The sequence below is a fragment of the Rugamonas fusca genome, assembly GCF_014042365.1.
Taxonomy (GTDB): Bacteria; Pseudomonadota; Gammaproteobacteria; order Burkholderiales; family Burkholderiaceae_D; genus Rugamonas; species Rugamonas fusca.
This window is the reverse complement of the sequence record NZ_JACEZS010000002.1, coordinates 169,217-225,886: the sequence shown is the minus strand read 5'-3', so window position 1 is coordinate 225,886 and position 56,670 is coordinate 169,217. Positions and strand designations below refer to the sequence as shown.

The window sequence follows — 56,670 nt, the reverse complement described above, 5'->3', positions numbered from 1 at the left end:
CGCCACGCGCGCGCCGCTGACGATCACTTCCGGGATGGCTTGGTCATTGTCGGCCAGCGCGGCGCCGGACAGCGTATGCAGGACCGCCAGCGTCAGGGCGGAAACGGTGAAATTGGGTGTGGACATGGTGTGTTCTTTGATGCTCTCTGGTGCGCGGCGTTACCGCGGCGCTGGTTGTTCGATGCTTGTCAGGCTGGAACCAGCGTGGGAGCTGTCAAAGGTGGGGACGCACTTTGCGCTTTCCTTCGCTGGCATTATCCAGATCAGGTACGGAGGGTATCTCTCACCCGGAACAGTGTTCCAGGACCCCTAGCGAGGCAGCAGTGTAACATAAAGCCCTGTTTTCCCGGCCGGTGGCGTGCGCCGCCTTCGTCGCGCCATCGCTACACTCTTGTTTTGATAGACGAGGAAGCAATGAAGCAGCCATATCACGAAGGAAGCTGGTTCGCGGTGCCGCTGCTGGAGGGCGGCTACGGCTGCGGACTGGTGGCGCGCCTTGCGCCGTCGAGCCGCATCATGCTGGCCTATCTGTTCGGGCCGCGCCATGCGCACTTGCCTCCGTTCGAAGCGCTGGCCCCTCTGCGGGCCGAGGACGCGTTGCGCGTGCTGCGCGTGGGCGACATGGCGCTGGCCAGCGGGCGCTGGCCGGTGCTGGGGGAAACGCCCAACTGGAATCCCGCCCTGTGGCCGATGCCGGCCTACCTGCGCCGCGCCGACGCGCTGCGGCGCGCCTGGCGCGTGACCTATTACGACCAGGACCCCAGCCGTTCCGAGCGCGAGGAATCCGTGCCCTACAATACCCAGGGCATGGAGGCCGACTCGCTGTACGGCTACGGTTCCACGGAATTATTGCTGTCGCGCCTGCTGGAAGGGGCCGCCGTGCGCGGCTGAGCGAGTGCTATGTTCGCGCCGTGTCCGCATCATCACGGTGTTGGACAGCGCACATTCCATGCCGTCAGTTCGGCGCGGCTGTAGCGGGCATCCACCTGGGCCAGGTCGCCCCGTTCACTGCGGTACAGCAGCGTATAGATGGTGGGGGCGCCGTTGGCGCGCGCGCCCGTGCCCAGCGCCTCGAGCGCGAACGGCAGCGCGCGCAGGCGCGCGCACCCGGTATTGCCGGCAAATAGCAGCCGGGCCCGGTTCAGCAGGGCCGCGTTTTCCTGCAGCAGTTGCAGCACCAGGCCCGGCGGCAGGGCTTGCAGCAGCCGCACGGGCCGGGCCGGCGCCACGCACGGGCCGGCTACGGCCAGCCACACGTAGGGCAGGGCCACCCCGTCGGCGAACCAAGGCTGGCCATCCGGCGCCTGCGGCACGTGGCGGAACACGCTGCGTTCAAGTTGGCACACGCCCGGCATGGCCAGCCGGGGCGCCGTTTCCATGGTGGCGCTCAGTTGCCACGGGCCTTTGCCGCCCGGTCGTTCGGCCACCAGCCTGGCAGGACCGGCGCCCGGCGCCGGGTCGTATTGCCGCTGGAAGAGTTCAAACGAGCGTTGCTCGGCCGCGGTGGCGGCACGCATGGCCGGCGCCGCTGCGCCGGCCATGGCGCTGCCCGGCCGTGCCAGCATCCCCAGCGTCAGCAGCGCCGCCAGCGCCGCCGGCGCGGCGGGCCTGCGCCGAGGCCGCTTCTGGAGCGTCACCTCCAACAATTGTATTGATTCGATAATATTTCTATGAGAAGATACATTTTTTGCAAGAAATATGCATTGCCGTTTGTTGCAAGCGGCACCGTTCCATTCACTTATCGGGTTGTTCAATCCAGCCATGCTGTTTCCATTGTCGCTGTATCGCGTGTGCGCATTGTCCGTGCTCCTGTGTCTGTCGGCCTGCGCCGGGCCGGCGTTGCTGCGCGCTCAAGACAAGGGCGAGCAAAAGCCCATCGGCAACCACACGCTGACCATTGTGGTCTCGCCCCGCCATCCGCGCATGCTGATCAGCAAACACGAGCGGGGCGTGTTCAGTCATCCCAATCCCAGCGAAGAAGAGCGCCGCAGCGCCAATGCGCGCGGGCTGGCGCTGGAATCCATGCTGGCGCGCGAACTGCCGCGCCAGCTCAACGACCGGCTGGCGCCTTATGTGAACCATGACGGCCATCCCGACAACGGACTCACGCTGGTCCTGGAGCGCATCACGGTCGATACCGATGGCTCTGTCGACGTCGCGGTGGCGGCGGTGCTGCAGGCGCGCGGCGCCCAGGCCGGCTGGCTGCGCGCGGTGGGGGCGTCCGCCTCGCGCTTTGGCTCCGACAGCGGCCTGGCGCGCGATTGCAGCGAAGCGATCGTCAGCCAGCTCCAAGCCAGCGGGCTGCTGCGCTAGCCGATCGTGCGCATCAGGCCAGCGCCCGCATGATGATCTGGAACTGCAGGCCGCCGCCGTCGCGGTTGCGCACGTGCAGTTCGGCGCCGTGGCGTTGCAGCACCCGTTCCACGATGGCCAGCCCCAGGCCGGCGCCATTGGCCTGGCCGCGTGCCGCGTCGAGCCGGGTGAAGGGTTTGAGCAGGTTCTCGATCTGCTCGTCCGGCACGCCGCTGCCGTGGTCGGCCACCTCGATCACCACGCGCTTGGCCAGGTGCATGCCCTTGACGCTGCAGCGCACGTCGATCTCGGTGACGTCGGTGCCGGGCGTCTTGCCGTAGCGGCGCGCGTTCTCGATCAGGTTGTTGATCACGCGCCGCAGGTCGGTGGCGTTGCCCATCACGTGCGCCCGTTCCGCGATCTCGGCGTGCATGCGCACGTCGGGCAGCCGTTCCGCCTCGCGCACCGTGTCCTGCAGCAGCGCGCTGATGTCGACGTTGATGAAGCTCGACGTTTCCGTCGGCTTGGCGTAGTCGAGGAACTGGCCGATGATGGCGTCCATCTGGCCGATGTCGGACTGGATGCCGTCGCGCGCTTCGGGTGACAGGTTGGCCATCTCCACTTCCAGCTGCATGCGCGCCAGCGGCGTGCGCAGGTCGTGCGAGATGCCGGCCAGGATCACGGCGCGGTCCGATTCGACCTGCTGCAGTTCGTCCACCATCTGGTTGAAGCTGCGGTTGGCCTCGCGGATTTCGCGCGGCCCTTTTTCGGGCAGCGGCGCCGGGCGCTTGCCCTGGGCGAAGGCGCGGGTGGCGGCCGTCAGGCGCGCCAGCGGGCGGTTGATCAGGCTGGAAATGAGGGCCGCGCCCAGCAGCGACAGCATGGACACCACGCTGGCCCAGCCCAGCCACTGGATGCCCGTCAGGCCGCGGATGCGGTTACGCTCGAGCATGAGCCAGTACTGGTCGTCGTCGATCTTGAAGCTGACCCAGAAGCCGGCCACGCCGTTCACCTCGGACGAGAAGCGGGTGTCGGCGCCCAGCTTGGCCCGCACCAGCGCGGCGATGTCGGGCATCAGCGCGTTGTCGGGCGGCGGCGCCACCTTGTCGTCCTCCTCCAGCGGAAACACGCGGATGCCTTCGTTCGACACCAGGTCGAACAGCAGCTCGCGCCGCAGTTCGGGCGCCGAGTGGGTGAGGGCGGCGTGGGTGATGGTGACCACCGAGATCACCTGGGCCGAGATCTGCTGCACTTGCGGCTCGTGCTGGACGATGCTGATCATGCCGACCCAGGCCGTCATGCTCATCGTCGTCAGGGCGCCCAGCAGCACGAAGGTGCGCCAGAACAGGCCACTTTTGAGCCAGCTGAAATTGAACAGGTAGCGGAGCGGGAGCGTTGCGGACAACTTCATGCGCGCCTGCCCCCGTCAGCGGGGCTGGCCCTCCGGAATGAACACGTAGCCCAGGCCCCACACGGTCTGGATGTACAGCGGGCTCGACGGATCGGGTTCGATCAGCTTGCGCAGGCGCGAGATCTGCACGTCCAGGCTGCGGTCGAACACTTCGTATTCGCGCCCGCGCGCCAGTTCCATCAGCTTCTCGCGCGACAGCGGCTGGCGCGCGTGGCGCGCGAACACCTTGAGCACGGAGAATTCGCCCGTCGTCAGCGGCACCGTTTCGCCGTTCTTCTTCAGCGTGCGGGTGCCCAGGTCCAGCACGAACTGGCCGAACTCGAAGGTTTGCGGGGTTTCCGAGGGCGCGCCCGGAATCTCGTCCGGGCCCTTGCGGCGCAGCACGGCGCCAATGCGGGCCACCAGTTCGCGCGGGTTGAACGGCTTGGGCAGGTAGTCGTCGGCGCCCATTTCCAGGCCGACGATGCGGTCCACGTCCTCCCCCTTGGCCGTCAGCATGATGATCGGGGTCTGGTCGCCGGCGCCGCGCAGGCGGCGGCAGATCGACAAGCCATCCTCGCCCGGCAACATCAAATCGAGCACCAGCAGGTCGTAGCGCTCGCGCAGCCACAGCTTGTTCATGGCGGTCGCGTTTTCGGCCGTGAAGACGTTGAAGCCCTGTTCCGTCAGGTAGCGGCGCAGCAGGTCGCGCAGGCGGACGTCGTCGTCCACTACCATAATCTTGGCCTGATGGCCATGCTGATTGGCCGGGGTGTTGCTCGATTCCGTTGCGTTTGTGTTCATGATCCTGCCAAATTTGTCATATTTATGTTGCTATGGTAACGTCATATTTAACGGGACGAAAATGTTTGCAGCAGGGCATTACAAACTGTTACAAACTTTACCCATTTGGTCTTACCGCGTCTGATAAAGCATCATACACTGCGGTCATGGATGCGTACCACGTGTCCGCCAGGCCAGTTTCAGGGATGAGGAACAGCAGCATGCACATCGATCACAAAACACGTTACGCGGCAGCAAGCGCAAGTTTTTGCGTTCGATCCTCCGTGAGCACACTGGCCATCTGCTGCGGCTTGCTGGGCGCGTCGAGCGCCTTGGCCGGCCCCGGCGAGGGCGGCCACCACGAAGACGCCCGCGCCGTCCAGCCCATGCGCGAGATGCTGCGCGCCGAGCGCATGCAGCAGCGCCAGGCCGATCCCCGCCAGGCCGATCCACGCCAGTTCGATCCCCGCTCCTTCGACGGCCGCGCCGAGGAGCAGCGCCGCCTGCTGCAGGACAATGGCCACAACACCGACCGCCGCGCCGGCCGCCTGACGCCCGATGAGCGGCGCGACTTGCGGCGCCAGATCAACGAAGTGGGCCAGGATATCTACGCCAATCCGCCGCACCGTTGATTTTTCGCAAATCTTGCGCGGCTTTTTGTCTTTCACTGCGTAAATTTTCCGATCCCAGCTTGACTTGGGTGTAATATTAATTTATCAGGCGCAATGGCGTTCGCGTCGTTGCGCCCGTTTGCGTTTTCCATTTCCCATCGCACAGCGCCGTTCAGGCTGGAGGAATACCGTGGTCCCAGAAGTTACCCAGGCAGCGCCGCCATCGGCCGCGACGACGCCAGCGGGCGCGCTGCCCGCTGGCCTGGTTCAGCGCGCCGATGGCGTGTACGCGGACCTGGCCGTGCCGGCGCCGCTGCGGGTGGCGGCCGTCAACCAGGTGTTCCTGTCGCACTGCTATTTCGCCGGCCTCGATTATGGCGCCCTGATGAAGGCCCTGTACGACGTGGGGCCGGCGCTGCCGCCGCCCTTGCCCGGCCAGGCGCCGCTGCTGCGGCTGGCCGAGGGGGTGGTGCCGTTCGCGCCGGAGCGCCAGGCGCTGTACAAGACGGTCAAGATGGGGCATGGCTATGCCGAGTACTTCTTCGCCCCCATCTACCTCGAGGCCGAGGAACTGCCGGACGGCACCGTGCTGCCGGAGCGCCAGGCCAAACTGGATGTGGACGAGTTCGTGGCCGACCTGTGGCTCAAGGGCGTGCGTTTTGGCGTGGACGTGGCGGCCGTGGCCCATGCCATCAGCACCGGCAAGAGCGAACGCATCACCGTGGCGCGCGAGCTGGAGCCGGCCCGGGGACAGGACGCGGTGGTGGTCGAGGTGTCGCAGGACATCCACCGCAGCGACGCCCCCCGCGCGCGCGCGGACGGGACGGTCGACCTGCACAGTTTCCAGAACCGCTTCCCCCAGATCAAGCAGAACATGCGCTTGCTGAAAAAGCTGCCGTGCGTGCCCGGCCTGCCCGGCTACGACCTGGCTGGCATGCCCAGCGCGCCGGACGCGCCCAAGGACCTGGAGCTGCGCCACCTGGCCGGCGACGGCACGGCCGTGGAGCAGCATGACGACGGCGAATACCTGGTCTCGACCAAGGAAGGCTTCCTCAGCGTCGATCCCAAGTCGCACCGCATCGCCATCACCGACAAGATCGTCAGCAAGGAAGGCGTGAGCGGGCGCACCACGGGCAACCTGGAGCTGGCCGGCGGCTACGAGGAATTTGGCGACGTGCAGGAACTGCGCGAAGTGCATGGCAGCGACATCACCGTGCACGGCGATGTGTACGGCAATATCCACTCCAAGGGCGGACAGGTGCTGCTGGACCGTAATCTGGTGGGCGGCAATGTGCATAACGCGGCCGGCGACATCCACGTCAAGGGCGTGGCCTCGGGCGCCGTGCTGCAGACGCGCGCCGGCAAGCTGGTGGTGGGACGGGCCGAGAACTGCGTGCTGGCCGCCACCAGCGTGGAAGTGGGCGAGGCGTCCAATTGCGAGATCGTGGCCGACGAGGTGCGCATCGGCGTGGCCGAAGGCTGCGCCATCGCGGGCCGCAATATCGAGATCGAAAGCTGCGGCCCGCGCAAGCGTACCGAGATGGTGATCTACGTGCTGGTGCGCGACGTGAGCCAGTTCGACCAGGAGCTGGCCGACCTGCGCGCGCGCAGCGCAGCCTTCGCCGCGTCCAACGAGGCGCTGCAGGCCGAGATCGACGCCATCTCGCAGCAGCCGGACATGCGGCGCTACCTGGCGCTGGCGGCCAAGCTGCGCACCCAGGAACTGACCCTCACGCCCGAGCAGGGCCAGCACCTGCGCAAGATCGCCACGGCCGTGGCGGCCGAAGTGCAGGCGCTGGGCAAGCTGACCCAGGACCTGCAGGCCGGCCAGACCCAGTACAAGCTGCTGGTCGAACGCAGCGCGCGGGTGGCGGCGCTGCGGGCCGAGGCGGCCGGCCTGGCGCGCTGCGGCCTGCACATGGTGGCCGGCGAGACGCTGGTGCGCACCATGCCATTCCAGGCCGACAGCGGCGCGCTGTACCACCTGGCGGCCAAGGACATCAAGCAGCGCCTGCGCGGCACGCCGACCGGCGGCGAGGAACTGTTCGCGCGCGCCAGCGGCTCGCTGGACTGGCACTTGTCCACCCACGGTGCGGCGTCCTAGCGTGACCGGGTGCAGGTGACGGCATACCCGCTCTCGTGGTACGCTTCAGGCGCTGACTAACAGCAGCAGTAGCGGCAGTCGTAGCGAGCCGCTTCCGGCGCCATGCCACCACACCCGATCGAGGATGACCGTGTCTGACGACGCCCTGGCTGACGATGAACTTGCGGATGACGAGCTGCCGTCGGCCGTCGTCAGGCGGCCCGATGGCGTGTACTTCCAGGCCGACGCGCCGGCCGTGGCCTGCCAGGCGGCCGTCAACCAGGTGTTCCTGTCCAGTGCCTGCTTCGGCGGGCTCGATTATTCCGTCTTCATCCGTGTGCTGTACAACTGTGGTCCCGCCTTGCCCGCCGGTCTGCAGAACCATGCGCTGATCCGCTTCGCCGACGACATCCAGCCCTTCCTGGCGGCGCGGCGCGCGCTGTACAAGGCGGTGCGCATCGTGCACGGCGAGGCCGAATACTATTTCGAGCCCGTGTTCCTGGAAGTGCCGGACGCGCCGCCCCAGCCGGCCCGCCTCAGTTTCGACGAATTCGTGGCCGACATGTGGGTCAAGGGCATCCGCTTCGGCATCGACGCGCCGGCCGTCAAGGCCGCCATCGCCTCGGGCAAGGCGGCGCGCATCGTGGTGGCGCGGCGGCTCGATCCCACGCCGGGCGTGGACGCCGCGTTTGTCGAAGTGTCGCGCGACATCCACCGCAGCAACGCGCCGCGCGAGATGGCCGACGGCCGGCTCGACTGGCACACGTTCCAGAACCGCTTCCCCCAGGTCAAGGCCCACACCAGGCTGCTGCGCAAGGTGCCGCGCCAGGCCGGCACGCGCGGCTACGAGCTGTCGGGCATCGTGATCGAACCGCCGCCGCCGCGCGACATTGAACTGAGCACCGTGGCCGGCAGCGGCACCGTGATCGAGCACCAGCCGGATGGCGAATACCTGGTGTCGGCCGTGGCGGGATTCCTGAGCGTGGATGCGTCCAGCAAGCGTATCTCGATCGGCCCCAAGATCGTCAGCCGCGAAGGCGTGAGCGCGCGCACCACGGGCAACCTGCAGTTGAGCGGCGAATACGAGGAGTTCGGCGAGGTGCAGGAGCAGCGCGTGGTGGAGGGCGGCAGTATCACCATCCACGGCGACGTGTTCGGCAAGATCAGCTCGCGCGGCGGCACCATCGTCCTGCACCGCAACCTGGTGGGCGGCAGCGCCGTCAACGCCGACGGCGACATCCGCATGAAGGGCGTGGCCTCGGGCGCCGTGCTGCAGACGAAGAAGGGCGAGATCACGGTGGCGCGGGCCGAGAACTGCGTCATTTCCGGCACCCGGGTGCTGGTGGGCGAGGCCGTCAACTGCGAGATCATCGCCGACGAAGTGGTGATCAAGCTGGCCATCGGCTGCGCCGTGGCCGGCCGCAAGATCGACATCGCCAGCGCCGGGCCGCGCAAGCAATCGGAAATGCTGCTGTTCGCGCTGGTGCCTGATACGTCCAAGTACGATTTCAAGCTGGCCGAGCTGGGAACGCAACTGGCCCGCCATGAGCGCGAGGCGGCGCAGCGCAAGACGAAGATGGACGGCCTGACGGGGCAGCCGGAGGTGCGCAACTACCTGACCCTGGCCACCCGCGTGCGTAAGCACGAGGTGGTGCTCACGCCGGAGCAGGAGCAGCTGTTCCACAAGATGGCCGGCGCCGTGGGGCCCACGCTCAAGGCGGTGGCCAAGCTGTCGCTGGCGCTCAAGGCCGAGCAGGTGCGCCAGGAGCAGGTGCGCGAGCAGATGGCGCTGGTGGAACGCCAGAAGCGGCTGGTCATGCGCGGTACGCGCTGCATCGTGCGGCTGGTCGATGGCGACGTGATCGTGCGTTCCATGGTGTTCAATCCCGACCTGGGGCCGTTATACGACAGCGCGCCCAAGGCCATCAAGAGCATGTTGCGGGCGGCCGGCGACCACCGGCCCGTGATCTTCTCTGGCAGCAGCGGGGGCGTCGACTGGGCCCTGGACGAGTAGCGCCGCGCTCTCAGTAGGTGACTTTGCCGCGCAATTGCTTGCGCGCGCCGGCCAGGCTCTTGCTGTCGAGCCGCCGGCGCTGGCTGCCCAGGGTGGGGCGCGTGGCGCGCCGCGGCGCTGGCAGCACAGCCACGCTGTCGACCAGTTCCTGCAGGCGGTGCAGGGCATCCTCCCGGTTCGCCTCCTGACTGCGTGACTGCTGCGCCTTGATCACCACCACGCCCTCGCGCGTGATGCGGTGGTCGCGCAAGGCCAGCAGCCGTTCCTTGATGTGCGCCGGCAGCGACGATGCGGCGATATCGAAGCGCAGGTGCACGGCGCTCGCCACCTTGTTCACGTTCTGCCCGCCCGGCCCCTGGGCGCGGATGGCGATCATGTCCACTTCCTGCGGATCGATGGTGATGGTTGGCTGCCGGTTCATGGCGTGGCTGGGCGCGCGGCGCCAGCGGGTGGGGGATGGATGGCCATTGTAGCAAATTGGTAGTGGCGGGCAATTGTTGAGCGCGCTCAACAACGGCGCCAGGGCCGGCGGTTAGGATGGCACATGCCTGTTACTGGAGGCTGTGGCGCGGCTGGCGCCGCGGCGCCGCATCTCGGACGAAAGGAACACCATGCCAACCGCGAAAACGCATTTTGCCAACGCCACGCCGCCGCTGCCGGGAACCGTGCCGGGGACGGAGCCGGGACTGGAGCCGGGACTGGAGCCGGTGGCGGCGGGCGTCCAGCAGTATCTGAGTTTCCAGCTGGGTGGCCTGGAATACGCGCTCGACTTTCGCAAGGTGCAGGAGCTGCGCCCGCTCAAGGCGCTGGAACGGTTCGCCTCCGATGGCGAGATCGTCAGCGGGGTGGCCGTGTCGCGCGGGGTGATCATGCCCATCGTCGACATGCGCATTGCCTTCGGGCCGCGCCCGGAGCGGCACGATCCGTTGACGGACGTGATCATCCTCAAGCTGTCGAGCTGCGTGATGGGGATGGTGGTGGACGGCGTGACGGACATCGTCAGCCTGAGCGCGGAACAGATCCAGCCCATCCCCGGCGCCGGGGCCGGCCAGAGCGTCGATTACCTGCTGGGACTGGGGGAGGTCGATGGGCGGCGGCTGATCGTGGTCGACATCGACCGCCTGATGTCGATCCGCAAGGTGCCGGTGGGCGCGCGGCAGGCCGCGTGAGCGGCCGGCGCGCCGCCGGCGCCGCGGTTGAGACGCTGGCTCAGACCAGCGCTTCCAGCTGCTCCTGCAATTCCAGCCATTCGCCTTCGAGCTGCGCCAGGTCCTTGGTGAAGAAGGACTGGTCAGCCAGCGCCTGCTTCAGCTTGGCCTTGTTGGCCGGCTCGTAGATGGCCGCATCGGCCAGCAGGCCATCCACTTCCGCCTTCTGCGTGCTGCGCTTGGCGATCTGGTCGTCCAGGCGCTTGATCTTCTGCTCCAGCGGCTTGCGCAGCGCGGCCAGGCGCTGGCGGTCCTCGGCCGCCTGGCGCTTCTGGTCCTTGCGGTCCACGGCCGGGGCGGGCGGGGGGGCCACGGGCGAGGCCACCGGGTAGTCGGTCTTGTTGGCCTTGCCGGCGGCCGGCAGCACGTCGGTGCCCTTGCCCAGCTTGGTCTGGAACAGCCAGTCCTTGTAGTCGTCCAGGTCGCCGTCGAACGGTTGCAGCTTGCCGTCGGCCACGATGATGAACTGGTCGGTGGTGGCGCGCAGCAGGTGGCGGTCGTGCGATACCACCACCAGCGTGCCTTCGAACTGGGCCAGCGCTTCCGTCAGCGCTTCGCGCGTTTCCAGGTCCAGGTGGTTGGTCGGTTCGTCCAGCAGCAGCAGGTTGGGGCGCTGCCACACGATCATGGCCAGCGCCAGGCGCGCCTTCTCGCCGCCCGAGAACGGGGCGATGGGGCTGGTGACCATGGTGCCGGGGAAGTTGAAGCCGCCCAGGAAGTTGCGCAGCTCCTGCTCGCGCGTGGTGGGCGCGATCTTGGCCAGGTGCCACAGCGGCGATTCGTCGTGGCGCAGCATCTCCACCTGGTGCTGGGCGAAGTAGCCGATGGTCAGGCCCTTGCCGACCGTCGCTTCGCCCGTCAGCGGCGACAGCTCGCCGGCGATGGTCTTGATCAGCGTCGATTTGCCGGCGCCGTTTACGCCCAGCAGGCCAATGCGCTGGCCGATCTGCAGCGAGAAGTTGATGCCGTGGACGATGCTCTTGGTGGCCACGTCGCCCGTCTTGTCGTCCTCGATGCGGTAGCCGGCGTTCACGTCCTCCATCACCAAGAGCGGGTTGGGGGCGTTCAGCGGTTCGCGGAATTCGAACGAGAATTCGGCCGCCGCGCGCAGCGGCGCCAGTTCCTCCATCTTGGCCAGCGCCTTCATGCGGCTTTGCGCCTGGCGGGCCTTGGATGCCTTGGCCTTGAAGCGTTCGATGAACGATTCCAGGTGGGCGCGCTTGCGCTGCTGCTTTTCCAGCGCGCCGGCGGCCAGCGCCATCTGGGCGGCCCGCTGGCGTTCAAACGCCGAGTAGTTGCCCGAGTAGCGTTTCAGCTTGCGCTCGTCGATGTGCACCACCACGTTTACCACTTCATCGAGGAAGTCGCGGTCGTGGGAGATGATGATCAGGGTGCCCGTATAGCGCTTGAGCCAGTCCTCGAGCCAGATGATGGCGTCCAGGTCCAGGTGGTTGGTCGGCTCGTCCAGCAGCAGCAGGTCGGAAGGGCACATCAGCGCCTGCGCCAGATTCAAGCGCATGCGCCAGCCGCCCGAGAAGCTGGCCACGGGCTGCTGCATCTGGTCCAGCGAGAAGCCCAGGCCAAGCAGCAGCTGCTCGCCGCGCGACTGCACGGTGTAGGCGTCGGCGTCGGCCAGCGCGCTGTAGATTTCGCCGATGGCGATGCCGTTGTCGTGCGATTCCGGTTCCGCCTCCAGGCGCGCCAGTTCCGCCTCCAGCTTGCGCAGCGTGACGTCGCCGTCGATGGCGTAGTCGAGCGCGGCCCGTTCCAGTGGCGGGGTTTCCTGGGCCACGTAGGCCATGCGCCACTTGGCGGGGAAGTCGATTTCGCCCTGGTCGGGGTGCAGCTCGTTGCGCAGCATGGCGAACAGGCTCGATTTGCCGGCGCCGTTGGCGCCGATCAGGCCGATCTTGTCGCCGGGGTTGAGCGTGACATCGACACTTTCCAGCAGCGGCTTCACGCCGCGCATCAGGCTTACATTGATAAAGCGGATCATCTGGTGGTTCTTTACAGTTTGAGCTGGTCGGCCGTGAGCAGGAACACCATGTCGTCGCCGGCGCTGGTGGTGAGCCAGGTCAGGCCCAGGTGGCCGAAGGCCGCTTCCGCGAATTCGCGCTCGTTGCCGATTTCGACGATCAGGATGCCGTCGTCCGTCAGGCGCTCGGCGGCGCCGGCCACGATCTTGCGCACCAGGTCCATGCCGTCGGCGCCGCCGTCCAGGGCGATCTGCGGTTCGGCCAGGTATTCCTTGGGCAGCTTGGCCATCGAGCCGGAATTGACGTAAGGCGGGTTGGTGATGATCAGGTCGTATTTCTTAGGCGGCAGGTTGGCGTACAGGTCGGACTGGATCAGGTGCACGCGCTCTTCCAGCTTGTAGGTGGCCACGTTGCGGCGCGCCACGTCCAGCGCGTCGGCCGAGATGTCGACGGCGTCCACTTGCGCGTCCGGGAAGGCGTCGGCCAGCATGATGGCCAGGCAGCCGGAACCCGTGCACAGTTCCAGGATGTTGGCGACGTTGTCCGGTTCATTGACCCACGGTGCGAAGTAGTCGGGAATCAGCTCGGCGATGAAGGAGCGCGGCACGATGGTGCGCTCGTCCACGTAGAAGCTGTAGCTGCCCAGCCAGGCTTCGTTGGTGATGTAGGCGGCCGGCACGCGGTCCACGGCGCGCCGTTCGATCACGGCCAGCACGGCCGCCACTTCCTCGGGCAGCAATCGCGCATCCAGGAACGGGTCCAGCTTGTCGAGCGGGAGCTTGAGCGTGTGCAGGATCAGGTAGGCCGCTTCGTCGAGCGCCTCGGCGCTGCCGTGGCCGAAGAACAGCTGGGCGGTGTTGAAGCGGGTGACGGCGTAGCGCAGCAGGTCGCGCGGCGTGGTGAAGGGAGTCGTGGTCATGGCTATCTCGGTGTAACGGTGGTGGCCGGCCGGGCGCCGTTGGGCGCCCCGGTCCGGGGATCAGCGCAGCAGGTTTTCCAGCGTGCGACGGTAGATGTTCTTCAGCGGATCGACAAAGCGCAGCTCGATGTGCTCGTCGATCTTGTGGATGCTGGCGTTGGGAGGCCCGAATTCTATCACCTGGGGGCAGATCTGCGCGATAAAGCGGCCGTCCGAGGTGCCGCCCGTGGTCGACAGTTCCGTCTCCACGCCCGTCTCGGCGCGGATGGCGGCCGACAGCGCATCGCTCAGCGTGCCGCGCGGGGTCAGGAAGGGCAGGCCGCCCAGCGTCCACTTGATGTCGTAGTGGAGATTGTGCTTGTCGAGGATGGCGTGCACGCGCTGTTTCAGCGTCTCGTGGGTGCTGGCGGTGGAGAAGCGGAAGTTAAAGTCGATCACCATCTCGCCGGGAATGACGTTGTTGGCGCCCGTGCCTGCATTGATGTTCGACATTTGCCACGACGTGGGCAGGTAGTATTCATTGCCTTCGTCCCAGCGCTCGGCCACCAGTTCGGCCAGCGCCGGCGCGGCCAGGTGGATGGGGTTGCGCGCCAGTTGCGGGTAGGCGATGTGGCCTTGCACGCCCTTGATGGTGAGCCTGGCCGACAGCGAGCCGCGGCGGCCGTTCTTGATCATGTCGCCCAGCGTCTCGTCCGAGGTCGGTTCGCCCACGATACAGTAGTCCAGTTGCTCGCCCCGTTCGCGCAGCAGGTTGCAGACGACGACGGTGCCGTCGATGGCCGGGCCTTCCTCGTCGCTGGTGATCAAAAAGCCGATCGAGCCCTTGTGGTCGGGATGGGCGGCGATGAACTCCTCGCACGCCACCACCATGCCGGCGATCGAGGTCTTCATGTCGGCCGCGCCGCGGCCATACAGCTTGCCGTCGCGGTGGGTGGGGTTGAACGGTTCCGAGCGCCATTGCTCGACCGGGCCGGTGGGCACCACGTCCGTGTGGCCGGCGAACACCAGCAAGGGCGCCGTGGTGCCGCGCCGGGCCCACAGGTTGGTCACGCCGTTCGATTCGATCACTTCGCAGGCGAAGCCCAGCGGCGACAGCAGGTCGATCAGGTGCTGCTGGCAGCCCTTGTCGTCCGGGGTAACAGAGGAGAGGGCGATCAGTTTTTCCGTCAGCGCCAGGGTCTTGGAAGTCATCATGGGGGAGTTCGTATCAGGGATTGAAAATCTGTGCGTATTGGGCGGGCGAGAAGCCGACGGCCACCTGGCCATCGCGATCGAGCACGGGGCGCTTGACGATGGATGGGTATTCCAGCACCAGCGCGATGGCGGCCGCGTCGTCCACCACGGCCGCCTTCTGCGCGTCCGACAGGGCGCGCCAGGTGGTGCCCTTGCGGTTCACCAGCACGTCGCGCGGCACGTGGCGCAGCCAGCCGGCCACGATGTCGGCCGTCAGGCCCTGCTTCTTGAAGTCGTGGAAGGCGAAGTCGTGGCGCTGCTCGCCCAGCCACACGCGGGCTTTCTTGACGGTGTCGCAGTTGGGGATGCCGTAGAGGGTAATTGTCATTATAAATCAGTCACTTATGTATTTGTTCGCGGCTGCGGCGCAGGGGCGGCGCATGCCGTGGACCGGCGCCGGGGCGAAGGCGGCCTGTGCCGCCGCCGCGCAACCCGTTAGGATACCATGCCCGGCGCCCGCGCAGTGGGCGCGCCGGCCGGTGGCGGCCCCGCCACGCCACCGGCGCATTTGCCCCACCGGGGCCGGCTTTGCGCTTACAATTCCAGTCAGATTAATTCCCATTGGAAACGAGCGAGGCGGAAAAACCGCTTGACCGTTCCGCATACCCGCACCGCCCACGCCGACATGACCGACACTACTCCAGCCGCGCCGGCGCCCCGTCGTTCGCTGGTGCGCCGCCTGACCAGGATGAATTTGCTGGTGCTGAGCGTGACCATGCTGCTCACGTTTGTCCTGCTGGCCACGGCCACCTGGTGGGTGGCGCGCGCACGCCAGATGCAAAGCGCGCAGCTGAGCGCCCAGCTGCTGGCCAACAGCGTGGCCCCCATGCTGGTGTTCGCGGACGCGGACGCGGCCCGCAATGAGCTGGCCGCCTTCGCGCGCCGCAGCGACCTGCTGCTGGTGCAAGTGCGCAATGAACGCGGCGGCGTGTTCGCGCAGTGGCAGGCCGATGGCCAGCCGCAGGAGGGCGCGGCCAGGGTGCCGGCCGGGCTGGCCAGGCTGGACTCGCGCGGCGCGGCCGGCGCCAGCACGCTGGAAGTATGGGCGCCCGTGCGGCTCAAGGGCGAGATGGTGGGCGCGCTGCTGCTGCGCGAAAGCCTGCAAAGCCTGCACCGGGCCGTGCTGCTGCTGACGGGCGTGGCCGCGCTCCTGATCGCCGCCGCCATCGGCATCGCCGCGCGCGGATTGAGCGTGGTGCAGCGGCGCGCGCTGGCGCCGCTGGTGGAGTTGTCGGACCTGGCCGAGCGCGTGGCCCATGACCACGACTACAGCCGGCGCGCCGCCGTGCGCCGCGCCGACGAAGTGGGGCGCCTGACGGAGCGCTTCAACGACATGCTGCGGCGCATACAGATCTCGCAGGCCGATCTGCGCCACAAGCTGGTGCAGGAACAGGCGGCCGGCCAGCAATTGCACCAGATGGCCCACCAGGACAGCCTGACGGGGCTGCCCAACCGGCTGTTCTTCCAGGGCGAGCTGCAGCGCTGCCTGGCGCTCAACGGCGAACGGGGCGAACTGATGGCGCTGATGTTCATCGACCTCGATAATTTCAAGACCGTCAACGACCAGCAAGGCCACGAGGCCGGCGACGCCGTGCTGCGCGAAGTGGCGCATCGCATGGCCGGCGTGGTGCGGGTCGACGATGTGCTATGCCGGCTGGGCGGCGATGAATTCGCGCTAATCCTGCCGGCCCTGCCGGACGAGCAGGCCGCTGAACAGCTGGCGCAGCGCCTGATCGAGGCCGTGCGCGCGCCGCTGCTGGTCGATGGCAAGGAGATGCCGATCGGCGCCACCGTGGGCCTGGCCTTCAGTCCGCTCGACGCGCGCGAGGCGGCCGAACTGCTGAACGCGTCGGACCAGGCCATGTATGCGGCCAAGCGGGCCGGCAAGAACACTTATCGGAGGGCCCGCGATGCGCACGTCTGAGTGCGCCGGCTGGCTGCTGGCGCTGGCCGTGGCTGCCTGCTGGCCGGCCACGCCCGCGTGCGCCCAGGCCGCGCGCGAGCAGCAGGAAGGGCAGCAGGAGCGGCCGGCCGGCGCTGACGCCACGCTGGAGCAATTGCTGCGCCAGACCTTGAACGACGTGCCGCGCGCCGTCGAGGAATCGACTTCGTCGCGCTTCGCGCAAAGCGCGGCCGATGCGCCATCGGTCACCTACGTCCTGACGGACGCCGACATTGCCCGCCACGGCCTGCGCAACATGGGCGACATCCTGCGCAGCATGCCGGGCCTGTACGTCACCAGCGACGGCAACTTCACCTTCGTGGGCGCGCGCGGCGTGGGGCGGCCGGGCGACTTCAACGCGCGGCTGCTGTTCCTGGTGGATGGCATGCGTGTGAACGACAACATCTACGACGCCGGCTCGCTGGGGCCGGAGTTTTTCGTGGACGTGGACCTGATTGACCGGGTCGAATACGCGCCTGGCCCAGGTTCGGCCCTGTATGGCAACAACGCCTTCCTCGGCGTGGTGAACGTCATCACCAAGGGCGCCGACAAGCTGCGTGGCGTGCAGGCACGGGCCAATATCGACGGCGACCGGCGGCGCGAAGTGCGCGCCAGCTGGGGCCAGCGCGTACCCGGCCAGTGGGAAGGCTGGCTGGCCGCCAGCACGTTCGAGCAGGACCGGATCGCGGCGCCGTTCGACGTGCCGGCCGCGCAGCACGCTGCGATGGATCGGCGCAACTGGGACCGGGGCGCGCGCCTGCTGGGCATGGCCAGCGCCGGCGACTGGACCTTGCGCGCCGGCGTGGCGCAGCGCGAACGGGATTTTCCCGCCTTTCTGACCCAGGCCGCCAACAGTCCGCTGGGCCAGCAGCGCAATGTGTACGATGCCGCCTTCGCGTCGCTGGCCTGGGAGCGCACGGTGGCCGAGGACTGGAACCTGTACGGGGCCGTCGCCCTCAAGCGCAGCCAGTACCGCGACACCCATCCCTACCTGGGCGAGGATGGGGGCGACCGCGAGTTCGACAACGTGGCGGCGGGGCGCTGGGTCAACCTGGACCTGCGTGTCAGTACCCACCGCTGGCGCGACCACGACCTGATGGCCGGCGCCGAATACCAGAGCGACCGGCGCCAGGAGATCGTCTCGGGCACGGTGGGCGAGGAACCGGACGCCATCTTCTATGGCCGCAACCGGCGCCACGGCCTGTTCGTACAGGATGCGTGGCGCCTGAACGACGCGCACCGGCTGATCCTGGGACTGCGCCACGACCAGGCCATGGTGGGCGGGGGCAGCACCAATCCGCGCCTGGCGTGGATCTGGAGCGGGTTACCGGACGCCACGCTCAAGCTGATGTACGGCAGCGCGTTCCGCGAGGCCAACCTGTACGAATACCAGGTCAACGCACCGCTGGACGCGCCGCTGCCCACGCCGGAACGGGTGCGCACGCTGGAGCTGGCGTGGGACCATCGGCTCACGCCCCGGCTGCAATACCAGGTGTCGCTGTATGGCTCGCAGCTGCGTGACCTGATCAGCGTGAACGAGGACACGGCCGTGTTCGAAAACAGTGGCCTGATCCGCAATCGTGGCGCGGAACTGGGACTGGAGCGGCGCTGGGATGGCGGCCAGCGGCTGCGCGCCACCGTGTCGCTGCAGGATACCCGCGACAGTGGCGGCCGGCGGCTGGAGAACTCGCCGCGCACCCTCGTCAAGCTGCTGTATGCGCAGCCGCTGCGGGGCGACGCGCTGCAGCTGTCGTGGCAGGCGCTGAGCGTGAGCCGGCGCAGTGCCGACGCGCAGGATTTGCCAGGCTACGCGCTGCTGAATGCCACGCTGCTGTGGCGGCCCAGCCTGGGCACGGACGTGTCGCTGGGCCTGTACAACATGGGCAATGTGCGTTACTACGACATGCCCACCGGCGTGGACATCCCGCTGCGGCAGGAAGGGCGCGTGCTGCGCTTTTCGCTGACCCGGCGCTTCGGATCATGAGGCGCGCGCTGGTCCCGCTGCTGGCTGGCGCACTGGCCGCTGCGCTGGCGCTGGCGTGCGCGCCGGCGCGGGCCGGCCAGGACGAGGCGGAGCTGAAGGCCGCCTTCATCCACCGCTTCGCCCAGCTGACCCAGTGGCCGCCGCCACCGCTGCGCGAATTCACCTACTGCGTATCCGGTGACGCGGCGCTGCTTGAGGCGTTGCGAACCATGGTGCAACGGGTCGCCGGCGCCATCCCCACCCGGCTGCAGGCGCTGGCCGAACCACAACGGGCGACGCAGTGCCAGTTGCTGGTGCTGGGCACGAGCGAGCGGGGGCAGTTGCGGCGCTGGCAGGAGGCGCTGGGCGATGATCCGGTGCTGGTGGTGGGTGACAGTGCGGAATCGTTCCGCAACGGCGCCGTGATCGGGCTGGTGATCGAGCCGAACGGCCTGGCGTTCCGCATCAACCACACGGAGGCGCGCCGGCGCGGCCTCACGCTCAGCTACCAGATGCTCAAGCTGGCGCGCGAGGTGAAGTAGCGCCGCTTCAGGTGTTGAGCGTGAATTCCGTGAACGACGTATCGGAGGCTGGCTTGGCCGGCGCCTCCGGTTCCGGGGCGGCCTGGGCCAGTTTGCTGCCGGGGCCATTATTGAGCAGCCAAAGCAGGTTGGTGGCCGAATCGGCATTGGCCAGCGCTTCGTCCTGGCTGATGGCGCCGTCGTTGACCAATTTAAGCAGCGCATGCTCGAACGATTGCGAGCCGGGCGACATGCTGTTGTCCATGGCTTCCTTGATCTGGCCGATTTCGCCTTTCTCGATCAGGTCCGCGATATGGCGCGTGTTGAGCATCACTTCCACGGCGGCCGTGCGCATGCCGCCGTTGATCGAGCGCACCAGGCGCTGCGACACGATGGCCTTGACGGTGGAGGCCAGATCCTGCAGCAGGGCGGGGCGGTTCTCGATCGGGTAGAACGAGATGATGCGGTTCAGGGCGTTGTAGCTGTTATTGGCGTGCAGCGTGGCCAGCACCAGGTGGCCGGACTGGGCGTAGGCCAGCGCGGCGGCCATGGTTTCCTTGTCGCGGATCTCGCCGATCAGGATGGCGTCGGGCGCCTGGCGCAGCGAATTGCGCAGCGCCGTGGCGTAATCCTTCGCGTCGCTGCCGATCTCGCGCTGGTTGACGATGGACTTCTTGTTCTTGAACAGGTACTCGATCGGGTCTTCGAGCGTGAGGATGTGGCCAGGCCGCAGTTCGTTGCGGTGGTCCAGCATGGAGGCGATGGTGGTGGACTTGCCCGATCCGGTGGAGCCGACCAGCAGCAGCAGGCCCCGTTTTTCCATGATCAGCTCCGACAGCACGGGCGGCAGCCCCAGTTCGCCCAGCACGGGGATGGTGGCCGGCACGAAGCGGAACACGGCCGAGATGGAGCCGCGCTGGCGGAACGCGGACAGGCGGAAGCGCCCCAGGTTGGGCACGGAGATGCCGATGTTGAGCTCATTTTCCCGCTCCAGCTCCGCCATCTCGGCCGCGCTGCACACTTCCGACAGCAGCACCGTCACGTTATCCGGCTCCAGCTTCTGCTGGTTGATGGGGATCAGGTTGCCGTTGATCTTGATGTGGACCGGGGAATTGACCGCGAAGAACATGTCCGACGCGTTTTTTTCCTTCATCAGCTGGAACAGACGATCCATGGCCATGGCGTTCTCCTCGTGTGGTGCGGTCGGGCGCCGCGCGCGCCGTGCCTGTGCAAGCGCGCGCGGGTGCGTGCTGGGCTTAGATACCGCGCAGCAGTTCGTTGATGCCGGTCTTGGCGCGGGTCTTGGCGTCCACGCGCTTGACGATCACGGCGCAGTACAGCGAGTACTTGCCGTCGTCCGAAGGCAGGTTGCCCGACACGACCACCGAGCCGGCCGGCACGCGGCCGTAGCTTACTTCGCCCGTGGCGCGGTCGTAGATCTTGGTCGACTGGCCGATGTACACGCCCATCGAGATCACCGAGTTCTCTTCCACGATCACGCCTTCCACGATCTCGGAACGGGCGCCGATGAAGCAGTTGTCCTCGATGATGGTGGGGTTGGCCTGCATCGGCTCCAGCACGCCGCCGATGCCCACGCCGCCCGACAGGTGCACGTTCTTGCCGATCTGGGCGCAGGAACCCACGGTGGCCCAGGTGTCGACCATGGCGCCTTCATCGACGTAGGCGCCGATGTTGACGTAGGACGGCATCAGCACCACGTTCTTGCCGATGAACGAGCCGCGGCGCGCCACGGCCGGCGGCACCACGCGGAAGCCGCCCTTGGCGAAATCGTCGGCCGTGTAGTTGGCGAACTTGGTGGGCACCTTGTCGTAGAACTGCATGGTGCCGTCCGATGGCATGGCCACGTTGTTCTCCAGGCGGAACGACAGCAGCACGGCCTTCTTGACCCACTGGTTGACGATCCACTCGGCGCCCGGCTTCTCGGCCACGCGGATGGTGCCCGCGTCCAGGCCCGCGATCACGTGGGAGACGGCGTCGCGCAGTTCGGCGCTGCCGTTGGACGGGTTGATGTTGGCGCGGTCTTCCCAGGCCTGGTCGATGATGTTCTGGAGTTGTTGGCTCATGATGTGATTCGCTTTTAAGGATTCAGGGTTTTGCAGAATTGGACGATGCGCCGCGCCGCCTCCAGGCCTTCCTCGGTGCCGGAGACGAGCGCCATGCGGATGCGGTTGCGGCCCGGATTGAGGCCATGCGCCTCGCGCGCCAGGAAGCTGCCCGGCAGTACCGTGACATTATATTCGGCGTACAGGCGTTGCGCGAACTCGGTGTCGGACAGGCCGGTGCGGCTGACGTCGGCCCACAGGTAGAAGCCGGCGTCGGGCAGTTCCACCTCCATCACTTCGCGCAGCAGCGGGGTGATGGCGGCGAACTTGGCGCGGTATTGGGCGCGGTTCTGCTCGACGTGGGTTTCGTCGTTCCAGGCCGCGACCGACGCAGCTTGCACGGCGGTGCTCATGGCGCTGCCGTGGTAGGTGCGGTACAACAGGAATTTTTTGAGCACCTCGGCGTCGCCGGCCACGAAGCCGGAGCGCATGCCGGGCACGTTGGAGCGCTTGGACAGGCTGGAGAACACCACCAGGCGCGCGTAGGGGCGCTCCACCGTGGCCAGGCCCAGCATGTGGGCCGCCTGCATGGCGCCCAGCGGCGGTTCGTCGCCATGGTAGATCTCGGAGTAGCACTCGTCGGCGGCGATGATGAAGTCGTAGCGCTCGGACAGGGCGAACAGGTGTTCCCAGTCCGTCAGCGTGAGGGTGGCGCCGGTCGGGTTGCCGGGCGAGCATACGTACAGCAGGCGCACCCGCTGCCACACGTCGGCCGGCACGTTGTCGTAATCGCAGCCGAAGTTGCGGGCCGGGTCGGAATTGACGAAGTAGGGCGTGGCGCCGGCCAGGTAGGCCGCGCCTTCGTAGATCTGGTAGAACGGGTTGGGGCACACCACCAGCGAATCGGCGGCCGGGTCGATCACGGTCTGGGCCAGCGCGAACAGCGCCTCGCGCGAACCGTTCACGGGCAGCACCTGGGTGGCGCGGTCCAGCGCCGGGATGCCGTAGCGCCGCTCCAGCCAGCCGGCAATGGCGCCGCGCAGGGCTTCCGTACCGATGGTGGTGGGGTAGTTGGCCAGGCCGGCGATATTGTCGATCAGCGCCTGCTGGATGAACGGCGGCGTGGGGTGCTTGGGTTCGCCCATGCCCAGGCTGATGGCCGTGTGCTGGGTGTTGGGCTGGACCTGGCCGAACAGCTGGCGCAGTTTTTCGAACGGGTAGGATTGCAGCTTGTCGAGATGTGGATTCACGTGGCGGACCAAAAAGCGGAGCAGTGTTAAAAACGCGCGGCGCGAACGGCAGGACGGCGCGAACAGCGGAACGGCGCGGCGATAGGTCAGACCAGGCCGCCGGGCTCGGTTCAACTTTCCATTATAGCGTCTGCGGCAAGAGTTGGTGGGGGCGGGTGTCGCGCTGTGCAAGATGGTCATTTTTGCATCGCCAGGCAGGGCTACCCCGTGTCGCGCTCCATGTGGATTGTTTTCTATTTCTGCCCCTGCTTTTCTCTGCTTTCTTCTACTTTGTCCGGTAACGCCAAAGCAGGGAAAAGCAGAAGAAAGCAGAAGAAAATCGGCGCGAAAATAGAAGCTTTGCCACAGGGGGCTGGCATGGCGCAGGGCGTGCCTGTCGTGCCTATTTCCGCGTGGCTGGAAATAACTATGAAGGAAGTATGGGTATTTCGCTTCCCATGACAGCCATTTGCCAGTTGCTGACATGGTAGCCGCCACGCCACAGTGGCCGTTGACAGCGCGCCACTGACGGCTGACACTGCACTTGCCGCGCCGAAAATAACATCTCAAAGCAAACAGCCGCGCGGCCGGCGGTGCGGCCGGTTCGGGCCGGCCCGCGCCGCCGCCATCCATTGTCCGCGCCTGCCGCGATCGTGCAGCCGCGCATACCGAGCGCCGCCAGTGCCGCGTTCCGGCCCGATCATCAGGACGAACATGCGCACCAATCTCCCGGTAAGCCAGCGCGCTTACCCCTTCCCGGCCGACCAGACCATCGTGTCGGTGACCGATACCAAGGGCCGCATCGTGTACTGCAATCCGACCTTCGTGGACATCAGCGGCTTCACCCACGCGGAGCTGATCGGCCAGCCGCACAACATCATCCGCCACCCGGACATGCCGGCCGAGGCCTTCCGCGACCTGTGGGACACGCTGCAGGAAGGCCGGCCGTGGAGTGGCCTGGTCAAGAACCGCCGCAAGGACGGCGACCACTACTGGGTGCTGGCGCACGCCGCGCCCATGATGGATGGCGGGCGCGTGACCGGCTACCTGTCGGTGCGCACGGCGCCCGATCCGGCCGCCGTGGCCATGGCCGAGCAGCTGTACGCCGAAATGCGGGCCGACGCGGCCAGCGCCAGGCCGCGCATCACGCTGCGCCATGGCCAGGTGGTGCGCGGCACGGCGGGCCGGCTGCGCCGCACGCTTACGCCGTCCACGCGGGGCCGCATGCTGGCGCTGCAATTGCTGGCGGCGGGCGGCCTGCTGGCCCTGGGGCGGGCCAGTGTGCCCCTGTGGCTGCAGGTGGCCGGGGCCGCGCTGGTGGCGGTGGCGGCCACGGCCCGCATCTGGCACCTGAACGTGGCGCCGCTGCGCGCCGTGCTGCGCGACGCCAACCAGCTGGCCGCCGGCGACCTGGCGCACACGGTCAGCACGGGCGCCAGCGGCACGGTGGGCCAGTTGCAGCGGGCCTTGCTGCAAATGTCCGTCAACCTGCGGGCCGTGGTGCGCGACGTGCGCGACGAGGTCGATCACCTGCGCGCCAGCGTGCACGATATCGCCGCCGGCACGGCCGACCTGTCGGCCCGCACCGAGTCGCAGGCGGGCAGCCTGCAGCAGATGGCCGCCGCGCTGGCGGCCATCAACGACAAGGTGCGCCAGGGGACGCAAGCCGTCGGCGAGGCCACCGGCCTGGCCGGCCAGACAGGCGCCGTGGCGCGCCGCAGCGACGAGGCGGTGGATGCGGCGGCCCATGCGATGACGGACATCTCCGCTTCCTCCAGCCATATCGGCGAGATTATCCACCTGATCGAATCGGTGGCCTTCCAGACCAACCTGCTGGCGCTGAACGCGGCCGTGGAGGCGGCCCGTGCCGGCCCGGCCGGGCGCGGTTTCGCCGTGGTGGCCACGGAAGTGCGCACGCTGGCCCAGCGCACCTCGGCCGCCACCCAGCAGATCAGGCAACTGGTGGCTGAATCGGCCGACCACGTGCGCCAGGGCGCCGGCCGCACGGACGAGGCGCGCGCCCGCATGCGCGACGCCGTGCAATCGGTGACGGAGCTCGCGTCGGTATTGGGCGGCATCAGCGAGGCGGCCCAGCTGCAGCAGGCCAGCATGGCCGAAGTGCACGCGGCCGTGGGCCACATCGACGCCATGACGCAGCAGAACGCGGCATTGGTGGAACAGCAGCTGGCGGCCACCGGCGCCCTGTGCGAGCAGGCCGACAACGTCAATGATTCAGTGCGCATCTTCCGCCTCAAGGCCGGCGAGGCCACCGTGGCCGAGGCGGACGCGCCGGCGCTGCGGCGGGCCGCGCGCACGCTGCGGGTAGTCCAGGCTTAAGCGGCCACACGGGCGCCGCCATCGGGCGGCGCCGCTTCCTCACCTTCCCACTTGATTGCCATGCCAGCTGCCCGCGCGCCGGGCCGGCGTGCGCACGCGCCTGCAGGGGGCTGTGCATGGCACGCCACAGGTCCGCTCCTTGTCATGAAATGCGAAGCGCACGTCGTGAAATGGAAACGGTTTTTTTCGCTTTCGATCCTATGATGACTCATCGCTGACCCGGACCGGACAACATAGCCCGGCCAGGACAGCGGGGCGCAAACGATGAGGAGACAGCATCATGCCCAGCCCCCTCGCCATTTGACGCACCCGCCTTCAGCCACGGCGTTGCCGCCCGCGCGGCAAACAAGCAGCACCGTACCAGCAGCGTTCATCACAACAAATAGAGGAGCAGGCGCAGCATGAAACCAGCACAAACCACCCATCCACTGGCACGGACAGCACTGGCAGCGGGCTTGTGCGCGATCGGCGTGGCCCACGCGGCGGAACTGGACACGGGCAATCCCGATGTCGCCTTCCGCTTCGATAACACGGTCAAGCTCAATGTCGGCCAGCGCGTCAATGGCCAGAAAGAGGCCATCCTGAAGTCGGCCAACTATGACGACGGCGACCGCAACTTCAACAAGGGCCTGGTGTCCGAGCGGATCGACTGGCTGTCGGAGCTGGACATCGTGTTCCAGCAGAAGATGGGCATGCGGGTGTCGGCCGCGGCCTGGTATGACCGCGCCTACGACCAGCTCGACAACACCAACGTGGCCAGTTCCAACCACCGCGAGAACGGCAAGGCGGCGCTGGGCATGTCCGACTACGCCAAGCGCTACCACCGCGGCTCGGGCGAGATCCTGGACGCGTTCGTGTTCTCCAACTTCGACGTGGCCGACGTGCCCGTCAATGTCAAGCTCGGCCAGCACACGCTGTACTGGGGCGAGAGCCTGCTGTCGCCGATCCACGGTGTGAACTACGGCCAGTCGCCGATCGACCTGCTCAAGGGTTATTCGGTGCCCGGCACGGACGCCAAGGAACTGTTCCTGCCGCGCCAGGCCATTTCGGCCCAGGCCTCGCTGACGCCGGAACTGGGCATCGCGGCCCAGTACTTCTTCAACTGGAAGCCGGCCCGCCTGCCTGAATCGGGTTCCTTCCTGGGCTTCTACGACTACGCCTTCCAGGGGGCCGAATCGTTCTTCCTGGGGCCACTGGGCGCACCGGCCATCCGCCGCGAGGACAGCAAGGCGCCCAACACGGGCGACTGGGGCCTGGCTGCGCGCTGGAGCCCCGATTGGCTGAACGGCACGGCCGGCGCCTACGTACGCCGCACCTCGGACCTGCTGCCGCAGGCGAACGTGCGCCTGGCCGGCTTGCCCGCGGCCCTGTTCGGCGCCAACGGCGCGGCCGTCTGCAAGGCCGCCATTCCGGGTGCCGCCGTGGTGGGCAACAACTGCCTGTTCTACCCAACCACGCTGGGCGCCACCAGCCAGTACCAGTTCGAGTACGCCAACCACATCGACGTGCTGGGCTTCTCGCTGTCCAAGAGCGTGGCCGGCATCGCCGTGGGCGCCGACCTGTCGTACCGCCGCGATATGCCGATCTACAGCACGCCGGCGCTGCTGATGCCGGCCGGGACCAGCCCGGCCATCGTGGCTGCGCTGAACGCCAAGGTCAACCCCACGCTGGTGGTGACGGCGGCCGACCTGCCGCAACAGGGTGAGGTGAGTGGGGCGCGTGGCAACACCATCCACGGCGTGTTCAACCTGCTCGGCGCGCTGGCCAGGACGCCGTTGTCCGACTCGGCCACCTGGGCCACGGAACTGGTGTGGAACCGCATGTCCGGCATCACCCAGGGCGCGCAGTTCTACCGCGGCCGCGCCGGCTACACGGGCGTCGACAAGCCCACCCGTGATTACTTCGGCCTGGCCCTGACGTTCACCCCGACCTGGTTCCAGGTGCTGCCGGGCGTGGACATGTCCGCGCCGCTCAGCTACTCGGTGGGCCTGAAAGGCAATTCGAGCGTGCAGGCCGGCGGCAACAAGGGCGCCGGCAACTACGCGGCCGGCGTGGCGTTCGACGTGCGCCAGAAGTACCGCTTCGACATCAAGTACGTCAATTTCTTCGGCCCCCTGGTCACCGACCCGGCCAGCGGCGCCATCACGTCGTTCGGCGGCGTCACCGCGCTGCTGAAGGACCGCGGCTTCCTCGCCGCCACGTTCAAGACCACGTTCTGACAAAAAACAGGAGACAACACCATGTTCAAACTTACCATCATGGCCGCCGCGCTGGCGGCGGCAGCGGCCGCCCACGCCAACGTATCGCCCGACGAGGCCAGGCAACTGGGCACCACGCTGACGGCCGTTGGCGCCGAGAAGGGCGCCAACAAGGACGGTACCATCCCCGAATTCACGGGCGGCCTGACGGCGGCGCCGGCCGGCTTCGTCAAGGGCAGCGGCATCCGCCCCGACCCATACGGCGCAGACAAGCCACGCCTGGTCATCACCGGCAAGAACCTGGCCGGCCAGGAAGACAAGCTGACGGCCGGCACCCGCGAGCTGCTCAAGCGCTTCCCCACGTTCCGTGTCGATGTGTACCCGACCCACCGTCCCGTCACCTTGCCCAAGGCGCTGCTGGAAAACACGGCCAGGAACGCCGTCAACGCCAAGGCCGTCGATGGCGGCGTGGGCGTGGAAAATGCGCTGGCCGGCGTGCCGTTCCCGATTCCCAAGACCGGCTTCGAGGTGATGTGGAACCACCTGCTGCGCTACCAGGGCCACGCGCTGACCACCAAGTATGAATCGTGGAACGTCGATGCGTCCGGCGTGCCCAGCCTGGCCACGGCCGGCGAGATCTACGAGGAATTCCCGCTGTCGGACCCCAAGCACACGGAAGTGGCCAAGCAGACCGACGTTTTCTTCCGCACCAAGCTGACCTACCTGGCGCCGGCCCGTCGCGCCGGCGAGGGCTTGATGGCGTTCGACGCCGTCAACCCCGTGGCCCAGCCACGCAAGGTGTGGCAATACCTGCCCGGCCAGCGCCGCGTGAAGCTGGCGCCGGACGTGGCCTATGACACGCCCAACCCCGGTTCGGCCGGCGCCTCCACCTACGACGACGCCTGGGTCTTCAACGGCGCGCTGGACCGCTTCGACTTCAAGCTGATCGGCAAGAAGGAGATGATCGTACCCTACGGCGAGTACAAGCTGTTCGCCGCCAAGGTGGCCGCCGACGTGACCAAGCCGAACCACCTGAATCCGGACTTCGTGCGCTGGGAACTGCACCGCGTGTGGGTGGTGGAAGCGACGCTCAAGCCAGGCAAGCGCCACATCTACGGCAAGCGCACCTTCTACATCGACGAGGACAGCTGGGTGGCGCTGGCGTCGGACCAGTACGACGCGCGCGGCCAGTTGTACCGCTCCTCGTTCGATCACCTGATCTACGCCTACGACGCGCAAGCGACCTACACGGGCAACCACGTGATCTACGACTTCGTCAGCGGCGCCTACAACCTGACCGGCATGTCCGGCCCGTACGGTGGCCTGAAGTACATCGACGCGCTGAAGCCGACCCAGTGGTCGCCTGAAGCGCTGGCCGGCGCCGGCGTGCGCTGATCCTCCGGGTGGCCGACGGCGCCAGATCTGGCGCGCGGCCACCTGCGACCTTACCTGCAACGATTTCTCGTTTGACTGCCGGCGGGCGTTACTTCCTGGCGCCGTCGTGGGCTGGCAGTCTTTTTTTGAGAGCTGGATATGAACCGATTTTCACGCGCCGCCGCCGGCGCACTGGCGGCTGCCACAGTCAGCCTGCTGATGGCGGCACCAGCCCAGGCGGCCCCGTTTGCCGACCCGCTCGACACCCCCGCCACGGCCAGCGCGCTGGCGCCACGCGCGCTGCTCAATGGCCTGGCCCAGGCCGGCAAACGCATTGTCGCCGTCGGCCAGCGCGGCCACGTGCTGTACTCGGACGATCAGGGCGGCCACTGGACCCAGGCCCGCGTGCCCGTATCGACCGACCTGGTGGCGCTGGTGTTCGCCACGCAGCGCGAAGGCTGGGCCGTGGGTCACGATGGCGTGGTGCTGCACAGCGCTGACGCGGGCGCCACCTGGGAGCGCCAGTTCGACGGCCGCAGGGACGCCGAGGTGGGCGACAAGCCGCTGCTCGACATCTGGTTCGATGAACATGGCCACGGCCTGGCCGTGGGCGCGTTCGGCCTGGCGCTGCGCAGCGACGATGGCGGCAAGAGCTGGCAGCACTGGGAAAGCCATCTGGACAACCCCAAGGCGCTGCACCTGAACGCGATCCGCGCCGTGGGCGGCGAACTGTATATCGTGGGCGAACAGGGCCTGATCCTGAAGCGTGGCGCCGACGGCGAGCGCTTCGATGCCGTGCCTTCGCCTTACCAGGGCAGCTTCTTCGGCGTCACCGGCAGCAAGGACAGCCTGCTGGTGTTCGGCTTGCGCGGCACGGCCCTGCGCAGCGCCGACGGCGGCAAGCACTGGGAACGCGCCAATACGGGTACCCAGACCGGCTTGACGGCCGGCCTGGCGCTGGCCGACGGTTCGCTGCTGCTGGTGAGCCAGTCCGGCCAGCTGCTGCGCAGCGCCGACGGCGGCGCCACGTTCCAGGCCCAGCCCCAGGTCAAGCCGGGGCCGGCGTCGGCCGCACTGGTGGCCGCGCCGGGCCAGTTGCTGATCGCGGGCGCGCGCGGTGCGCGCTTGCAGGCACTGGCCACGAAGTAGACGCACCGACTGATCACGAACCGATCACGAAACCCATAAGCAGACCAGAGCCGGGCATACCTGGCCGACCAACATAACGAGGAACGAGACAATGGACATGTCAACCGACGGCATCGACACCATGCCGGTGGTGCGCGATCTGGCGCATTTCGACCAGCGCTCCGGCAACCTGCTGGAACGGCTGGTGTTCAACAACCGGCTGTGGATGATCGTGCTGTGCGCGCTCGTCACGCTGGTGCTGGGCGCTCTGGCGGCAACCCGGCTGCACCTGAACGCCAGCTTCGAGAAGATGCTGCCGCAGGGCCAGCCCTACATCCAGAACTACCTGCACAACAAGGACGCCCTGCGCGGCCTCGGTAACTCGCTGCGGGTGGTGGTGGAGAACCCGCAGGGTGACATTTTCGATCCGCGCTACCTGGAAGCGCTCAAGCAGGTCAACGATGAACTGTTCCTCACGCCGGGCGTGGACCGGGCCTGGATGAAGTCCATGTGGACCCCGTCCGTGCGCTGGAACGAGGTGACGGAGGAGGGCTTCCAGGGCGGGCCCGTGATGCCCGACGGGTACGACGGCTCGCCGCGCAGCGTGGAACAGCTCAAGATCAACATCGCCCGTTCCGGCATCGTGGGCAGCCTGGTGGGCAATAACTTCAAGTCCACCATGATCTTCGTGCCGCTGCTGGACAAGGACCCGGCCACCGGCAAGGCGATCGACTATTCGGCGCTGGCGCACGCCATCGACAAGACGGTGCAGGCACGATCAAGCGGCGCCTATCCGGTGCGCATCCACGTGATCGGTTTCGCGGAGCTGATCGCCGAACTGCTGGCCGGCATGGCCAAGGTCATCATGTACTTCGGCGTGGCCGCGCTGGTGGCCACGGGCGTGATCTTCGCCTACACCCGCTGCGTGCGCTCCACCGTGCTGGTGGTGGCCTGCTCGCTGGTGGCCGTGCTGTGGCAACTGGGGCTGGTGGCCGCCTTCGGCTTCGAGCTGGACCCGTTCTCCATCCTGGTGCCGTTCCTCGTGTTCGCCATCGGCGTGTCGCACGGCGCCCAGAAAATGAACGGCATCATGCAGGACGTGGGCCGCGGCACGCATTTGCTGGTGGCGGCCCGCTACACGTTCCGGCGCCTGTTCCTGGCCGGCCTGACGGCGCTCTTGGCCGACGCCGTCGGCTTCGCCGTGCTGATGACGATCGACATTCCCGTGATCCGCGATCTGGCCATGACGGCTTCCATCGGCGTGGCCGTGCTGATCTTCACCAATTTGCTGCTGCTGCCCGTGCTGCTGTCCTATGTGGGTGTCTCCTCCGCTGCCGCCAGGCGCTGCATCCGCGAGGAGCACGACGAGGAAACGGGCCATGGCCTGGGCAAGCTGTGGCTGATGCTGGACCATTTCACCGAGCCGCGCTGGGCCGGCATCACGGTGGCTGTCGCGCTGGCGCTGGCCGTGGGCGGCTTCATCGTCAGCACCAACCTGAAGATCGGCGACCTCGATCCGGGTGCGCCCGAGCTGCGCGCCGAATCGCGCTACAACCGCGACAACGCCTACATCACGGCCAACTATTCGCTGTCGTCCGACCAGTTCGCGGTGATGATCAAGACCGCGCCAGAAGGCTGCCTCAAATACGAAACCCTGATCGAGGCGGATCGCCTGGCCTGGGCCTTGCAGCAGGTGCCGGGCGTGCAGACCACCGTGTCGCTGGCCGACGCCGTGCGCCAGGTCACGGCCGGCACCTCCGAGGGCAGCCCTAAATGGCTGACCATCTCGCGCAACCAGGACGTGCTCAATTACGGCGCCCAGCAGGCTTCCGTCAACAATCCTGACCTGTTCGACCGTGGCTGCTCGCTGATGCCCGTGATCGCCTACCTGGCCGACCACAAGGCCGAAACGCTGGAGCGCGTGGTGCAGGCGGCCGACGCCTTCGCCCAGGCGCATAACACGCCCGGGCGCCAGTTCCTGCTGGCCGCCGGCAGCGCCGGCATCGAGGCCGCCACCAACATCGTGGTGCGCGAGGCCAACCACAAGATGCTGCTGTACGTGTACGCGGCCGTGATCGTGCTGTGCTTCGTCACCTTCCGCAGCTGGCGCGCCGTGCTGGTGGCCGTGCTGCCGCTGGTGCTCACCTCCATCCTGTGCGAGGCGCTGATGGTCATGCTGGGCATGGGCGTGAAAGTGGCCACGCTGCCCGTGATCGCGCTCGGCGTTGGTATCGGCGTGGACTACGCGCTGTACCTGGTGTCGGTGCAACTGGTGCAGCAGCGCCAGGGCCAGTCGCTGGCCGAAGCCTACCGCCACGCGCTGCAGTTCACCGGCAAGGTGGTGGCGCTGGTGGGCGTGACGCTGGCCGCCGGCGTGGTGTGCTGGGCCTGGTCGCCGATCAAGTTCCAGGCCGACATGGGCATCCTGCTCACCTTCATGTTCACGCTCAACATGATCGGCGCGCTGGTGCTGGTGCCCGCGCTGTCGCACTTCCTGCTGCGTAAGGCGTAATGCCGCCTGATACCTCATCCCATTGCGGCATGAGCGCGCCGCCGGAGCCGGCCCTGGTGGCCGAGCTGCGGCGGCTGCGGGCGGCGGGCGCCTCGTTCGGCGCCATCGCCGCCGCCATGAACCGCCGCGGCCTGCGCGGACGCATGGGCGGGCGCTGGTTCCCGGCCACGGTGCGCCAGTATCTGCTGCCATCGAGGCCCGCTGCCGCCACACAGAATTCAGTCAAATAAACCCAAGGAGTCTGCAATGCTAGGCCTGATGCAACATCAATCGTTGCTGGTGTCTTCGCTGATCGAACACGCCTGTCTCAACCACCCCGAACGCGAGGTCGTCTCGCGCTCCAGCGAGGGGCCGCTGCAGCGCAGCACCTACGGCTCCGTGGCGCGGCGTTCGCGCCAGATGGCCAACGCGCTGACCCGCCTCGGCGTGCAGCCCGGCGAACGGGTGGCCACGCTGGCCTGGAACGGCTACCGCCACATGGAGCTGTACTACGCCGTCTCCGGCATGGGCGCCGTGCTGCACACCATCAATCCGCGCCTGTTCGCCGAGCAGATCACCTACATCGCCAACCATGCGCAGGACCAGTACCTGTTCTTCGATATCGGCTTCGCCGCCCTGATCGAGCAACTGGCGCCCACCATGCCGGGCGTGAAGGGCTTCATCGCCATGACGGACCGTGCCCACATGCCGGACGCGAACATCCCCAACCTGCTGTGCTACGAAGAGCTGATCGCCGGCGAGAGCGAGCAATACGCCTGGCCCGAGTTCGACGAAAACAGCGCCGCCACCCTGTGCTACACCTCCGGCACCACGGGCCACCCTAAGGGCGTGCTGTATTCGCACCGCTCGACGGTGCTGCACGCGATGGCCGTGTGCAGCACGGACGGCCTGGCCGTGTCGGCCGCCGACTCGGCGCTGGTGGTGGTGCCCATGTTCCATGTGAACGCGTGGGGCATGCCGTATGCGGGCGCGCTGTGCGGCGCCAAGCTGGTGCTGCCCGGCCCGCAGATGGACGGCAAGAGCATCTATGAGCTGATGCGCGACGAGCGCGTGACGCTGTCGCTGGGCGTGCCCACCGTGTGGCTGATGCTGTTCCGCCACGTGGAGACGCAGCAGCTGGACCCGCGCGCGGAACTGTGCATGACGCGCTGCGTGATCGGCGGCGCGGCGGCGCCGCTGTCGATGATCGAGCAGTTCGAGAACCGCTTCGGCGCCACCGTGATCCACGCCTGGGGCATGACGGAGATGTCGCCGCTGGGCACCGTGTGCAAGCTGCTGCCCAAGCACGCCGCACTGCCGGCCGCCGAGCGCCACAAGCTGCAGATGAAGCAGGGCAGGGCCGTATTCGGCGTGACGCTGAAGATCACGGACGACGACGGCAAAGCGCTGCCGCACGATGGCGTGGCGTTCGGCCACCTGAAAGTGCGCGGCCCGTGGATCGCCAGCGGCTACTTCGGCGGCGAAGGCGGCCAGGTGCTCGACGCCGAGGGCTATTTCGACACGGGCGACGTGGCCACCATCGACCCCGATGGCTACATGCTGATCACGGACCGCGCCAAGGACGTGATCAAGTCCGGCGGCGAGTGGATCTCGTCGATCGACCTGGAAAACGCGGCCATGGACCACCCGGACGTGGCCGAGGCGGCCGTGATCGGCATCGCCCATCCCACCTGGCAGGAACGCCCGCTGCTGGTGGCCGTGCGCAAGGCCGGCCGCGCGGTCACGCGCGACGAGCTGCTGTCGCACCTGGAGCGCCGGGTGGCCAAGTGGTGGCGCCCGGACGACGTGGTGTTCGTCGAGGAGTTGCCGCATACGGCCACGGGCAAGCTGCAGAAGATGAAGCTGCGCGAGATGTTCCGCGACTACCGCCTGCCGGGCCAGAACTGAAACCATCACCTGCTGGAGAAAATCATGACAACCAGACCAACCTTGCTGATCGTGCCCGGCCTGCGCGACCACGTGCCCGAACACTGGCAAACCTTGCTCCAGGCAGGTACGCCCGGCGCGCGCTCCGTGCCGCCGCTGACCGAAAATGGCCTGAGCTGTGCGGCCCGCGTGGACGCCATCGACCGGGCCCTGGCCGACATCGCCGGCCCCGTGATCCTGGTGGCCCACAGCGCCGGCGTGCTGATGGTGGCCCACTGGGCGGCCCGCCACAAGCGTCCCATTTTGGGCGCGCTGCTGGTCACGCCGCCGGACTTGGAGGCCAGCTGGCCGGCCAACTACCCGCAGCCGGACACGCTGCGCGAACACGGCTGGTCGCCGCTGCCGCGCACCCGGCTACCGTTCCCCAGCATCGTGGCCGCCAGCAGCAACGACCACCTGGCCACGCTGGAAGCCGTGCACCGCATGGCAGCCGACTGGGGCAGCCAGGTGGTGGAACTGGGCGCCGTCGGCCACATGAATCCGGCCGCCGGCTATGGCCCGTGGCCACGGGCCGAGGCGCTGATCGCGCAGGTGCAAGTTTTAGCGGCCTCTGTCGCCAAATGAAAAGTCACTGTCGCCCTATGCATGGTTGGGGCACTTTGCCCCGACTATACTGAAATCACAGTAAGCAAGGCAGCACCGGCTGGCGCCACGCGTCGGCGCAACAACAAACCTGAGGAGAAGAACATGGCAAAAGCAGTGCGTTTCAATGCGACCGGCGGGCCGGAAGTACTGTACCTGGACGATGTGGAAGTGGGCCTGCCGGGTCCCGGTGAAGTGCGCGTGCGCCATGTGGCGGTGGGCCTGAACTACGCCGACACCTACTTCCGCAACGGCACCTACCCGGTCCCGCTGCCCAATGGCATCGGCGTGGAAGCGGCCGGCGTGGTGGTGGCGCTGGGCGAGGGCGTGACGGGCCTGGCGCTGGGCGACCGCGTGACCTACACGGGCTTCCTCAACACCCTGGGCGCCTACAGCACCGAGCGCGTGATCTCGGCCGCGCCGCTGATCAAGCTGCCCGAAACCATCGCCTTCGAGACGGCGGCCGCCATGACCATGCGCGGCCTGACGTCGGCCTACCTGATGCGCTGCATCCACGACTTCAAGGCCGGCGACACGGTGCTGCTGCACGCGGCCGCCGGTGGCGTGGGCCTGATCGTGTCGCAATGGGCCAAGCTGCTGGGCCTGACCGTGATCGGCACCGTGTCCACGGCCGCCAAGGCCGAGATGGCGATCATGCACGGCTGCGACCACGTGATCAACTACAGCAACGAGGACGTGGCCAGGCGCGTGCGCGAGATCACCAACGGCCGCGGCGTGGACGTGGTGTTCGACAGCGTGGGCAAGAACACCTTCATGTCTTCGCTCGATTCGTTGCGCAAGCGCGGCCTGATGGTGTGTGTGGGCACGGCCTCCGGCCCGATCCCGCCGTTCGATCCGGTGCTGCTGGCCATGAAAGGCTCGCTGTTCCTGACCCGTCCCGCGCTGGCCGACTACATCGCCGACCCGGCCGAGAAGGCCGAACTGGCGGGCGAACTGTTCGACCACGTGGGCGCCGGCCGCATCAGGATCGAGATCAACCAGTACTACCCGCTGGCCGACGCGGTCCAGGCGCACCGCGACCTGGAATCGCGCAAGACCACCGGTTCGTCCATTTTCGTGATCTGAGGAGTACGCCATGCGAGTGGAACAACTGACCTGCGCCATTGGCGCCGAGCTGTCGGGCATCAGGCTGGAACAAGCCATCCATGACGACGGCCTGTTCGCCGAACTGCGGACGCTGCTGCTCAGGCACCGCGTGCTGTTCCTGCGCGACCAGGACTTCAGCCGCGCCGAACACGTGGCCTTCGCGCGCCGCTTCGGTGAGCTGGAAGACCATCCCGTGGCCGGCAGCGACCCGGAAAACCCCGGCCTGGTGCGCATCTACAAGAACCCGGACCAGCCCAACGACCGCTACGAGAACGCCTGGCACGCCGACACCACCTGGCGTGCCGCGCCACAGTTCGGCGCCGTGCTGCGCTGCATCGAGTGCCCGCCGGTCGGCGGTGACACCATGTGGGCCAATATGGCGCTGGCCTACGAGCGCTTGCCGGAAGACGTCAAGCAGAAGATCGAAGGCCTGCGCGCGCGCCACAGCATCGAGGCCAGCTTCGGCGCGGCCATGCCGATCGATCGCCGGCTGGCGCTCAAGGCGCAGTTCCCGGACGCCGAGCATCCCGTGGTGCGCACCCATCCCGAGACGGGTGAGAAGATCCTGTTCGTGAACGCGTTCACCACCCACATCACCAACTACCACACGCCGGACCGCGTGCGCTTCGGCCAGGACGCCAATCCGGGCGCGGGCAATCTGCTCAGCTACCTGATCAGCCAGGCCTATGTGCCCGAGTTCCAGGTGCGCTGGCGCTGGAAGCCGAACAGCGTGGCCATCTGGGACAACCGTTCGACCCAGCATTACGCCGTGATGGACTATCCGCCCTGCCACCGCAAGATGGAGCGCGCCGGCATCATCGGCGACATCCCGTTCTGAACATCACCCAATAAGAATACCGCACCATTTCATTAGGAGACCAGCATGCAATTTCTCGACGATTCCCTGCACCCCGAGAACCAGGACAAAGTAGTCATCACCGTGGCCCCGTACGGCCCGGAGTGGGCGCCGGAGGATTTCCCGGAAGACGTTCCCGTGACGATGGAAGAACAGATCCAGAAGGCCGTCGATTGCTACAACGCCGGCGCCACCGTGCTGCACCTGCACGTGCGCGAACTCGATGGCAAGGGCTCCAAGCGCCTGTCCAAGTTCAATGAGCTGATCGCCGGCGTGCGCGCCCGCGTGCCCGACATGATCATCCAGGTGGGCGGCTCGATCTCGTTCGCGCCGGAAGACGACGGCCAGGCCGCCAAGTGGCTCAGCGACGACACCCGCCACATGCTGGCCGAACTCGATCCCAAACCGGACCAGGTGACGGTGGCCATCAACACCACCCAGATGAACATCATGGAGTTGCTCTACCCCGAGTACCTGGCCGGTACCTCGCTGGCCTCGCCCGTGATGCACGCGGCCTACAGCGAAATGACGGTGCCGGCCGGCCCGGCCTGGGTCGAGGAACACCTGCGCCGCCTGCAGGCAGCCAACATCCAGCCGCACTTCCAGCTGACCGGCATGCACGCGCTGGAGACGCTGGACCGCCTGGTGCGCCGTGGCGTCTATCGCGGCCCGCTGAACCTGACCTGGATCGGCATCGGCGGCGGCTTCGACGGGCCCAACCCGTTCAACTTCATGGACTTCATCCGCCGCGCACCGGAAGGCGCCTGCATCACGGCCGAATCGCTGCTCAAGAACGTCTTGCCGTTCAACATGATGTCCATGGCCATGGGCTTCCACCCGCGTTGCGGCATCGAGGACACGCTGATCGGCCAGCACGGCCAGCGCATGACCTCCGTGCAGCAGATCGAGCAGTGCGTGCGCGTGGCCCGTGAACTGGGCCGCGAAGTGGCCAATGGCCAGGAGGCGCGCGCCATCTACAAGATCGGCGTGCAGTACAAGGATGCCGAGGAGACGCTGCGCATGAACGGCATGGCGCCCAACCGCCAGCCCGGCCAGAAGAACGTGCCGCTGCGAACCTGATCCCGCAACCGGGGCCGGTGCTGGTGTAGCATACCAGTGCCGGCCTTTTTTTCATCTCGTGAAACGGATTGAAGGCAGATCATGGCTTATCACACTCCCTCCGACGACGGCCTGGCCGACGATAATCCCAGCGTTCCGCGCTATTACGCGTGGCTCGTGTTCGCGCTGAGCTTTGGCCTGCTGATTTCCGACTACATGTCGCGCCAGGTACTCAACGCCGTGTTCCCCCTGTTGAAAGTGGAATGGCAGCTGAGCGACGCCCGCCTCGGGCTGTTGAGCGGCATCGTGGCCCTGATGGTGGGCTTGCTCACGTTCCCCCTGTCGCTGCTGGCCGACCGCTGGGGCAGGGTGCGCAGCCTGGCCCTGATGGCCGTGCTGTGGAGCCTGGCCACGCTCGGTTGCGGCCTGGCGCAGGACTATGGCCAGATGTTCGCGGCCCGCTTCCTGGTCGGCGTGGGCGAGGCGGCCTATGGCAGCGTGGGCATCGCCGTCGTGCTGTCCGTGTTCCCCAAGCATATGCGGGCCACGCTGACGGGCGCCTTCATGGCCGGCGGCATGTTCGGCTCCGTGCTGGGCATGGCGCTCGGTGGCGGCATCGCGGCCCACGTGGGCTGGCGCTGGGCGTTCGCCGGCATGGCCCTGTTCGGGCTGATGCTGGCCGTGCTGTACCCCATTATCGTCAAGGAAGGTCGCATCGCACCGCAAGGCGCGCAGGGGGCCCAAGGCGCGGCGCGCGGGCAGGGTAGGGCGGACGGCAAGCCGGCCCGCCTGCCGTTGGGCAGCCTGTTCGGCAGCCGTTCCGTGCGGGCCGCCTACGTGGGCAGCGGTTTGCAGCTGTTCGTGGGCGGCACCTTCATCGTCTGGATGCCCAGCTTCATGAACCGCTACTACGCCATGGGCGCCGACCGCGCCGGCGCCGGCGCGGCGGCCGTGGTGCTGGCCAGCGGCGCCGGCATGGTCTTGTGCGGGATGCTGAGCGACCGGCTGTGCCGCCATTCGCCGCCGCGCAAGATCACGCTGGCCATCGCCTACTGCCTGGGCAGCTGCCTGTTGCTGTCGGTGGCCTTCGCCATGGCGCCGGGCGCTTTGCAACTGGCCCTGATCGGTGCCGGCATGTTCCTGGCCGCCGGCACCACGGGGCCGGCCGGCGCCATGGTGGCCAACCTCACGCACCGTTCCATCCACGGTACGGCGTTCGCCACGCTGACGCTGGCCAACAACCTGCTGGGCCTTGCGCCCGGTCCGTTCCTGACGGGCGTGCTGGCCGACCACCTGGGCCTGGCCACGGCGTTCCAGCTGGTGCCGTTGCTGAGCATCGCGGCGGCCGCCGTGTTCTGGTACGCGCGCCGCCATTATGCGCACGACGCGCAATGCGCCGCCGCCGCGGCCAACGGCGTGCGTGCCGCAGCGATGGAGGTGCAGGCATGAAGCCCGTGCTGCATATCGAAGTGGGATTCGACGTGATCTGCCCATGGTGCCTGATCGGCATGCGCAACCTGCAGGCCGCCATCGCGCGCCTGCGCGCGTGCGCGCCCGAGGTGGCGGTGCATGTGCGTTGGCGCGGCGTGCAGTTGCTGCCCAACGTGCCTGCCGCTGGCTGGCCGTTCATGGAGTTCTACCGCCAGCGCCTGGGCGGCGACACGGCCGTGCGCCGGCGCCAGGCCCAGGTCAGCGAGGCGGCAGCTGCCGCCGGGGTCCAGATCGACTACCAGCGCATCCGCAACATGCCCAACACGGCAGACGCGCACCGCCTGCTGCAACACGCGGCGCGCAACGGCAGCGCGGCCCAGCGTGACGCGCTGCTGGAACGGCTGTTGACCGGCTACTTCCAGCGCGGCGAGGACGTCGGCGACCCGGCCGTGCTGCTCACGCACGGCCTGGCCTGTGGCATGGCGCGGGCCGACATCGCGCCGCTGATGCTGGGCGCGGCCGTGCCGTTCCAGGCCGACGGCGTGGGCAATGGCAATGGCGGCGTGCCGTACTACGTCGTCAATGGCAAGCTGGTGGCGAGCGGCGCGCAGCCGCCCGAAGTGCTGCTGGCGGCCATGCTGGCCGCGCTGGAACCGGCCGACGCGGTGGCGCCATGAGCCGGCGCATGGCGCTGGCGGCGCAGCAGCTGCCGCCGGACGGCGGGCGCGCCATCCTGCGCGTGGACGGCCGCTGCCTGCTGCTGTTCCATGTGGATGGTGCTTACCACGCCATCGAGGACGGCTGCCCCCACCAGGGGGCGTCACTGGCCGGCGGCAAGCTCGAAGGCATGTACATACGCTGTCCGGCGCATGGCCTGCGCTTCCACCTGGGCACGGGTTGCCTGGCTAACGTGCCTGAGATGAAGGTGGCGGTTTATCCCATCACAATTGAAGCGGACGGCGTCTACCTGACGCTGCCCGGCGAGGAGAGCGCAGCGTGATTTCCCCCTTTTTTGCAGGCTTGAACGCGCGCGTGCGCGTGCTGGCGCCGGGCTTCATCGTCAGCGCCATGGTGGCGGCGGCGGCCAGTTTCCTGTCTGAGCATTACGGCGCGCCCGTGATGCTGTTCGCGCTGCTGCTGGGCATGGCGCTCAACTTCCTGTCCGGCGAAGGGCAGTGCAAGCCGGGGATCGAATACACGGCCCGCACCATCTTGCGCCTGGGCGTGGCGCTGCTGGGATTGCGGCTCACGCTGTCGCAGATCGCGGCCCTGGGCTGGAAGCCGGTGGTGCTGGTGGTGGTGGTCGTCACGGTCACCATCCTGGTGTCGGTGCTGGTGGCCAGGTTGCTCGGCTTTAACCAGCTGTTTGGCATGCTGACGGGCGGCGCCACTGCCATTTGCGGCGCTTCCGCCGCGCTGGCGCTGGCGGCCGCGCTGCCGGCCCATGAACAGAAGGAGAAGGCCACACTGTTCACGGTGATCTGCGTGTCGGCCCTGTCAACGACGGCCATGATCGCCTATCCGATGATCGCCAGCTTCTTCTCGTTGTCGCCGTTGCAGGCCGGCGTATTCCTGGGCGGGACCATCCACGACGTGGCGCAGGTGGTGGGCGCCGGCTACAGCATGTCGCGCGAGACGGGTGACGCGGCCACGGTCGTCAAGCTGATGCGGGTGGCCATGCTGCTGCCCGTGATCCTGTGCGCGGCCCTGATCACGCGGGCCCAGGGAGCGCAGGCGGGCAGCGCGCGCCCGCCGCTGCTGCCCGGTTTCGCGGTGGGCTTCTTCGTGCTGGCCTGTATCAACAGCACGGGCTGGGTGCCGGCCGTCGTGCAGCATGCGGGCAACGAGGCATCGCGCTGGGCGCTGGTGATCGCCATCAGCGCGCTGGGCATGAAGACGCAACTGAAGGAACTGGCCGCCGTCGGTATCAAGCCGATCGCGCTGATGGTGGGTGAGACCGTGTTCCTGGCCGCGCTGGTGATGGTGCTGATGCGCTGGGCCACCTAAGAAAAGTCCGACAAGAAAAATCGGGGACGTACCCCTATTTTCCCTGGCGGGAAAATAGGGGTACGTCCCCGATTTTTCTTGCCGGCACTTAGACGGGTGGCTGGTAGGGCTTGCCGTGCTTGCCGCGCCAGGCGGCGGGCGTTTCGCTGAACTGGCTGGCGAACCAGCGCGTGAAGCTGCTGGGCAGCGAGTAGCCCAGCAGGTCGCCAATGCGCGCCAGCGAGTAGCTGGGGTTGTTCATGTAGCGTTGCACCAGCTCGCGCCGCACTTCGTTGATCAAGTCGCTGAAGTTGGCGTCGCATTCGCCCAGCCGGCGCTGCAGCGTGCGCACGTTCATGCCCAGTGCCTGCGCAATCTGTTCGATCGTGGCGCGTCCCATCGGCAGCAGCAAATAGATGGCCTTGCGCACTTCGTGCGGGATGGACGGTTCGCCCCGGTCCTGCAGCGAGTCGACGAAGCGCTGCGCGTAGCGGGCCATGGCCGGGTCGGCGTTCGGATTGGGCGCGTCGAAGTTGGCGGCCGGGCAGGCGATGCCGTTGAATTCGGCGCCGAACTGCACGTGGCAGCCGAACAGGCGCCGGTGCAGCCGCAAGTCGTCCGGCGCGTCGTGCGTGAAGTTGACGCTGACGGGCCGCCAGTGCTGCCCCAGCAAGGTGGCGCACATGCGCGCCATCACGCCGATGGCCAGTTCGTTGGACTGGCGGCATGGCACCGGCTCGTCGTTGACCACTTCCTCGCGGATGATCACCAGGTCGCCCGCTTCCTCCACGTACAGCGCCAATGAACGGTTCAGCAGGTGGCGGTACTGCACCAGCACCTGCAGCGCGTCGCGCAGCGTGGGCTGGTGCGTCAGCAGCAGGCTGACGGCGCCCAGGTCGGAAAACTGGCGTGATTCGGCCATGCGCAGGCCGAACGTCTGGCAGCCGCTGTCGGCCGCTGAATTTTCCAGCAATTGCACGGCGCTGCTGATGGGGATGGGCTGCTCGGGGTCCTGCAGCATCTTGCGGTTCAAGCCGACCCTGGCCAGTTCGGCTTGCGGGTTCAGGCCCAGGTGCTGGGCCACTTCCAGGTAGTTGGTCAGTACGGCGGCGCGAACCAGGGTGGGCATGCTCGGGTGTTTCCTTCGATGGGACGGACGGCGCGCCGGCGGCGCGCGCGGCCCCCGTGAGGGCCGACACCGATTGTAGGGGCTTACGTTAGCGCATGCAATGCACTGTACGCATGGCGCGACAGCGCAAGCGAAATATTCGCCTGCGTGCTAACGGCGCTTGACAATTGGTGTCAGGCACTGGCGCCGGCGCTCAGCCCTGACCCGGCTGTGCGTTGACGATCAACTGGTACAAACGCGCGAAATTGTTCTGGATCGGCGCGCCCGTGAGCGGGTCGCCGTTGGCGGAAAAGGCCAGGTCGATCACGATCCAGTCGGCCTCCGTCAGGTGGTGCAGCGCGGCCGGCAGCACCACGTCTTCCTCCAGCCGCATGTGCTCGAAGAAGAATTTGCCATATTCCTCGACCAGCAATCGCAGCGCCGGCAGCGCGGGCGCACCCTGGAACTCGTAGCGTGCCAGGGCATGTTCCAGTTCGCGCGTGAGGGTGGTGCCGCGCACGTGCTGGCGCGACAGTTCGTCGAGTGTGCTGTCGACGTCATGAGTGCGCTGGCGCAGGCGCGCGAACAGGTGTTCTTCTTCCTTGGGATGGTGGACCCGCTCCGGGTAATCGATCACGTACAGCAGCATGGCGCGCATCATCTTCAGGTCGGACGGCGCGTTGCCCTGGCCCAGCGTGCGCACGAATTGCTGCATGCTGTGGATCACGGCGGTCAGGTTGGTGTGTTCCTGCTGGATGATGCGAACGACATTTTCCTTGGGCGGCTTGGTGGTGTACATGGTCTTTTCCTTAGCCACAATACTTGAGCATACAAGGACTATAGGCCTGTCCAAGGCAAATTTATCTGATCCAGGTCAATCCGCACTTGCCCAGTTGTGCCAGGGTGGTGCGCGCCAGCCAGTCTGGCCGGGTACCGCGGGGCGGTGGCCATTGCGCTTCATGCCACAAAATTTCTTTCGGGCACAAAACTATTTTTTTTGTTGATACTTGCGTATCGCAAGTTGGACAGTCGTACCGAGGGAGCATCCTCCTTTATCGCCGGCGCTGCGCTGGCACAAGCAGAAATTCGATCCACGTCAATGCCTGTTGCTACGCCGTTGCAGGCGCGCCCACCGGTGACTTTTCGAGACAATTTTGCCGTACGGAATCCTCTAAGATCGCTGCATGTCGTCCGATTGGCTCAGCCCGCCAGGAAGCCGGGACGTGGATCGCAGTGTTCGGGAGATGAGCATGAAAATGCGTAACATGGGGGTCGCCACGCGGCTGGGCCTGGGCTTTGGTGTGGTGTCGCTGCTGCTGTTGGTCATCATCGGACTGGCGCTGGCCAGCATGGGCCAGATCCAGCAGCGGCTGGACGACATCACCAAGGTCAACGACGTGGAAACCAAGCTCGCCGCGGCCATGGACCTGACCGTGACGGAACGGGCGCTGGCCCTGCGCAACCTGATCCTGCTGAAGGAGGCCAAGGAGATCCAGATCGAGGTGGACCGGCTGGCGGCGCAAGCGAAGAAGTACGCGGCCGCGCAGGATAAACTGGGCCAGATGTTCACCATGCCCGGCACCTCGGCCGAGGAAAAGGAATTGCTGGACCAGATCCGCAAGCAGGGCCAGCTGGCCTTGCCCTTCATCGACAAGGCGGCCGCGCTGGCGCTGGAACAGAAGCAGGATGAGGCTTACCAGCTGCTGCGCTACCAGTTCCGTCCGGTGCAGAAGGCGTGGTGGGATTTGCTGCGCCAGCTGATCGCGGTGGAAGAGAAGCAGAATGACGTGGCCACCGCCGACGCGGCCAGCGCCTACGCGGCGGCGCGCAGCCAGATGCTGGTGATCGGCGCGCTGGCGCTGCTGGCCAGCGGGGTGGCGGCCGTGCTGATCACGCGCGGCATCGTGCGCCAGCTGGGCTGCGAGCCGGACGAAGCGGCCGCCATCGCCGGCCAGATCGCGGCCGGCAACCTGGCCATCCATATCGAGACCCGCGCAGGCGACGACCACAGCCTGCTGCATGCGATGAAGTCCATGCGCGACAGCCTGGCGCTGATCGTCAGCCAGGTCCACAGCAGCACGGAGACCATCGCCACGGCGGCCGGCCAGATCGCTTCGGGCAACCTGGACCTGTCTTCGCGCACCGAGCAGCAGGCCGGCACGCTGGAGGAGACAGCGTCCTCGATGGAGGAACTGACCAGCACCGTGCGCATCAACAGCGACCATGCGCGCGCCGCCAACGGGCTGGCCGTGTCGGCCTCCGACGTGGCCGTGCGCGGCGGCGCTGTGGTGGCCCAGGTGGTCGACACCATGGCCGCCATCGACCATTCCGCGCACAAGATCGGCGACATCATCGCCGTCATCGACGGCATCGCTTTCCAGACCAATATCCTGGCCCTGAACGCGGCCGTGGAAGCGGCACGGGCCGGCGAGCAGGGACGCGGCTTTGCCGTGGTGGCCACGGAAGTGCGCAACCTGGCGCAGCGTTCGGCCGCCGCCGCCAAGGAGATCAAGGAACTGGTGGGCGACTCGGTGAACAAGGTGGAGGCGGGCAACCGGCTGGTGGAGCAGGCTGGATCGACCATGCACGAGGTGGTCGACAGCGTGCGGCGCGTGACCGAGATCATGTCCGAGATCATGGCCGCCAGCCAGGAGCAGTCCAGCGGCATCGAGCAGATCAACCAGGCCGTGATGCAGATGGACTCTGTGACCCAGCAGAACGCGGCGCTGGTGGAGGAAGCCGCCGCCGCCGCCCAGGCCATGCGCGACCAGGCCAACAGCCTGACGGAAGTGGTGGGCATCTTCCGGCTGGAGGCCGAGGCGGGACGTGCGCTGCTGCCACCGGCGCCCACGCTGCAAGTGCTGCCCAAGCCGGTGGCGCCGGCCAGGACGGCCGCGGCCACCCGTGCCCCCGCGCCAGTGCCTGCCCCGGCACGGCGGGCGCTGGCCGCCAGCGGGGCGCGCCGTGCCGCCGCGACGGCCGACGACGAGTGGGAACAGTTCTGATCCGGGCGGTAACGGCAACCTCAAACGATAACGCCGGCCACCGTGCCGGCCAGGAGCGAACAATGAGCAAATTGGACAAACTGGACGCGCTGCTGCACACACCGGAAGCGGCGCCCGGCCAGACGCCCCATATTTACTGGCACGCGGGCCAGGTCACGGCCCAGGCGCGCATGGGTGGCGTGGGCCGGCGGGCGGCCACCGTGTGGCTGACGGGATTGAGTGGTGCCGGCAAGTCGACCCTGGCCTGCGCACTGGAGAAGATGCTGGTGGAGGCGGGCCGTCCGGCCTACGTGCTCGATGGCGACAACCTGCGCCATGGCCTGAATCGCGACCTCGGCTTCACGCCCGAAGACCGGCAGGAGAACATCCGCCGCAGCGCCGAAGTGGCGCGGCTGATGAACGACGCGGGCCTGATCGTGATCGCCGCCTTCATCTCGCCATTGCGGCGCGACCGCGAACAGGCGCGCGCCATCATCGGCGCCGACGATTTCATCGAGACCCATATCAGCACGCCGTGCGGCGTGTGCGAGGAGCGCGACCCCAAGGGCCTGTACCGCAAGGCCAGGGCCGGGCTGATCCCCGAATTCACGGGCATCTCGGCGCCGTACGAGGCGCCCGAGCAACCGGCCCTGACCATCGACACGGGCAGCATGCCGCTGGCGCAAGCGTGCGAACTGCTGTTCGAACACCTGGCCAAGCGCTACATTTAACCTGAGACCTTAGCCGCCATGACGCCGCCATCCTCTGCCCCCGCCGCCCGTTACGACGTCTTTAACGGCGACGCCGACGGCATCTGCGCGCTGCACCAGTTGCGGCTGGTGCGCCCCGCCGACGACGCCGTGCTGGTCACCGGCGTCAAGCGCGACATCGCGCTGCTGCGCCAGGTGCCCACCGGCGCCGGCCACGTCGTGGTGCTCGACATTTCGCTGGACGCCAACACGGCCGACCTGCGCCGCCTGCTCGATGGCGGCGCCAGCGTGGACTATTACGATCACCACGCGGCCGACGACGCGTTTGCCCATCCGGGCCTGCGCCTGCACTGGGACCCCACGCCCGACGTGTGCACCAGCATCCTGGTGGACCGCCAGTTGGGCGGGCGGCACCGGCGCTGGGCCGTGGTGGCCGCCTATGGCGACAACCTGATGGGCGTGGCCAGCGTGCTGGCGCGCGGCGCCGGCGTGCGCGAACAGGGCGCGGCCGCGCTGGCGCAACTGGGCCAGGTCATCAACTACAACGCCTACGGCGACAGCGTGGCCGACCTGCACCTCGCGCCCGTCGCCCTGTACCGTGCGCTGGCCCCGTATGCCGACCCGTTCCAGTTCATCGCCGACAGCGAGGAATACCGCGTGCTGTGCGCCGGCTACCATGACGATTGCGCGCGCCTGCAGGCACTGCGGCCACACTGGGAATGCAGCAGCGGCGCCGTCTACCTGCTGCCGGACGCACCCTGGGCACGCCGCACCAGCGGGGTGCTGGCCAACCGGCTGGCGGCGCAGCGTCCGGGCGCCTCGTTTGCGATCCTGGGCGAGCGCGCCGATGGCAGCTTCGTGGTCAGCGTGCGCTCGGGCATGCCGGGCACCTACAGCGCCTGTGACCTGTGCCGCCAATTCGACACGGGCGGCGGGCGTATGGCGGCGGCCGGCATCAACCGCCTGCCGGGAGCGCAGCTCGGTCAATTCATCGATGCATTCCGCCAGCATTTCGAGCTCGAAGGCATGGCCTGCCAGGCCGGCTAGCAGCGGCTTATCACGACTTTTTTCCGACACACCGTCCGTTCGCATGGAGAGAGCAATGAAGTCCGAACCACAAGCAGCCCAGGTGGGCAAGCGCCCGCGTCCCGTCATGATGATCCCGCTGCGCCGTTGCGGCAGCCATGCGTTGCGCCTGCGCCTGAACATGTCGCCGCAATTCTATTCGCCCTATCCGCTGCACATCGTGGACTTCATGCCGCTGTTGCCGCTGTATGGCGACCTGGCCGACGACCGCGCCTATTTCCGGCTGGTGGTGGACGTGGTGGGGTTGCAGGCCGTGAGCATGGTCAAGTGGCCGCAGCTGGTGTTCGATCCGGTCGAGATCTTCGAGACGCTGCGCAACCAGCCGCGCAGCGTGCACCGCGTGGTGTGGGAATTGTTGCTGCGTTCGGGCGAGGCGCAAGGGGCCCGCGTGGTGATGGACAAGTCGCTCGACAGCGTCCACTACGCGGCCGAGCTGATGGCGCTGCTGCCCGACATGCTGTTCGTGAACGTGGTACGCGACCCGCGCGCGCAGGTGGCGTCGATGAACCGCGCCATCATCCACGATTTCGACACCTTGCTCAACGCCCGCACCTGGCTGGCCGCGCACCGCGCCGCCGACGCCGTGATGCAGCGCTTCCCGCAGCGCGTGCTGACGATACGCTACGAGGACTTCCTGTCGCAACAACAGGCCACGCTGCAGGCGTTGTGCCACTTCATGGAGATCGACTTCCAGCCGGGCATGCTGGACGTAGCCCATTCGCAGGAAGCACGCCAGATATCGCAGTTGTCGGCCCTGTGGTCCTCGAACTGCTATGCGCCGATTCCGGCCAATGCGGACAAATTCAAGCAGCAGCTGTCGCTGGACGAGATCGGCGTGATCGAAACGATCACGGGCGAGTACATGAAGCGCTACGGCTACACGCCCATGACGCCGGGCGCCACCGTCATCACGCCGGCCATGGAAGCGCAGGCCAAGGTTCATTCGGATGCGGCGCGCGAGCAGGCATGGCACGACCTGGAGCACGACAACTTCCGCGACTTCGCCTTGCGCCGCTGCCGCGCCGACTACCTGGCCAAGCTGCGCGAGCGGCTGGAGCAGCAGGCCGGCCGTCCCGCAGTGGGCGGCGCCAGCACGCTGGCCGCGCTCGACCCGGCCGCGTTTGAGGTGACGGATTGACAAAACCGGGGACGTAACACGGTATTGACTGTTGGGAATATGGTGTTACGTCCCCGATTTTGCTGGGGGTTAACGCAGCGTTTCCGTCAGCACGCGGCCCTCGGCGGCCGCGGGCGGGCGCACGTGCAGCACATTGGCCAGCGTGGGCGCCAGGTCGACCACTTCCGCGTACTGGCCGTAGTAACCGGGCTTGATCCAGCGCTTACCCATGATCATCAGCGGCACGTTGGTGTCGTAGGCGTACGGCGAGCCGTGCGAGGTGCCCGTCGTGCCCGTGCCGAAGTACCAGTATGGCTTGGTGACCACCATCAGGTCGCCCGACGCTTCGCGGTTCCACGCGCGCCGCATCAGCGTGGCGATGCGGGTGCCGGCCACGGCGCCATGCTCGAACTGGCCGCGCGTGTAGACTTGCGCCACGCCAGCCTGCTGTTCGATGTAGCGGGCAGCCGTGTTCTCCACGTCCTCGCGGCGCAGGCCGCTCTTGTCGATCAGCGCGTAGTCCAGGTGCACATTGGGCAGCGACCACGCGTTCACCAGTCTGGCCTGGCCGTACTTCGCTTCCAGGTGCTGGTTCAGCGCGGCGACCAGCTTGTCGCCGTCCAGGCGCTGCGCGTCCAGGTGCTGGCCTTGCGCGAACTCGGGCACGTTGGGGAAGCCGTGATCGGCTGTCAGCACCACCAGCACGTTATCGAGGCCGATGCGCTTGTCGAGGTAGTTGAAGAAGCCGGCCAGCATGCGGTCCACCCGCTGCAGGTGGTCGTGCGACATCTTGCTCTCGGGGCCGAACGCGTGGTTCACGTAATCATGCGCCGACAGGCTCACGGCCAGCAGGTCCGGCACGCCGGCCGGATTGGCGCCCAGTTGTTCGCCTTCGATGGCGGCGCGCGCGAAGTCCAGCGTCAGCTCGTCGAGGAAGGGGCCGCTCTTGAGGCGCTTGTAGTAGCTCCCATCCAGTTCACCGCTTTCGCTGTAGTAGGCGAACGGGAAGCTGTTGCGCACGCCGGGCTTGGAGGGCGTCAGGCTGTCGGGGGCGTCGCCCGCGTAGGCGGCATCGGCCAGCAATGGCGTCCATGACTTGCCATAGTAGCGGTCCTGCGGCTTGCCGGCGTCGTAGCGCTGCACCCAGGCCGGGTGGCTTTGCATGTAGTAGGTGCTGCTGGCAAAGTCGCCCGTGCTTTCCATGTACATATAGGCCGTGCCCGTTTTCCCCGCCAGCAGGATGGCGCCCCGGTCCTTGCCCGACACGGCCACCACCTTGGCGCGGTTGCCGGTGGCGTAGCGCAGTTCGTCGCCCACCGTGCTCACGTGCAGGCGCGCGGGCGAGGTGCCGTCGTCGCTCCTGGTCGGCGCGCCGATGTAGTGGTAGTCGTGGTCTTCGGTGCAGTAGATCGACTGCTTGGTGACGGGGTCGATCCAGTTGTTGCCGATGATGCCGTGCTGGTAGGGGTAGGCGCCCGTCAGCACGGCGCTGTGGCCAACGGCCGTCACCGTCACGCCATGGGCCTGGTGGGCGTTGCTGAACCACGCGCCCTGGTCCATCAGCCGGCGCAGGCCGCCCTGGCCGAACTGGTCGCGGTAGCGCTGCACCTGCTCGTTGGGCAGGCCGTCCACCACCAGCACCACCACCAGTTTCGGTTGCGCCGACGTCGCTACAGGCGCGGCGGGCGTGGCGGGCGTGACGGCATGTGCGCTGAGCGCGCCGGCCAGGCAGCAGGCCAGCGCCAGGGGGCGCAGCAGGGGCAGGGAAGTGGACCGTTTCATCATCGTGTGCTCGTTATTCTGTTGTGTGAATGGAAGGCCGCGGCCGGGGCCGCGCGCCGGCAGCATCGTACATGATGAAAATGACAATTCCATGACACGGGGTGGTGCACGTTGTTTCATTTGAGCAACAATTCTAATACTGAAATCACAATATTGACATATTCCATTGTTAAACTAGTTGAACAAAAACGCACGCCCGTGCGCTTTATTTAATGGGGAAACAATGAAAAAGACTGGACTGATGGCCACTAGCCTGGCTCTGGCAACGTTGGCAACGATGGCGAGCGCACCCGCGCACGCCTGGCAGCAAGAAACCCACCGCCGCATCGTACTGGACGCGGTGACCTTCATGAAGAACAATCCGGGCAGCACCAACTACGACAAGCTGGTGGCGGGCGTGACCCGGGCCGGCTACACCATCGACCAGTTCGCGCAGGCCCTGGGCCAGGGCGCCTACGACGTGGACGATTTCGCCGACACCTACATCTGCGGCGCCACCACCGGCAACTGCCAGATGGCGCCCGTCTGGGGCCTGGGCTCGGGCATCGTCAAGTACACCTCGTACTGGCACTTCCAGAACCACACGGCCGGCAAGGACGTGCACGGCAATCCGTTCGGCGGCTACAACTACGCCAAGCTGACCGTGGCCGGCGACATCGACAACCTGGCCGCCAGCTGGTTGTATGGCGACTACCTCGACGACGGCGCCGGCGGCAACGGCGGCTGGTTCGGCGACGGCACCAAGTACAACAGCTACGGCCTGACGGAGGCGCACTACCGCTTTGGCGGCGTGTCGAGCAACAGCCAGTACGCCGACTTCGAAACCATGCCGTTCCAGCCGATCGACAACCTGGGCCAGTACTGGTTCCAGCAGTTCCTGGCGCAGCCGACGGCGCAAAGCCTGGGCTTCACGCTGCACACCACCGACCTGCTGCAGCCGCACCACACCTGGACCACCTCGGCCAACAACCACGCCTCGTGGGAGCAGTGGGTGCAGGACTACTACGACACCGAACACCTGAACGATCCGGCCCTGGTGGCGGCGGCCATGGCCGACTTCACGCCGGTGGCGCCAACGGCCGTCGATATCCGCCCGTTGTTGACCCAGGGCGGCACCTACTCGTACGCCAATGGCGGCATCGTGCTGTCGTCCACCGACCAGAATGACCGCCGCCGCGTGGGCCAGCAGATGATTCCCCATTCGATCGCGATGGTGGTGCATGTGCTGAACCGCGCCGCCGAGCGCCTGGCGAACTAAGCGCCATGACGATCCGGACCACAGGCTGGCGCGCGCGCGTGCTGGCAACGCCGTTGGCGGCCGCGCTGGCGCTGGCGCTCCCGCTGGCGCCCGCGCTGTTGCCATCGTCCGCGCAGGCGGCCGTGGCGTATCGCCTCAACGATCCCGCGCTGGCCGCGCGGATCGATGGCGCGCCGCTGCTGGCCTTCAGCGTGGATGCGCTGTGGCGCACGGCGCGCCAGGGGGACGCCAAGGCCAGCCGCAGCACGGCGCTGGAACAGGCCGTCGTCAACCGCCTGCTGGCCGGATCGGCGCGCAAGACCTATGGCGAGGCCGTGCTGTTCGCCGGCCAGCGCGTGGCCTTCGCGCATGACGTGATGGTGGACGACCAGCTGGTCGGCATGTTGCGTGGCCTGTACGGCAAGGAGCTGGAGCAGGCCATGCAGCGCCTGCCCGGCGCCAGCCTGGCCGGGCTGGTGACGGCGCAGCCGGCCATTGCTCCGGCCGCGCTGGACGCCGTGTTCGGCCGCCCCGGTCAGTTGCGCCTTGAGTACACGCTTGATGCCGAACAGCTGGCGCGCGCGCAGGACATCGTGGTGCTGCGCTACCAGTTGCCGCAAGGGCCGGCCGGCGCCATCACGCTGGCCGACGTCTACCGGCGCCAGAACGTGCAGGGCAGGGTGGCGCTGTTCTCGCGCCAGTCCGCGCACTTGCAGCAGCAGGCCAGGCTGGCGCTGGCGGCGCTGTACGTGCAGCACTGGAGCACCCAGCGCTTCGGCGCGGCCGCCGTGGCCGACCTGCGCCGCGTGCTCGACGAGCAGGACATCGTGCAGGCCTTGCAGCAGCTGCACGGCATCGGCAATGACATCGACGCGGCCAGTCCCGTCGTCAAACAGTTGGTGGCCCAGGTGAGCGGGGCCGAGATCGAAAACTATTACCGGCGCCACCGCGAGGAATTCCGCCGCATCGAGAAAGTGAAGGTGCGCCACATCCGCCTGCCGGACGAGCGCACGGCGCAGGCGGTGGCCGGCCAGTTGTCCGGCGGTGCCGATTTTGGCGCGCTGGCGCGCCGCTATTCGTCCGCTGCCGACAGCCAGACCGGCGGCGAACTGGGATGGCTGCAGCACAGCGGCACGCCCGACTGGCTGGCGCAGCTGGCGTTCGCGCAGGCCGAGGGCCAGCCTTCGCGCCCCATCCGCAGCCCGGTGGGGCCGAATGACAAAGCCGTGTGGGAGATCGTGCTGGTCGACCAGCGCGTGGAAGGCTACCAGGATCCCGCCTCCGAAACGGTGCGCTATGTGGCCGGCAACGCGGTGGCGCGCGAGAAGGCGGCGGCGCAACTGGCCGCGCTGCGCCAGCGCCTGCTGGGCGCGGCCCGTATCGACATCAACCGCGGCGTGCTGGATCAGCCGCTCCGTATTTTGGAGTCGCATTCATGAGGCGCCATATGATCCTGGCCGCCGTGGTGGCGGCCGTGGCGGCGGGTTGGCTGGCCTGGCCGTCCATCGCCCGCCAGGCGGGCGTCATGGGCGCAACCGACGCGCCGCCCGCGCGCGCGGTGGGCGCCGACGCGGGCGCGGGCGGCCGCCAGTGGTTCGAGGCCGTGCCGGAGCGCGACGCGCAAATGCAGCGGGTGCCGTTGACACCCGTCGACAGCAGCGGCTCCGCCTGGCTCAGCATGGCCGACGCGCGCGAGCATGGCGACCCGCGCACGCCGCCTTTGCAGCGCGACGAAGCGCGCACGCCACCGACGGCGGCGCAACTGGCCGATCCCAAGGCCTACCAGCAGTACCAGCAGGGGCAGCAATTGCGGGTACTGGGCGCGTTCGCGGACGCGGCGGCGGCCGAGCTGCCGCGCCTGCAGGCCGACGTGGAGCGGGGGCGGGCGGCCGGGGTGCCGGCGGAACAGATCGCCAAGGTGGAGGAGAAGATACGCCGCATTGAACAGCAGCGTCGCCTCATCCTGCGCGAGCACCCCGAACTGGCTGGCGCGGCCTCGCATTGACGTGAGGTGGTGTCGCCCGATTCCGGGCTATGCCTGTGCGTGCGCGCCGGATGGGGCAGGGCGCGACGCAACCCGCAACCCGCAACCCGCAACCCGCAACCTGCAACCCGCAACCCGGCCTGCGTCAGGGCCGGCCATGCCTGGCCATCATGGCATGGTCAAGTCCAGATCGAGCATCCTGCCCAGGGCGAAGGTGACGAATCCCAGGCCCAGCAGCGATAGCGCGAACACGACGGCCGCGTTACCGCTCGCGCGCAACACCGCGCGCACCTCCTTTTTCTTCTCTTTCTCCTTCTTGCCTTGGTCGTAATGCCACTTGATGGCGAAGAACATGCCCGCGCCGAGCACGAGCAGCTTGAAGGTCACTAAGACTACAGGGATCCATTCCATCATTTTGCGTATTTCCAGGTTATGACTTGACACCGTCTGGCGTGAGGCGCACGGTCTGCCACATACTACTTGAAAGCAATTTCCATACATTGTGACAAAATGTCCCAGTTGAAGACCATACAAGATGAAGATGTGCCGATCTGGTTGCCGCGATTGGCCGCGCACGGCGGCCCCCGTTTTTTGCAGATTGCCGATGCGTTGCAGGCGGCGGTGGCGGCTGGATCGCTGAAACCGGGCGACCGTCTGCCGCCGCAGCGCCAGTTGGCGGCACAGCTGGACGTCGACCTGACGACGATCACGCGCGCCTACGACGAAGCCAGGCGCCGCAACTTGCTGGAAGGCCGCGGCGCGCGCGGCACGTATGTCGCGGCGCCGAAAGTCGACTTGATGGCGGTGCTCGACCTGAGCATGAACACCCCGCCACCGCCCGATGGCGTGGACTTCGACGACCTGTTGAAACAAGGTTTGTCCCAGGTGCTGATGCGGGCCGATAACGCGTCGCTGATGACTTACCACCTGGCCGGCGGAAGCGACGCCGACCGCAAGGCTGGCGCCACATGGCTGGCACCGATGTTTGGCCAGCTCGATGCCCGGCAGGTGGTGGTCTGTCCCGGTGCGCAGGCGGCGATCGCTGCATTGATCCTCGCGCTCACGCAGCCTGGCGATGTCATCCTGGCCGAGCCCGCCAGTTATCCCGGCTTGCGTGCCGCGGCGACCCAATTTGGCCGGCACATCATCGCGGTGGAGGCGGACCAGCACGGCATGCTGCCTGAGAGGCTGGAGCAGGCGTGCCGCCAGCACCAGCCTGGGCTGCTCTATCTCAATCCGACGTTACAGAACCCGACCACCATCACCATGCCGGAACGCCGGCGCGAGGCGCTCGCCAGCATCGCCCAGCGCTGCAATGTACGCATCGTCGAGGACGATCCCTACTGGCTGCTGGCCGATGCCGCGCCGCCCCCCATCGCCACGTTTGCCCCGCAACAGGTGGTCTACATCTCAACCCTGTCGAAATGCCTGACGCCCGGCTTGCGCGTCGCCTTCGCGCTGATCCGCGATCCGCACGAGCGCGAACGTTTCCTGTGCGCGCTGAGGGCATTTGCGCTGATGGCCGCGCCCCTGACGGCCGCACTGGCCACGCAGTGGATTCTCGACGGTTCTGCTGAACGATTGATGGCCGGCGTACGCGACGAGGCGCGCCTGCGCCAGCGGATGGCGCGCGATCTGCTGGCCGGGCGCTACAGCGGCGCCGGGGACGGCCTGCATCTATGGCTCGCATTGCCGGCCTACTGGCATTCCTTGCAGCTGGCGCGTGCGGCCGACAGCGAGGGCATCGCTGTCACGCCGGCCGAGGCATTCGCGACGGGCAGCGTATCGGCCAATGCCATTCGTCTCTCCCTGGGTAACATCAAGGACCGCGCGCGCCTGCGGGCGGGACTGCAGCGGCTGTCTGACCTGCTGGCGCGGCGGCCCGAGTCGTTCAGCGCGGCCGTGGTTTGACTGGCCTGGCAGCCGCGGCGCGTTTCAACTGGCGCACAAGGTGTGCAGGAAATGCAGGTGCTGGCTGACGGCGCCCCGTTCGGCGCGCCGTTGCGGGTCGCTGTCGTGGGCGAACTCGTCGCGGATGGCCAGGCACTCGGCCAGCGCCGCTTCCAGCGCGCGCAGCATGCCGGGCAGGCCCGCTTCCTCATACCACACGGGAAGCAGGTGCATCAGGGCTTGCACGGCCGCTTGTTCGGACTGGATCAGCACATGGTCGGAGGTCAAGGTGGCACTCACTTTCTTGGTTCGGCGCGATCGCGGCGATCGCCGGCCCCCGCGCCAGGCGGCACGGTGACGGTGAAAACAGTATAGACCATTTCACGATAAAAGTTTCCACAAAAAAACACCCATTGTTTTGCTGATAATTTTGTGTTGCGCTTTTGACGCAAGCCCGCGCGCGCCGCGCGGCGCACTTCTGTGCTGCATCAATGGCCGCTTCGATGCGGCCAGTATCGTCAGTGGTGGCGCCGCCTGTCGCGGCCCACGGACCCCCGCACAGGAGACATTCGATGGCCACCACTGCACACACCCATGTCATTCCGGGCAGCACACAAACGGCGCTGGTCGGCGCCGTCGCGCTCGGCCCGGTCGATCCCGAACAGATCATTGAAATCACGGTGCGCCTGCGGGCGGCGCCGGAGCGCGGCGGGCCCGACCTGCAGGCGCTGGCGGCCGACCAGCCGCCCGCCAGCCGGCGCTACCTGAGCCGCGAAGCATACTGCCAGCAGCATGGCGCCAGCCACAGCGACATCGTGTCGGTGGAAATGTTTGCGCGCCAGCATGGCATGGCCGTGATCCGCAGCGACGCGGCCCAGCGCCGCGTGGTGCTGTCGGGCACGGCAGCAAGCATGGAGCACGCGTTCGGCGTGCAATTGCAGGACTATGAATTTCCGGACGGAACCTACCGGGGCCGGGAAGGGGAGCTGCACGTGCCGCCGGAGCTGGCCGGGGTGGTGGAGGGCGTGTTCGGCCTGGACGACCGTCCCGTGGCCACGCCCAAGCTGCAGCGGCAGGAGTCCGATGGCCGCCTGCAGGCGGCCGCCGCCGGCGTGTCGTACACGCCGCCCCAGCTGGCCAGGCTGTACAACTTCCCGCCGGGGCTCGACGGCACGGGCCAGTGCATCGGCATCATCGAGCTGGGCGGCGGCAGCCGGCCGCGCGACTTGAAGACGTATTTCGCGGAACTGGGCTTGCCCTTGCCGGTGGTGAAAATCATCTCCGTCGACCACGCCAAGAACCGGCCCACCACGGCCGACAGCGCCGATGGCGAAGTCATGCTCGACATTGAAGTGGCTGGCGCCATCGCGCCCAGGGCTACGATCGCCGTTTATTTCGCGCCCAACTCCGAGCGCGGCTTCCTGGACGCCATCACGGCGGCCGTGCACGACAAGGTGAACCGGCCATCCGTGCTGTCGATCAGCTGGGGCGCGCCCGAATCGCGCTGGACCGGGCAAGCCATGACGGCCTTCGAGCAAGCGTTCACGGAAGCGGCCGCCATGGGCGTGACGGTGCTGTGCGCGGCCGGCGACAACGGTTCCACGGACGGCGAGACCGATGGCCGCCAGCACGTGGACTTTCCCGCCTCGGCGCCTCATGCGCTGGCCTGCGGCGGCACCCGGCTCGACGTGGCCGCTGACGGATCGACCACGGAAACCGTGTGGAACGAAGGCCCCAACAGCGCCACGGGCGGCGGCTACAGCGCGTTCTTCTCCCGTCCCGACTACCAGGCCGTACTGGGCGAGGACGTGACCATGCGCGGCGTGCCGGACGTGGCCGGCGACGCCGACCCGGCCACCGGCTACCGGGTGCGGGTGGACGGGCGTGAACTGGTGTTTGGCGGCACCAGCGCCGTCGCCCCCCTGTGGGCCGGCTTGCTGGCGCTGCTCAACCAGCAGCTGGGCCAGCCGGTGGGCTTCATCAATCCCTTGCTGTATGGTTCGCTGCGCTGCGAAGGCGTCACCCGTGACATTACGGAGGGCAACAATG

51 protein-coding genes and 1 riboswitch (2 of these 52 only partly in view) are annotated in these 56,670 nt (G+C 67.4%); of the genes, 34 read left to right on the top strand and 17 right to left on the bottom strand.

The window, feature by feature from the left end; translation table 11 throughout:
• Positions 1-126, bottom strand: partial view of a TonB-dependent siderophore receptor gene (locus H3H36_RS04290; RefSeq protein WP_182214455.1) — the 5' portion only. The gene continues 1,989 nt to the left of window position 1, outside the view; the window shows 126 of its 2,115 coding nt (coding positions 1-126); it begins with the start codon at positions 124-126; its stop codon lies off the left edge, out of view.
• A gap of 97 nt (positions 127-223) precedes the next feature.
• A riboswitch (TPP riboswitch) is annotated at positions 224-321 on the bottom strand.
• A gap of 93 nt (positions 322-414) precedes the next feature.
• Here H3H36_RS04290 and H3H36_RS04285 point away from each other — a divergent pair.
• The gene (locus H3H36_RS04285; protein ID WP_182214453.1) at positions 415-891 is read left to right on the top strand and encodes an Imm26 family immunity protein; all 477 of its coding nucleotides are present in this window, start codon (positions 415-417) and stop codon (positions 889-891) included.
• Between the two features lie 32 nt (positions 892-923).
• On the opposite strand, the gene H3H36_RS04280 is transcribed toward H3H36_RS04285, so the two are convergent.
• Positions 924-1,637, bottom strand: coding sequence for a hypothetical protein (locus H3H36_RS04280; protein ID WP_182214450.1), 714 nt, complete (start codon positions 1,635-1,637; stop codon positions 924-926).
• A 124-nt stretch (positions 1,638-1,761) separates the two neighbouring features.
• On the opposite strand from H3H36_RS04280, the gene H3H36_RS04275 reads away from it, so the two are divergent.
• Positions 1,762-2,313: a hypothetical protein gene (locus tag H3H36_RS04275; RefSeq protein WP_182214448.1), complete on the top strand. Its 552-nt coding sequence runs from the start codon at positions 1,762-1,764 to the stop codon at positions 2,311-2,313.
• A 13-nt stretch (positions 2,314-2,326) separates the two neighbouring features.
• On the opposite strand, the gene H3H36_RS04270 is transcribed toward H3H36_RS04275, so the two are convergent.
• Positions 2,327-3,703, bottom strand: coding sequence for a sensor histidine kinase family protein (locus H3H36_RS04270; protein WP_182214445.1), 1,377 nt, complete (start codon positions 3,701-3,703; stop codon positions 2,327-2,329).
• 15 nt (positions 3,704-3,718) lie between these two features.
• Entirely contained in the window at positions 3,719-4,486 is a 768-nt protein-coding gene (gene ompR / locus H3H36_RS04265) for an osmolarity response regulator transcription factor OmpR (RefSeq protein ID WP_182214443.1), read from the bottom strand.
• A 263-nt stretch (positions 4,487-4,749) separates the two neighbouring features.
• On the opposite strand from ompR, the gene H3H36_RS04260 reads away from it, so the two are divergent.
• The 3 genes from H3H36_RS04260 to H3H36_RS04250 all read left to right on the top strand — a co-directional run bounded on the left by H3H36_RS04260 (position 4,750) and on the right by H3H36_RS04250 (position 9,173).
• Complete coding sequence (locus H3H36_RS04260) at positions 4,750-5,097, top strand: hypothetical protein (RefSeq protein ID WP_311196573.1); 348 nt, start codon at positions 4,750-4,752, stop codon at positions 5,095-5,097.
• 169 nt (positions 5,098-5,266) lie between these two features.
• Positions 5,267-7,180 (top strand): flagellar assembly protein A, encoded by a 1,914-nt coding sequence (locus tag H3H36_RS04255; RefSeq protein WP_311196572.1) that lies wholly within the window; start codon positions 5,267-5,269, stop codon positions 7,178-7,180.
• Positions 7,181-7,310: 130 nt separating this feature from the next.
• Positions 7,311-9,173 carry a flagellar assembly protein A gene (locus tag H3H36_RS04250; protein WP_311196571.1) on the top strand — a complete coding sequence of 621 codons (1,863 nt, stop codon included), beginning with the start codon at positions 7,311-7,313 and terminating at the stop codon, positions 9,171-9,173.
• A 10-nt stretch (positions 9,174-9,183) separates the two neighbouring features.
• On the opposite strand, the gene arfB is transcribed toward H3H36_RS04250, so the two are convergent.
• Positions 9,184-9,594, bottom strand: a complete 411-nt coding sequence (arfB, locus tag H3H36_RS04245; protein ID WP_182214436.1) for an alternative ribosome rescue aminoacyl-tRNA hydrolase ArfB — start codon at positions 9,592-9,594, stop codon at positions 9,184-9,186.
• A 190-nt stretch (positions 9,595-9,784) separates the two neighbouring features.
• On the opposite strand from arfB, the gene H3H36_RS04240 reads away from it, so the two are divergent.
• Positions 9,785-10,342, top strand: a complete 558-nt coding sequence (locus H3H36_RS04240; protein ID WP_182214434.1) for a chemotaxis protein CheW — start codon at positions 9,785-9,787, stop codon at positions 10,340-10,342.
• Positions 10,343-10,382: 40 nt separating this feature from the next.
• Here the strand turns inward: H3H36_RS04240 and H3H36_RS04235 are convergent, their stop codons facing one another.
• The 4 genes from H3H36_RS04235 to H3H36_RS04220 are packed head-to-tail and all read right to left on the bottom strand — an operon-like array spanning position 10,383 to position 14,837.
• Positions 10,383-12,377: an ATP-binding cassette domain-containing protein gene (locus tag H3H36_RS04235; protein WP_182214431.1), complete on the bottom strand. Its 1,995-nt coding sequence runs from the start codon at positions 12,375-12,377 to the stop codon at positions 10,383-10,385.
• 11 nt (positions 12,378-12,388) lie between these two features.
• Positions 12,389-13,276 carry a 50S ribosomal protein L3 N(5)-glutamine methyltransferase gene (gene prmB, locus H3H36_RS04230; protein WP_182214429.1) on the bottom strand — a complete coding sequence of 296 codons (888 nt, stop codon included), beginning with the start codon at positions 13,274-13,276 and terminating at the stop codon, positions 12,389-12,391.
• A 60-nt stretch (positions 13,277-13,336) separates the two neighbouring features.
• Positions 13,337-14,470, bottom strand: coding sequence for a succinyl-diaminopimelate desuccinylase (dapE, locus tag H3H36_RS04225; RefSeq protein ID WP_182214427.1), 1,134 nt, complete (start codon positions 14,468-14,470; stop codon positions 13,337-13,339).
• 13 nt (positions 14,471-14,483) lie between these two features.
• Complete coding sequence (locus H3H36_RS04220) at positions 14,484-14,837, bottom strand: Spx/MgsR family RNA polymerase-binding regulatory protein (RefSeq protein ID WP_182214424.1); 354 nt, start codon at positions 14,835-14,837, stop codon at positions 14,484-14,486.
• Between the two features lie 261 nt (positions 14,838-15,098).
• Here H3H36_RS04220 and H3H36_RS04215 point away from each other — a divergent pair, with 261 nt between their 5' ends.
• From H3H36_RS04215 to H3H36_RS04205, 3 genes are read left to right on the top strand one after another with little or no spacing between them, the layout of a single operon-like run.
• A complete protein-coding gene (locus tag H3H36_RS04215; RefSeq protein WP_229219722.1) occupies positions 15,099-16,433 on the top strand; it encodes a sensor domain-containing diguanylate cyclase in 1,335 nt (444 codons plus the stop codon).
• A complete protein-coding gene (locus H3H36_RS04210; protein WP_182214422.1) occupies positions 16,420-18,435 on the top strand; it encodes a TonB-dependent receptor plug domain-containing protein in 2,016 nt (671 codons plus the stop codon). The genes H3H36_RS04215 and H3H36_RS04210 overlap by 14 nt, the downstream gene beginning before the upstream one ends.
• The gene (locus H3H36_RS04205; protein WP_182214419.1) at positions 18,432-18,956 is read left to right on the top strand and encodes a YfiR family protein; all 525 of its coding nucleotides are present in this window, start codon (positions 18,432-18,434) and stop codon (positions 18,954-18,956) included. The genes H3H36_RS04210 and H3H36_RS04205 overlap by 4 nt, the downstream gene beginning before the upstream one ends.
• A gap of 7 nt (positions 18,957-18,963) precedes the next feature.
• Here H3H36_RS04205 and H3H36_RS04200 read toward each other — a convergent pair whose 3' ends face one another.
• From H3H36_RS04200 to dapC, 3 genes are all read right to left on the bottom strand, one after another.
• Positions 18,964-20,115 carry a PilT/PilU family type 4a pilus ATPase gene (locus tag H3H36_RS04200; RefSeq protein WP_182214417.1) on the bottom strand — a complete coding sequence of 384 codons (1,152 nt, stop codon included), beginning with the start codon at positions 20,113-20,115 and terminating at the stop codon, positions 18,964-18,966.
• Between the two features lie 76 nt (positions 20,116-20,191).
• A complete protein-coding gene (gene dapD, locus H3H36_RS04195; RefSeq protein WP_182214415.1) occupies positions 20,192-21,019 on the bottom strand; it encodes a 2,3,4,5-tetrahydropyridine-2,6-dicarboxylate N-succinyltransferase in 828 nt (275 codons plus the stop codon).
• Between the two features lie 14 nt (positions 21,020-21,033).
• Positions 21,034-22,248 carry a succinyldiaminopimelate transaminase gene (dapC, locus tag H3H36_RS04190; protein WP_182214412.1) on the bottom strand — a complete coding sequence of 405 codons (1,215 nt, stop codon included), beginning with the start codon at positions 22,246-22,248 and terminating at the stop codon, positions 21,034-21,036.
• A 219-nt stretch (positions 22,249-22,467) separates the two neighbouring features.
• Here dapC and H3H36_RS04185 point away from each other — a divergent pair, with 219 nt between their 5' ends.
• The 16 genes from H3H36_RS04185 to H3H36_RS04110 all read left to right on the top strand — a co-directional run bounded on the left by H3H36_RS04185 (position 22,468) and on the right by H3H36_RS04110 (position 40,744).
• Positions 22,468-22,689, top strand: a complete 222-nt coding sequence (locus H3H36_RS04185) for a hypothetical protein (RefSeq protein WP_182214410.1) — start codon at positions 22,468-22,470, stop codon at positions 22,687-22,689.
• Between the two features lie 252 nt (positions 22,690-22,941).
• Entirely contained in the window at positions 22,942-24,564 is a 1,623-nt protein-coding gene (locus H3H36_RS04180; protein ID WP_182214408.1) for a methyl-accepting chemotaxis protein, read from the top strand.
• A 401-nt stretch (positions 24,565-24,965) separates the two neighbouring features.
• Positions 24,966-26,783, top strand: coding sequence for a DUF1302 domain-containing protein (locus tag H3H36_RS04175; RefSeq protein ID WP_182214406.1), 1,818 nt, complete (start codon positions 24,966-24,968; stop codon positions 26,781-26,783).
• 21 nt (positions 26,784-26,804) lie between these two features.
• Entirely contained in the window at positions 26,805-28,157 is a 1,353-nt protein-coding gene (locus tag H3H36_RS04170; RefSeq protein WP_182214404.1) for a DUF1329 domain-containing protein, read from the top strand.
• A gap of 138 nt (positions 28,158-28,295) precedes the next feature.
• Positions 28,296-29,285, top strand: coding sequence for a WD40/YVTN/BNR-like repeat-containing protein (locus H3H36_RS04165; protein WP_182214401.1), 990 nt, complete (start codon positions 28,296-28,298; stop codon positions 29,283-29,285).
• Between the two features lie 91 nt (positions 29,286-29,376).
• On the top strand, positions 29,377-31,776 hold the full coding sequence (locus tag H3H36_RS04160) for an efflux RND transporter permease subunit (RefSeq protein ID WP_182214398.1): 2,400 nt from the start codon (positions 29,377-29,379) through the stop codon (positions 31,774-31,776).
• 29 nt (positions 31,777-31,805) lie between these two features.
• Positions 31,806-32,006 (top strand): recombinase family protein, encoded by a 201-nt coding sequence (locus H3H36_RS04155; protein WP_182214395.1) that lies wholly within the window; start codon positions 31,806-31,808, stop codon positions 32,004-32,006.
• Positions 32,007-32,022: 16 nt separating this feature from the next.
• A complete protein-coding gene (locus H3H36_RS04150) occupies positions 32,023-33,663 on the top strand; it encodes a 3-(methylthio)propionyl-CoA ligase (RefSeq protein WP_182214392.1) in 1,641 nt (546 codons plus the stop codon).
• 24 nt (positions 33,664-33,687) lie between these two features.
• Positions 33,688-34,266: an RBBP9/YdeN family alpha/beta hydrolase gene (locus H3H36_RS04145; RefSeq protein WP_220459642.1), complete on the top strand. Its 579-nt coding sequence runs from the start codon at positions 33,688-33,690 to the stop codon at positions 34,264-34,266.
• A 123-nt stretch (positions 34,267-34,389) separates the two neighbouring features.
• Positions 34,390-35,370, top strand: coding sequence for a quinone oxidoreductase family protein (locus tag H3H36_RS04140; protein WP_182214390.1), 981 nt, complete (start codon positions 34,390-34,392; stop codon positions 35,368-35,370).
• 10 nt (positions 35,371-35,380) lie between these two features.
• On the top strand, positions 35,381-36,229 hold the full coding sequence (locus H3H36_RS04135; RefSeq protein WP_182214388.1) for a TauD/TfdA dioxygenase family protein: 849 nt from the start codon (positions 35,381-35,383) through the stop codon (positions 36,227-36,229).
• Between the two features lie 45 nt (positions 36,230-36,274).
• On the top strand, positions 36,275-37,327 hold the full coding sequence (locus H3H36_RS04130) for a beta-keto acid cleavage family enzyme (RefSeq protein ID WP_182214385.1): 1,053 nt from the start codon (positions 36,275-36,277) through the stop codon (positions 37,325-37,327).
• Positions 37,328-37,408: 81 nt separating this feature from the next.
• The gene (locus H3H36_RS04125; protein WP_182214382.1) at positions 37,409-38,755 is read left to right on the top strand and encodes an MFS transporter; all 1,347 of its coding nucleotides are present in this window, start codon (positions 37,409-37,411) and stop codon (positions 38,753-38,755) included.
• On the top strand, positions 38,752-39,414 hold the full coding sequence (locus H3H36_RS04120; RefSeq protein WP_182214380.1) for a DsbA family oxidoreductase: 663 nt from the start codon (positions 38,752-38,754) through the stop codon (positions 39,412-39,414). The genes H3H36_RS04125 and H3H36_RS04120 overlap by 4 nt, the downstream gene beginning before the upstream one ends.
• Positions 39,411-39,737: a Rieske (2Fe-2S) protein gene (locus tag H3H36_RS04115; protein WP_182214377.1), complete on the top strand. Its 327-nt coding sequence runs from the start codon at positions 39,411-39,413 to the stop codon at positions 39,735-39,737. Before H3H36_RS04120 ends, H3H36_RS04115 begins: the two co-directional genes overlap by 4 nt.
• Positions 39,734-40,744: a YeiH family protein gene (locus H3H36_RS04110; RefSeq protein ID WP_311196570.1), complete on the top strand. Its 1,011-nt coding sequence runs from the start codon at positions 39,734-39,736 to the stop codon at positions 40,742-40,744. The genes H3H36_RS04115 and H3H36_RS04110 overlap by 4 nt, the downstream gene beginning before the upstream one ends.
• 88 nt (positions 40,745-40,832) lie before the next feature.
• Here the strand turns inward: H3H36_RS04110 and H3H36_RS04105 are convergent, their stop codons facing one another.
• Both H3H36_RS04105 and H3H36_RS04100 read right to left on the bottom strand, forming a co-directional pair.
• Positions 40,833-41,852, bottom strand: a complete 1,020-nt coding sequence (locus tag H3H36_RS04105) for an AraC family transcriptional regulator (protein WP_182214374.1) — start codon at positions 41,850-41,852, stop codon at positions 40,833-40,835.
• A gap of 193 nt (positions 41,853-42,045) precedes the next feature.
• Positions 42,046-42,630, bottom strand: coding sequence for a hemerythrin domain-containing protein (locus tag H3H36_RS04100; protein WP_182214372.1), 585 nt, complete (start codon positions 42,628-42,630; stop codon positions 42,046-42,048).
• Between the two features lie 451 nt (positions 42,631-43,081).
• Between H3H36_RS04100 and H3H36_RS04095 the strand changes: the two genes are divergently transcribed.
• The 4 genes from H3H36_RS04095 (at position 43,082) to H3H36_RS04080 (ending at position 47,749) form a co-directional block, all read left to right on the top strand.
• Positions 43,082-44,836 (top strand): methyl-accepting chemotaxis protein, encoded by a 1,755-nt coding sequence (locus tag H3H36_RS04095; RefSeq protein ID WP_182214370.1) that lies wholly within the window; start codon positions 43,082-43,084, stop codon positions 44,834-44,836.
• A 62-nt stretch (positions 44,837-44,898) separates the two neighbouring features.
• Positions 44,899-45,546 (top strand): adenylyl-sulfate kinase, encoded by a 648-nt coding sequence (cysC, locus tag H3H36_RS04090; protein WP_182214368.1) that lies wholly within the window; start codon positions 44,899-44,901, stop codon positions 45,544-45,546.
• An 18-nt stretch (positions 45,547-45,564) separates the two neighbouring features.
• Positions 45,565-46,572 carry a DHH family phosphoesterase gene (locus H3H36_RS04085; RefSeq protein ID WP_182214366.1) on the top strand — a complete coding sequence of 336 codons (1,008 nt, stop codon included), beginning with the start codon at positions 45,565-45,567 and terminating at the stop codon, positions 46,570-46,572.
• A gap of 55 nt (positions 46,573-46,627) precedes the next feature.
• Positions 46,628-47,749 (top strand): sulfotransferase family protein, encoded by a 1,122-nt coding sequence (locus tag H3H36_RS04080; protein WP_229219721.1) that lies wholly within the window; start codon positions 46,628-46,630, stop codon positions 47,747-47,749.
• A 69-nt stretch (positions 47,750-47,818) separates the two neighbouring features.
• Here the strand turns inward: H3H36_RS04080 and H3H36_RS04075 are convergent, their stop codons facing one another.
• Positions 47,819-49,513, bottom strand: coding sequence for an alkaline phosphatase family protein (locus H3H36_RS04075; protein WP_229219720.1), 1,695 nt, complete (start codon positions 49,511-49,513; stop codon positions 47,819-47,821).
• A 274-nt stretch (positions 49,514-49,787) separates the two neighbouring features.
• Here H3H36_RS04075 and H3H36_RS04070 point away from each other — a divergent pair, with 274 nt between their 5' ends.
• The 3 genes from H3H36_RS04070 to H3H36_RS04060 are packed head-to-tail and all read left to right on the top strand — an operon-like array spanning position 49,788 to position 52,752.
• Positions 49,788-50,768: a phospholipase C/P1 nuclease family protein gene (locus H3H36_RS04070; RefSeq protein ID WP_229219719.1), complete on the top strand. Its 981-nt coding sequence runs from the start codon at positions 49,788-49,790 to the stop codon at positions 50,766-50,768.
• 5 nt (positions 50,769-50,773) lie between these two features.
• Positions 50,774-52,186, top strand: coding sequence for a peptidylprolyl isomerase (locus H3H36_RS04065; RefSeq protein ID WP_229219718.1), 1,413 nt, complete (start codon positions 50,774-50,776; stop codon positions 52,184-52,186).
• Complete coding sequence (locus tag H3H36_RS04060; protein WP_182214360.1) at positions 52,183-52,752, top strand: hypothetical protein; 570 nt, start codon at positions 52,183-52,185, stop codon at positions 52,750-52,752. The genes H3H36_RS04065 and H3H36_RS04060 overlap by 4 nt, the downstream gene beginning before the upstream one ends.
• Before the next feature lie 147 nt (positions 52,753-52,899).
• Here H3H36_RS04060 and H3H36_RS04055 read toward each other — a convergent pair whose 3' ends face one another.
• Positions 52,900-53,145 carry a hypothetical protein gene (locus H3H36_RS04055; RefSeq protein ID WP_182214358.1) on the bottom strand — a complete coding sequence of 82 codons (246 nt, stop codon included), beginning with the start codon at positions 53,143-53,145 and terminating at the stop codon, positions 52,900-52,902.
• 96 nt (positions 53,146-53,241) lie between these two features.
• Between H3H36_RS04055 and H3H36_RS04050 the strand changes: the two genes are divergently transcribed.
• Positions 53,242-54,642, top strand: coding sequence for an aminotransferase-like domain-containing protein (locus tag H3H36_RS04050; RefSeq protein ID WP_182214356.1), 1,401 nt, complete (start codon positions 53,242-53,244; stop codon positions 54,640-54,642).
• 24 nt (positions 54,643-54,666) lie between these two features.
• On the opposite strand, the gene H3H36_RS04045 is transcribed toward H3H36_RS04050, so the two are convergent.
• Entirely contained in the window at positions 54,667-54,921 is a 255-nt protein-coding gene (locus tag H3H36_RS04045) for a hypothetical protein (protein ID WP_182214354.1), read from the bottom strand.
• A gap of 272 nt (positions 54,922-55,193) precedes the next feature.
• On the opposite strand from H3H36_RS04045, the gene H3H36_RS04040 reads away from it, so the two are divergent.
• On the top strand, positions 55,194-56,670 hold the 5' portion of the coding sequence (locus H3H36_RS04040; protein ID WP_182214351.1) for a S53 family peptidase. The gene runs 89 nt beyond the window's last position; the window shows 1,477 of its 1,566 coding nt (coding positions 1-1,477); the start codon lies at positions 55,194-55,196; its stop codon lies off the right edge, out of view.

Bases quoted from the DNA above. Each gene is read 5' to 3' on its own strand.
- H3H36_RS04285 (WP_182214453.1), top strand. From the start codon at position 415: ATGAAGCAGCCATATCACGAAGGAAGCTGGTTCGCGGTGCCGCTGCTG.
- H3H36_RS04275 (WP_182214448.1), top strand. From the start codon at position 1,762: ATGCTGTTTCCATTGTCGCTGTATCGCGTGTGCGCATTGTCCGTGCTC.
- H3H36_RS04270 (WP_182214445.1), bottom strand. From the start codon at position 3,703: ATGAAGTTGTCCGCAACGCTCCCGCTCCGCTACCTGTTCAATTTCAGC.
- ompR (WP_182214443.1), bottom strand. From the start codon at position 4,486: ATGAACACAAACGCAACGGAATCGAGCAACACCCCGGCCAATCAGCAT.
- arfB (WP_182214436.1), bottom strand. From the start codon at position 9,594: ATGAACCGGCAGCCAACCATCACCATCGATCCGCAGGAAGTGGACATG.
- H3H36_RS04240 (WP_182214434.1), top strand. From the start codon at position 9,785: ATGCCAACCGCGAAAACGCATTTTGCCAACGCCACGCCGCCGCTGCCG.
- H3H36_RS04235 (WP_182214431.1), bottom strand. From the start codon at position 12,377: ATGATCCGCTTTATCAATGTAAGCCTGATGCGCGGCGTGAAGCCGCTG.
- prmB (WP_182214429.1), bottom strand. From the start codon at position 13,276: ATGACCACGACTCCCTTCACCACGCCGCGCGACCTGCTGCGCTACGCC.
- dapE (WP_182214427.1), bottom strand. From the start codon at position 14,470: ATGATGACTTCCAAGACCCTGGCGCTGACGGAAAAACTGATCGCCCTC.
- H3H36_RS04220 (WP_182214424.1), bottom strand. From the start codon at position 14,837: ATGACAATTACCCTCTACGGCATCCCCAACTGCGACACCGTCAAGAAA.
- H3H36_RS04210 (WP_182214422.1), top strand. From the start codon at position 16,420: ATGCGCACGTCTGAGTGCGCCGGCTGGCTGCTGGCGCTGGCCGTGGCT.
- H3H36_RS04205 (WP_182214419.1), top strand. From the start codon at position 18,432: ATGAGGCGCGCGCTGGTCCCGCTGCTGGCTGGCGCACTGGCCGCTGCG.
- H3H36_RS04200 (WP_182214417.1), bottom strand. From the start codon at position 20,115: ATGGCCATGGATCGTCTGTTCCAGCTGATGAAGGAAAAAAACGCGTCG.
- dapD (WP_182214415.1), bottom strand. From the start codon at position 21,019: ATGAGCCAACAACTCCAGAACATCATCGACCAGGCCTGGGAAGACCGC.
- H3H36_RS04185 (WP_182214410.1), top strand. From the start codon at position 22,468: ATGTGGATTGTTTTCTATTTCTGCCCCTGCTTTTCTCTGCTTTCTTCT.
- H3H36_RS04180 (WP_182214408.1), top strand. From the start codon at position 22,942: ATGCGCACCAATCTCCCGGTAAGCCAGCGCGCTTACCCCTTCCCGGCC.
- H3H36_RS04175 (WP_182214406.1), top strand. From the start codon at position 24,966: ATGAAACCAGCACAAACCACCCATCCACTGGCACGGACAGCACTGGCA.
- H3H36_RS04170 (WP_182214404.1), top strand. From the start codon at position 26,805: ATGTTCAAACTTACCATCATGGCCGCCGCGCTGGCGGCGGCAGCGGCC.
- H3H36_RS04165 (WP_182214401.1), top strand. From the start codon at position 28,296: ATGAACCGATTTTCACGCGCCGCCGCCGGCGCACTGGCGGCTGCCACA.
- H3H36_RS04160 (WP_182214398.1), top strand. From the start codon at position 29,377: ATGGACATGTCAACCGACGGCATCGACACCATGCCGGTGGTGCGCGAT.
- H3H36_RS04155 (WP_182214395.1), top strand. From the start codon at position 31,806: ATGAGCGCGCCGCCGGAGCCGGCCCTGGTGGCCGAGCTGCGGCGGCTG.
- H3H36_RS04150 (WP_182214392.1), top strand. From the start codon at position 32,023: ATGCTAGGCCTGATGCAACATCAATCGTTGCTGGTGTCTTCGCTGATC.
- H3H36_RS04145 (WP_220459642.1), top strand. From the start codon at position 33,688: ATGACAACCAGACCAACCTTGCTGATCGTGCCCGGCCTGCGCGACCAC.
- H3H36_RS04140 (WP_182214390.1), top strand. From the start codon at position 34,390: ATGGCAAAAGCAGTGCGTTTCAATGCGACCGGCGGGCCGGAAGTACTG.
- H3H36_RS04135 (WP_182214388.1), top strand. From the start codon at position 35,381: ATGCGAGTGGAACAACTGACCTGCGCCATTGGCGCCGAGCTGTCGGGC.
- H3H36_RS04130 (WP_182214385.1), top strand. From the start codon at position 36,275: ATGCAATTTCTCGACGATTCCCTGCACCCCGAGAACCAGGACAAAGTA.
- H3H36_RS04125 (WP_182214382.1), top strand. From the start codon at position 37,409: ATGGCTTATCACACTCCCTCCGACGACGGCCTGGCCGACGATAATCCC.
- H3H36_RS04120 (WP_182214380.1), top strand. From the start codon at position 38,752: ATGAAGCCCGTGCTGCATATCGAAGTGGGATTCGACGTGATCTGCCCA.
- H3H36_RS04115 (WP_182214377.1), top strand. From the start codon at position 39,411: ATGAGCCGGCGCATGGCGCTGGCGGCGCAGCAGCTGCCGCCGGACGGC.
- H3H36_RS04105 (WP_182214374.1), bottom strand. From the start codon at position 41,852: ATGCCCACCCTGGTTCGCGCCGCCGTACTGACCAACTACCTGGAAGTG.
- H3H36_RS04100 (WP_182214372.1), bottom strand. From the start codon at position 42,630: ATGTACACCACCAAGCCGCCCAAGGAAAATGTCGTTCGCATCATCCAG.
- H3H36_RS04095 (WP_182214370.1), top strand. From the start codon at position 43,082: ATGAAAATGCGTAACATGGGGGTCGCCACGCGGCTGGGCCTGGGCTTT.
- cysC (WP_182214368.1), top strand. From the start codon at position 44,899: ATGAGCAAATTGGACAAACTGGACGCGCTGCTGCACACACCGGAAGCG.
- H3H36_RS04085 (WP_182214366.1), top strand. From the start codon at position 45,565: ATGACGCCGCCATCCTCTGCCCCCGCCGCCCGTTACGACGTCTTTAAC.
- H3H36_RS04080 (WP_229219721.1), top strand. From the start codon at position 46,628: ATGAAGTCCGAACCACAAGCAGCCCAGGTGGGCAAGCGCCCGCGTCCC.
- H3H36_RS04075 (WP_229219720.1), bottom strand. From the start codon at position 49,513: ATGATGAAACGGTCCACTTCCCTGCCCCTGCTGCGCCCCCTGGCGCTG.
- H3H36_RS04070 (WP_229219719.1), top strand. From the start codon at position 49,788: ATGGCGAGCGCACCCGCGCACGCCTGGCAGCAAGAAACCCACCGCCGC.
- H3H36_RS04065 (WP_229219718.1), top strand. From the start codon at position 50,774: ATGACGATCCGGACCACAGGCTGGCGCGCGCGCGTGCTGGCAACGCCG.
- H3H36_RS04060 (WP_182214360.1), top strand. From the start codon at position 52,183: ATGAGGCGCCATATGATCCTGGCCGCCGTGGTGGCGGCCGTGGCGGCG.
- H3H36_RS04055 (WP_182214358.1), bottom strand. From the start codon at position 53,145: ATGATGGAATGGATCCCTGTAGTCTTAGTGACCTTCAAGCTGCTCGTG.
- H3H36_RS04050 (WP_182214356.1), top strand. From the start codon at position 53,242: ATGTCCCAGTTGAAGACCATACAAGATGAAGATGTGCCGATCTGGTTG.